Origin of the sequence: Winogradskyella luteola, assembly GCF_019203985.1 — a bacterium.
GTDB lineage: Bacteria > Bacteroidota > Bacteroidia > Flavobacteriales > Flavobacteriaceae > Winogradskyella > Winogradskyella luteola.
The window spans coordinates 1-57,671 of sequence record NZ_JAGSPD010000009.1 but is presented as its reverse complement, the minus strand read 5'-3'; the positions used below and the strand labels follow the sequence as shown (position 1 = coordinate 57,671).

Genomic DNA, 57,671 nt, shown 5'->3' with positions numbered 1-57,671 from the left:
AACTGCAGCTTAATATTAATTACATGGAATGATGATTCCGATTTATTAGAACACAGAGCAGAAATTTCAGAAAAAATAAAATCCTTTGAAGAAGATTTCACTAAATATAATAATGAACTTAATGCTTATTTTCAGGGAAAAAAGAAAGAACTTCTCAAAAAAGGTATCTTGTTTATCTTTCATTGCGATGCATTATAAAAAATGAACATTAAAAACTACATAAACGGAGATTACCAAAACCCAATCCATGACCATTGGATAGATAACCATAACCCATCAAACGGAGAAGTTTACGGCAAAATTCCAAATTCATCCAAAGAAGATGTAGAGCAAGCATATCAAGCTGCCAAATCAGCCTTTAGGCTGTGGTCTAATACAACTTTAGAAGAACGTAGTCGTATCCTCATAAAGATTTCAGAATTACTGGAGGAAAATTTAGACCGTTTTGCTAAAGCTGAAAGCAAAGACAATGGCAAACCGGTTACTTTAGCAAAGTCAGTTGACATCCCAAGAGCAGCTAGTAACTTTAGATTTTTTGGCAACGCTATAACACAGTTTGCGAGTGAAAGTCATGAAAGTGTTGGGCAAAATGCTATCAATTATACCTTACGTCAACCCATTGGTATTGTAGGCTGTATTAGCCCTTGGAATCTTCCGCTCTATCTTTTTACATGGAAAATTGCGCCAGCATTGGCAGCGGGAAACTGTGTGGTTGCAAAACCAAGTGAAGTTACTCCAATGACAGCATATTTGCTTGGAGAAATCTGTAATAAAGCCGGTCTGCCCAAAGGTGTTTTAAATATTGTTCATGGTTTAGGAACAACCACGGGACAAGCGATTATAGAACATCCAGACATTAAAGCCATTAGTTTTACAGGTGGCACATCAACCGGAGCACATATCGCTAAGATAGCTGCACCAATGTTTAAAAAGCTATCTTTAGAGCTGGGTGGAAAAAACCCAAATATCATTTTTGCCGATTGTGATTATAATGATATGTTAGAGACAACAGTTCGTTCATCTTTTGCTAATCAGGGACAAATATGTTTGTGTGGAAGTCGCATTTTCGTGGAAGTTTCAATTTATGATAAATTCAAAAACGATTTTGTTGAAAAAGTGAAGCAGCTTAAGGTGGGTCATCCGTCTCAACCCGATACCAATATTGGAGCTTTGGTATCAAAACCACATTTAGAAAAAGTGAAAGATTATATTGCTATCGCCAAAGATGAAAACGGAACAGTACTCTGTGGTGGAAATGAAGTTAATATAAAAGGTTATGAAAATGGTTACTATCTAGAACCAACGGTTATCGAAGTACCAAATGATGAATGCCGCGTTAACCAAGAAGAAATTTTTGGCCCTGTCGTCACCATTATGCCCTTTAATACCGAAGATGAAGTTCTGCAAATGGCTAATAAAGTTAAATATGGCCTATCTGCAACATTATGGACCAACAATTTAAAACGTACCATGCGTATGAGCAATCAACTACAGGCAGGCATTGTCTGGGTAAACACATGGATGATGCGAGATTTGCGAACCCCTTTTGGTGGTGTTAAAGCTTCAGGTGTTGGTAGGGAAGGAGGCTTTGAAGCCTTACGCTTTTTTACCGAACCTAAAAATGTATGTATAAAGTATTAAAACCTAAATATCATGAAAACTAAAATCACAGCATTAGCTTTACTATTTATTAGCACAGCACTTTTTGGACAAGAAGGCTGGAAAACATTAGAGCAAGAAGAATACGCCATAAGTTATCCTAAGGATTGGGTATCTAGCGACCAAAAGCCTCAGCCAAGCATTCAATTTCTTCTACTGGCAGATGAAGCATCACAAAAAGAAGATCTATTTAGAGAAAACATCAACCTTAATACTGAAGATTTGGGTGGCAATGACATGGATGTAGAAGTTTATGCTAAAAAATCAATAGATCAAATTTCTATGCAGATTCCAAGTGCAGAAATCATATCCAACCAAAACATTAAAGTCGATGGGCAAGATGCCGTAGCTATTGTATGGTCAGCTGATTTTGGCAATGGGATGATATTAAAATTCAAACAAATTATTATCACTTACAATCAAAAAGGCTATGCGCTCACATTTTCTTCTTCAGATGCTGAATACAACCAATATATTGAAGTAGGAGATAAAATTCTCAACAGCTTTAAACTAGCAAGATAAATGAATTTTGAACTCAACAATAAATATGCCTTAGTCTGTGGAAGTACTGCAGGTATAGGTAAAGCAACAGCCTTGGCATTGGCAGAAGAAGGGTCGATAGTGACTTTAATTGCTAGAAATGAAGATAAGCTAAAAGCCACACTTTCTGAACTGCCACAACAACGTAATCACGATTACATCGTTGCAGATTTCTCCAATCCTAGAGAGTTAAAAGCAAAAGTTGAGGCTTATATTAAAAACAATCACGGTTTTCATATACTGATCAACAATACAGGTGGGCCAGCTGGCGGCCCTATCTTTTCAGCTAAAATTGAAGCGTTTGAATCTGCATTTACACAGCACCTAAAGTGCAACCATGTTTTGGCACAGTCAATCGTACCATTTATGAAAAGTGAAAACTACGGAAGAATAATCAATGTCATTTCAACCTCTGTTAAGCAACCTTTAGATGGTCTTGGAGTTAGTAATACGATTCGCGGAGCTGTAGCCAACTGGAGTAAAACTCTAGCCAATGAACTAGGTCAATTTGGTATTACCGTAAACAATGTACTGCCTGGTGCTACTGGTACTGAGCGTCTAAGTCAAATTATTAAAAATAAATCTGTTAAGACTGGGAAATCTGAAGAAGAAGCTGCAAACGCAATGAAAAGTGCGGTACCTGCTAAACGTTTCGCAAAACCCGAAGAAACAGCTGATGCTATTACGTTTTTATCAAGCGCACGAGCCGCATATATTAACGGAATTAATCTTCCTGTTGATGGTGGACGAACAAAAAGTTTGTAACTTTAAGGGGAATTAAAATATTAAACCATGAGTAAAGTATATCCACCCGTTAACTTCAAAGCTTGGATTGAAGAAAATCGTCATTTGCTAAAACCACCCGTGGGTAATAAAGTAGTTTGGAAAGACGGTGATTTTATTGTTATGGTCGTTGGTGGCCCCAATAGCAGAAAAGATTACCATTATAATGAAACACCAGAATTTTTCTATCAGGTTGAAGGTGATATTGTATTAAAAGTGATTGACAAAGGCACTCCAAAAGATATTCATATAAAGGAGGGTGAAATATTCTTATTACCGCCAAAGGTTCCGCATTCACCGCAGCGTGGTGCTAATACAGTTGGTCTTGTTATAGAATATCCAAGAGAAAAAGGTGTGCAAGATGCATTGCTTTGGTTCTGTGAAAACTGTACCACTAAATTATATGAGGAAGACTTCACTCTAGATAATATTGAAACGGATATGCCAGCCATTTTTGATAAGTATTATGGTGACAAAGACAAGCGAAGCTGTCCTAATTGTGGTAAAGTAATGCAACCGCCTAAGAAAGTGCAAATAGATTAACGTTTTGTCATTCAGAGCAAAGCGAAGAATCTAAAAAATATTTAAATTAAACAGATTGCCACGGCAAAAGCCTCTCAATGACAGATACATGGAAAAACGCAAACTTAGAATAAACGGCCACTCTCACCTTCTTCCCTATCCTGAAGAAATACCAGACTTTATGAGAGATAAAGGGATTTTTTGGGTAGATAAGGACAGAAAATTTATGCTTCAAAAAGATTGGAACCGACCAATAACTGACTCTAGTTTTTTCTTGAACGAAAAATTAGCTTGGATGGAGCATTTTAAAATAGATCATGCAGTTGTTTTAAATCTGTCTCAACTCTATGGTAATGGTCTGCGCTTAGAAGAGATGAAGCAAGCATTGCGATTTCAAAATGATTTTAATGCGCGTATTCAAAACGATAACCCAAGTAAGTTTACCTGTGGTTTTGTTGTACACCCAGGATTTGTAAGAGGAGCTTGTTGGGAAATTGAGCGTTGCGTTGAAGAGTTGGGTTTACAACTTTTATGTCTACCAACACATTACATGGATACAATTGGTACGTGGCGCTGTATTTTTGATGAAGAAAACGAACCGATTTTCGAGTTGGCAGACAAGTATAATCTTGCTGTGGAAATTCATCCTTATGATGGGGAAAAATTTATAAAGCTCGAAAATACATCTTGGCGTTTTCATTTAATTTGGATGTTAGCACAATGCGCTGATGCTTACCATTTTTTAACGCTTAATGGTTATTACGAAAAATACAAAAACATGCGTGTTTGTTTTGCACATGGTGGACAATTAGCACAAATCAACTTAGGGAGACGTATACAAGGTTTTGATGGACGACCAGATTTATTTGAAGATAAAAAACACCCCAGAAAAGCTGTAGGTCATAAAAACATCTTCTTTGATACTTTGGTACATGATACCGGTGGTCTAGAACTTCTCATAAAAAACCAGACTTCCAAACAAGTATTAATGGGATTAGATGATCCTTATCCTTTAGGCGAAATGGAGAGCGAAAAACAATCTTCTTATCCTGGGAAAATTTTAGATCTTGCCATAGAAAGAGATATTATTACAGAAACTGAACGCAATGCTATCTGGGAAGATAATGTTATACAATGGTTGTGTGGAGATGACCAAAATGCTAAGGATAAACTAGTTGAAAGAATATTATCATAATGTATTTTTTGCCAGAAAAATTAGACCAATACATTGTTACACATTCTGAGCAAGAGCCAGAGTTATTGCAACAGCTTACTAGAGAAACATATCAAAAAGTATTACAGCCTATAATGCTCAGCGGACCTTATCAAGGCAGAGTGCTAAGCATGATTTCTAAACTTATCAAACCAAAAGCTATTTTAGAATTAGGAACTTTTACTGGCTATTCTACGATTTGTTTGGCAGAGGGTTTGGCTGAAAATGGGCAACTTTATACTATAGATGTTAACGAAGAGTTGGTTGATTTCCAACGAAGATATTTTGACAAATCTGGATTTGGACATCAAATTATTCAGCATACGGGTAATGCCTTAGATATCATTCCTACGATAAATGAAACTTTTGATTTGGTTTTTATAGACGCAGACAAGCCTAACTACAGTAATTATTTTCATCTTGTAATAGATAAATTAAAGTCTGGTGGTATTATTCTATCTGATAATGTGTTATGGCATGGTAAAGTTATAGAACCTCTAGATGAAAAGGATAAATCAACCAAGGCCGTTTTAGAATATAACACTTTACTTAAAAATGACAATCGTGTTGAAACTGTTGTCTTGCCTATACGTGATGGTTTGACAATAAGTAGAAAAAAATAAATTACATGTTTCGTTTTACTGAGCCAGAGAAATCTTCAACATCATCTTTAACTTTATTGATTTCTTGCTGAATGTCTTTAGTAACATTGGTATCAACAATATTAGCTTCTTTGGCACTTTTAGTGACTTCATGTTTAATATCGTTAGTGGCATCTTTAAGTGTCCGCATACCCTTACCAAGTCCACGGGCAATTTCTGGAAGTTTATCAGCACCAAAAACCAATACTACTATAAATAGTATAAATACAATTTCGGTACCACCAATAAATAATAATATAGGTTGTTGCATCACAGTGCAAATATAGTTAGTTTGTAAAATATATATGCTAATATTATATGAATTAACTTGAAGCGAGACAACGCTAGGTTGAGCATTAATTCAACTAAACATTTTATGATCCATCAAAGACATTCACAAAATGATTTCATTAAAAAAGCCGACTCGTTAAAATCGGCTTAAATATTATAAAACTAACCTCCTCAATTAGTTTTTTACTTTATTCTTAAACTTATTAAAGTCACTTTCTTTAGTTTCTCTTGGCCAAGCATTATTAGATGTATCTACATCTGCAGTTTCTAAATCTGGATCTACAGTGATGGACACTATTTCCTTTTCACTCGCAACAGCTCTGCTTACTTCTTTATCATTAAATCTCCAAATCTGTGCAGGGTAAGTCACTTTTTCTTTAGAGCCATCTGCATATTCATACTGAACAATCAAAGGCATTACCAAACCACCCGGTTTATCAAAAGTGACCTGATAAAAATATTTAGGCGATTTCTTCATGTTTTTTTGCTGCTCTGGAGTAAAGTTATCCATAATGTATTCTTTCACCGTAGGCAAATCTTCGACTGACGTACCATTTTTCATGGCTTCATCATAACCTTCCTCTCCTTCACCTATAAAATAAACCAAAGCATTCGGATCCATATTATAGCGTTCGGCTAATTTCTTTCCGTTTTCGTTAGGTTTATTAGTAACAGCATACTTTTTAACTTCTTTAATACCAATGTCTGTGTAATCTGTGGTGTAAAACCAACCTCTCCAAAACCAATCTAAATCAACTGCAGAAGCATCTTCCATGGTACGGAAAAAATCTTCTGGTGTTGGGTGCTTAAACATCCAACGGTTAGCATATTCTCTAAACGAATAGTCAAAAAGTTCGCGCCCCATAATGGTTTCCCTCAGAATATTCAACCCTGTTGCTGGCTTACTATAGGCATTACTACCAAACTGATACGTGTTTAAACCTTTGGTCATAATAGGTGCAATATAATCTTGATTTCCGCCCATATATCTCACAATATTTTTGGCAGGTCCTCTACGAGAAGGATATTTATCATGTCCAGGAGACAATGCTGTTGGATTCCATTCTCCAAAATCTTGCTCTGCAACATATTGTACAAATGTGTTTAAACCTTCATCCATCCAAGTCCACTGACGTTCATCACTATTAACAATCATAGGAAAGAAATTATGACCTACCTCATGAATAATAACACTAATCATTCCGTATTTAGTTCTATCGGAATAGTTACCTTCTTTGTCTGGGCGACCAAAATTATAGCAGATCATAGGATACTCCATTCCCATGGGCGCATGTACAGATATTGCCTTATGATAAGGGTAATCAAATGTCATACGAGAATAAGACTTAAGTGTACTGGCTACTGTTCTGGTAGACCATTGTTCCCACAAAGGGTTTCCTTCCTTAGAATACATGGATACAGCCATAACGTCTTTATCTCCAATCTTTACTGCCATCATATCCCAAATAAACTTACGAGATGTGGCAAAACCAAAATCACGTACCATCTGTGCAGAAAGTTTCCAAGTCTTTTTCTTACTACTCTTGGCTTTTTCGGTTTTCTCAGCCTCTTCTTGGGTAACAATCATTACTGGCTCATCATAAGATTTTTTAGCTTTATTGTAACGTTTCATCATGTCTTTGGTAAACACCTCATCTCTATTTGTGAGATAACCTGTACCATCAAGAATGTGATCTGCAGGTACGGTTATATTAACATCAAAATCCCCAAAAGGCAATGCAAACTCGTCTCTTCCCCAAAACTGAGAATTCTGCCAACCCTCAACATCATTATAAACAGCCATGCGAGGATAGAACTGCGCCATAACATATATTCTATTGTCATTCTCCTTAAAGTACTCGTAACCAGAACGTCCACCGTCTTTAACATGGTCATTAATATTGTACCACCATTTAATTTTGAATGAAAATTTATCTCCTGTCTTCATTGCCTTGGGCAATTCTACACGCATCATTGTGCGATTAATCATATAAGGCAAATCTTTACTGTTTACATCTTTAACATGTTCAATATTGAAGCCTCCATCAAAGCGTTCCTTTAGGTAGGTTCTTGCTGCTCTAGAAGCTGACGCAGCTGGACTAATACCTGAGCTGCTAATTAGGGGAGTTTTTGAGTCTTTAGCACGCATATTTTGGTCTAACTGAACCCAAAGATATTTTAATTCGTCAGGCGAATTATTAGTATAAGTAATAGTTTCATTACCATATAACTTAGCATTTACATCATCAATCTCAATGTCCATTTTGTAGTCAGCCTGTTGCTGATAATATGCCGGTCCGGGAGCACCTGAACCTGTTCTAAACATATTTGGCGTTGCAAACTCATCATATAACTGCTTGAATTTGTTTTGGTTAGTATGACCAGGTTTACGTTCGGGCTCTATCTCGTTTTGGGCATAAGTACTTGCGGAAATAAACAATAGAGCACCAATTGCATACTTTAATATCTTCATTATAACTAATGTTTTTTAAAAATGATGCCTAAAATAAGTATTTAGCGGGCTTTAACAGATTTTTAATTAAAGTTTAACATGCATTTATCATTATCTGGAACGAGTAAAAAACTTCTATTCTCCCCTAGCATTTTGAGTCTTACAATATTCTGCTGTTCTGGAAACAAATCAAACAATGCGCGGTTGATAACCTCTATGGATTTGATATTGGAAATATCCTCTATCTCTAAGTAACAATACGTAATGTCATCTTTGTATTCTTTACCAATAAAATTGAAATTTAAAATGCTTCCATTGACTTTGATGTTTAGTTTATCAGACAAATAACGTTCCATGTAAGTATTAATAATCCTGCTATCACTGTCTGGTGCCAACGTTATATTTTCATCGTAACGCTTGCGTAATAATGCCTCAAAGTCATCAATGAATATTTGGCTTATGATTTGGAGCGATTGCTGTTTCTTAGCATATTCAATTTTAGTAACGCTAACATAATATTCGTGTTCTTTGGTATTTGAAAGCAATACAGGCAGTATTAAAAATATTATTGTGAGTTTTAATAACTTCATCTTTTAAATTCTATGATATTTTGCTAAGTCCAAGAAGTATTCCAAAGTTAATTTTTATCTTCAGTTTTTCTGTTTTCTCTATAGACCGTTAATTTTTGTTTCAAATATTCAAGAAGCTTTATTTCGTTTTTTTCTTTACATAGCGCAAGAAAGCTTTCGTCCTCTTGGCAAAATAAAAAATACTCGTTTCGCAAATCCTCTGCTAATGTATCCTTTTCAAAAATAATAGGTTCATAATCCCTTCGCAATCTATTAATGCATTTATCACGATCATCTAACTCTACAATTTTTTGAAGCTTTTTTGTTCTACCGCTGATTTTATTGAGCAACTTATGAAAATTTACTCCTAGCCCACCACCAAAAGGACCACCAGACACTGAAATAATACTAGGCCCTCCATCTGCATCAAATAGCTTTCTTTCATTCTGTGTTAATGGTAAATTTGTATTGCCAGGAATACCAAGATCATAGAAATTAACTTCTGTTTTTGCATCTGAGTTTTCGAGATCAGATTCTAAACTTCCTGTTAAAATTTTGCCAACAATGACTTCATCTAGTTCGTTAATTTTCTCAATAAGTTGTACTGAAAAATTGCCTGAATTCACCATTGACTGAGTGATTATCACTTCTTTGGATTGGTACTTTAAACCAGAAATAAATAAGGTATCTGAAGTTTTAGCGATAATTAAAAAACTACCGTCTTCATTAGAGATGGCATATTTTAGTGCCGTTTTGTTTAATATATGAATGCCCTCAATGTCACCATCTGCAACAAGTTGTCCTTTAAGCCCTTTACGCTGAGCTTGGGACAAAAAGACGGATAATAACGCAACAAGACCGCATATTAGGTTAGTCTTTTTCACGTATTTCTTTTAGGAAGGATTTACTCAACTCTGTGATGCGCTCCAAAAACTGCATTTCCTTATCTTCTTTAAGCAGTTCTTCTTTAACACCTTGTTCTTCGACATAATCAATAAAAGCTTCTACTTGATCTAAAGGAATATTGAAATTGGCATGAATATAATTAATACTATACTTATCTAACGCTTCTTTAAATGGTGTTTTTTCAACTGCGGTTTTTGCGCCATTTTTATCAACATCTACAACTTGGCTTACGATAAAACCTGCAAGATTAACCACATTAAGCATATTTTCAACTCTCGGATTATATTCGTTAAAAGCTAAATTATCTGCCTTAGTTTTAAAATCTGGTGAAAAATTGAAGTCTTCAATATGGTCTAAGCCAAAATATACATCATCTAAACTCACATTATAGGTTCTAACATTTTCTAAATCCGCACCTAAATTACCTGTTAATCCGAATGGTAAAATAACCACTTCATCTAATTTGTTGACCTCTTCTACAAGGATAACAGTCAGATTTTTAGATTTTATAATATCTTTCGTAATTGTAACTGTAAAATCCTGAAACTGTAGTGCGCCAAACTCTACAATATCATTAACGGCAACCATAATATTAAACTCTCCCTTCTCGTCTGTAACAGTTCCCTTATTAGAAGACGTATTGTAAACCGTTACTCCTTCTTTATCCTCTGCAGTAACAATTATTTTACCCTTGATGGATGTTCTTTCAATATCCTGCCCATAAATGTTAAGAGCAAAAAAGCTAAGTAAAATAAATGCGATTTTTTTCATGTTGGTTTTTATTGACTTATAAAGTTCGTCTATATTCTTTAAATTTCATAAGAAATCCCTGATAAATCTTTGTTAAATCATTTCGAGACATATCATTTGTAATAATTATTTTTACAAAAAATATTATATCTTGAAATCAATTATAATTGCTAGCACCTCAACTATTCACGGTAGTGGATATTTAGAATATCTTTTAGAAGAGCTTAAAATTCATTTTAAATCCGCAGAAGAAATCTTGTTTGTGCCTTACGCCAGACCTGGCGGCATTTCTCACAATGCTTATGCTAAAATTGCAGCCAAGGCCTTTAACTCTATTGGTAAAACCGTAAAAGGCCTACATGAATTTGAAAACCCAAAGGAAGCTATTGAAAATGCCCAAGGTATTTTTACGGGTGGCGGCAACACCTTTGTTTTAGTCAACCAATTATATAAAAACGATGTTTTGGTTTCCATAAAAGAGGCTATTGCAAACGGAACACCCTATCTAGGCACAAGTGCTGGTAGTAATATTTGCGGATTAACCATAAACACCACCAATGATATGCCCATTGTATATCCTCCAAGTTTTAAAACGCTCGGTTTAGTGCCTTTCAATATCAATCCACATTATTTAGATCCAAACCCAAATAGTACGCACATGGGCGAAACGAGGGAAACACGAATTAAGGAGTTTCATGCTTTTAACACACAACCAGTTGTTGGTTTGCGAGAAGGAAGCTGGATAGAAGTCAAAGAAAATAACCTTACGCTAAGAGGAAAGTTAGACGCTAGAATATTTGAATATAATAAAACTCCTTATGAATTGCCAACAAATTCTGATTTAGGATTTTTGAAATGAGTTTAAATGTTTCTATAGAAATGATAACCCAAAATTTCGTAGCCTTCGTTATGGTAAAATTTATGTGAAGGATAATTTTGCACATAGGTATTTAACTCCATAGAATTACAATCTTTTTCTTTAACATAGGTATAGATCCAATCCATAAATTGTTTTCCCAATCCTTTATTTCTGTGTTTAGGCTTTATATAAACATGATCTAATTCTACTGATTTACCTGCATAATGTCGGGTACAAAACCATAAACCAGTAACACCTATGACTTCATCTCTATAAAAGATTACTACACATTCATAATTTTGATGTTGCATCTCATCAAAACGCGATTTTAAAACTGTTTGGCTTACTTTACCTTCATTTAACTCAAAGACTAAAGGAATAATGATTTCTAAATTATTGTTTGGTAAAATTTTAAACTGATAATCCATAACTAGTTTTTATCATTATAAAAGTAGAATTAAAAATTTAAAGGTAAAACCATTAATTTTTCAACAAAAATTATTTTAAACTTTTGTAACTTTAGCCAACTAAGATAATCATTATGAGAAGAGGTAACTTTAAAGTCCGGATTTTTATCTTTATCGCTATTGCTGCGTTTGCATATCTAAGAAAGTGCAGCCAAGAAGAGATCAATCCCTACACTGGCAAAAAACAGGCTATTTCATTGTCTCCACAAGAAGAAATAGCTATTGGTCTACAGAGCGCGCCTGGCATGGCACAGCAACATGGAGGTTTGCACCCAAATAATGAATACCAAGCGTTGGTTGATAATGTGGGAAACAAGTTAGTTAACAGTAGCATTGCAAAAGCGACACCATATAAATATGATTTTCATTTATTGGCAGACCAAAATACCATTAATGCATTTGCGTTACCTGGTGGTCAAATTTTTATTACCTATGCTTTATTTTCAAAATTAGAAAACAAAGATCAACTCGCAGGAGTACTGGGTCATGAAATAGGTCATGTTTTAGGGAAACATTCTAACGAACGTATAACTAATGCTAACTTTTGGAAAGTTTTAGCCATGGGAAGTTCTGCCATAGATATGGGAGGTGTAGCACAGCAAATGGGACAAGGTCAACTCCTAAAAAATGGCAGAGGTGATGAATTAGAGAGTGATGAACTTGGGGTACAATTTATGATTGAAGCTGGTTATAATCCTGAAGAGATGATTGGAGTAATGGAAATTTTAAAAGCTGCAGCCGGCCCTAATCGTGTACCAGAATTCCAAAGCACACATCCAGATCCAGAAAATCGAATAGAAAAAATCAGGGAAGCTATTGAGAATTATAGATACAAAAAAGCGTCTTAAATTAAGACGCTTTTTACAATTAACTAACTCAAATAATTGTCTTTAATTAGACTCTTTTTCTTTTAAATCTTTTCAAAAACTGTGCCGCTTCTTTAGCATTAGATCTTTCTGCATGTCTTAAGGCGGAAATACCTTTGTCACAATACGAATGAACATCTGCACCTGCAGTTATTAAAATTTTAAGTACATCTACCCGATTATACTTAGCAGCATAATGTATGGGTTGCATGCCATTAGATTTAGCATTAACATCTGCACCTGCCTTAATAAGCTTGTTTACCTCTTCAACGTTACCTGTTGCTATGGCTTTGCATAAAGGACTAACCTCTACTGTTTTAACAGTCACTTCGTTAGTTTCTGGAGCTATAATATCGTTTGTCGCATTTAAATTACTAATTGAAAAGCCCAATGCTAAGGCTAAAATTACTGCTGATTTTCTCATGATGAAAGAATTTTAAATTTAATTGATTTGTTTTTTTGATATATTAAAGAGACGACATAATCTTCAAAGTGTTACACTAAAAAATGTTATATAACATACATTTAACGTTTAAGAAACAAATATGTTAACACTTTCACAAAAATCCATTTCAACATAACATGCGGATTATCAATACTTAAAACACAAATAATAGGTAAAATTTTAAGCATTAAAATTGTTACACTATTCTCTTATCTTTGATAACTAAATTAATTTAACATGAACAAAAAGGTTGTTTTAATGATTTTAGATGGTTGGGGAAAATCACCAGACCCTAAAGTTTCTGCTATAGATAATGCCCAAACACCATTTATAGATTCGCTTTACACAAAATATCCTAGTGCTAGTTTACGCACAGATGGATTACACGTAGGACTACCGGAAGGACAAATGGGAAATAGTGAAGTCGGCCACATGAATTTAGGAGCTGGGAGAATTGTATATCAAGATTTAGTAAAGATAAACCTTGCTGTAAAAAATAAAACACTTCAAGAAGAGCTCGTATTAAAAGATGCTTTTCAATATGCAAAGAGCCAAAATAAAAACATTCATTTAATAGGTTTGGTAAGTGATGGCGGTGTGCATTCACACTTAAATCATCTTTTTGGGTTGCTAGATGCCGCCAATGATTATGAATTAGAAAACGTATTTGTCCATGCTTTTACGGACGGAAGAGATGTAGATCCAAAGTCTGGATATGGTTTTATTTCTGAATTGGAAGACCATTTGAATAAAACTACTGGAAAACTTGCAACCGTTACTGGTCGTTATTACGCTATGGATAGAGATAAACGTTGGGAACGTGTAAAATTAGCTTATGATGCCATTGTTAAAGGTGAAGGTGAGCAAACCCAAAATGTTTTAAAATCTATACAGCAAAGTTACGAAGATGATATTACCGATGAGTTTATAAAGCCTTTAGTAATCGTTGGTAATGATAACGAACCAACAGCAAAAATAAAGGAAGAAGATGTTGTTATATTTTTCAACTTTAGAACAGATCGAGGAAGACAACTGACCCAAGCCTTGTCACAGGAAGATTTCCATGAGTATAACATGCATAAGCTTAACTTATATTATGTTACCATGACTAATTATGATGACAATTTTAATGGTATTAAGGTAGTTTTCAACAAAGACAATTTGTCCGAAACCCTTGGGGAAGTTTTAGAAAAACACAATAAAAAGCAAATTAGGATTGCTGAGACGGAAAAATATCCACATGTAACGTTTTTCTTTTCAGGAGGTCAAGAAGACCCCTTTGAAGGTGAAACAAGAATATTGAGAAACTCACCAAAAGTTGCGACATACGATTTAAAACCAGAAATGAGTGCCTTTGGGTTACGAGATGCTTTACTTCCAGAATTACAAAAAGGAGAAGTGGATTTTGTATGCCTTAATTTTGCCAACGGAGATATGGTTGGCCATACAGGTGTTATGGAAGCTGCGATTAAAGCCTGTGAAGCCGTTGATGAGTGTGTAAAAAGTGTAGTTACCGAAGCGTTAAATAATGACTACACAACTATTTTAATAGCAGATCATGGGAATTGCGAAACCATGATTAATCCAGACGGTTCGCCCCACACTGCTCATACGACCAATCCTGTTCCTATTATTTTAATTGATAAAGATTTAAAAGAGATAAAGGATGGAATTCTTGGGGATATTGCACCAACAATCTTAAAATTAATTGGCATTCCACAACCAGAAGCTATGACACAACATAGTCTTGTGTAAACTTGTTAAAGTTGTACCTTTGCCCCATAATTGAATTGATAGTATGAATTTTCAGGATAGATTAATAATAGCTGTAGATTTTGACGGTACCATTGTTGAAGATGCATATCCAAAAATTGGAAAGACTCGCATTTTTGCTTTCGAAACCTTACAACGCTTACAACAAGATGGTCATAGACTTATACTTTGGACCTACAGAAGCGGCACAAAACTACGAGAGGCCGTTGATTTCTGTAAAGAAAACGGTATTGAATTTTATGCTGTGAATGCAAGCTTCCCAGAAGAAAAATTCGATTATACTAGAAGTCGAAAAATTCATGCAGATCTTTTTATTGACGATAGAAACATTGGGGGTATTCTTGGTTGGGGAGAAGTCTACCAAATCATTACCAATGAAAAACCAGATATCAAAAATGTCAAGAAAAAATGGTGGCAGTTTTAATACTATATTTTCATTAAATCATTTCAAAATAAGCCTTATTAATCTCTTCTCTATGATCAGGGTGTGCTATTTCTACAAGGGCTTTGACACGTTCTTTTATGGTTTTTCCAAATAGATTAGCAATACCATATTCAGTTACAACGTAGTGGACGTGAGCTCTCGTTGTTACAACTCCAGCTCCCGTTTTTAAAACAGGTACTATTCTACTTATTCCCTTTCGAGTTATGGAAGGTAATGCAATAATCGCTTTACCGCCTTTGCTCAATGATGCGCCACGGATAAAATCCATTTGACCTCCTACACCAGAGTACATACTAGAACCAATAGAATCTGCACAAACCTGACCAGTGACATCAATTTCAATAGCAGAATTGATAGCTACCATTCTTGGATTTTGCTTTATGTAAGCCGTATTATTTGTGTAATTTGACGCGCGCATTTCTACAAAAGGATTATCATCAACGTAGTCATACAAACGTTTAGAGCCTATTAAAAAAGTGGTTAAGGCTCTTCCTCTATTAATTTTTTTATAGTTACCGTTAATAACATCACTTAAAATTAAATCTATAACACCATCAGAAAACATCTCAGTATGTAAACCTAAATCCTTGTGATTTGTCAATCTTGTTAAAACTGCATTTGGTATAGAACCAATACCCATTTGCAATGTACTTCTATCTTCAATTAAGCTAGCTACATAATCACCTATTTTACTTTCAACTTCAGATGGAACAGACATTTCCATAGTTGGAATTTCATCATCACACTCAACAAAGTAATCAATTTCTGTATGGTGAATGATACCTGCTCCATGAGTACGCGGCATATTTTTGTTGATTTGTGCAATTACTGTTGTAGCGTTATCAATCGCAGCCAGTGTCGCTTCTACAGAAACTCCCAGTGAGCAATAACCATGTTGATCTGGAATAGAAACATGAATTAAAACTACATCTAAATCAATAATATTCTCCTTAAACAAACGTGGCACTTCACTTAAAAATACAGGTGTGTAAGATCCATTGCCAGCTTTTAAGGTATGTCTAACGTTTTTACCAATAAAAAAGGAATTTACATGAAAACTGTCTTTTAGTTTAACATCTGCATATGGTGCTTCTCCCTCAGTATGCAACTGACAAATCTCAACATTTCTTAATTCTTCATGTCTAGCGGACATGGCTTTTATCAAGGATTTTGGGGCTGCTGCTGCTGCTTGTATATATATTTTATCATTAGATTTTATAACTTTTACTGCGTCTTCTGCGCTAACTACTTTGTACATTTTTTATAGATTTTAGGTTGCAAACTTACCTCGTAAAAAATACAAAAAAACTGTTATTTATCATGTTTCTATAATATTTTAAAATTGTTATAATTATCTATCTTTGCCAATTAAACTTAGAGCTATGATTATTGTAAAAACCAAAGAGGAAATTGAATTAATGCGCCAAAGTGCCTTAGTTGTATCTAAGACCTTAGGCATGCTAGCGAAAGAAGTTAAGGAAGGAGTTACAACTAATCATTTAGATACTATTGCAGAAACTTTTATAAGAGATCATGGAGCTGTGCCAGGATTTAAAGGCTTGTACGATTGCCCTTCTACCTTACTTTGCAGTGTTAATGAAGCTGTGGTACATGGTTTGCCAACTGATATTTCGCTGAAAGATGGAGATATTGTTTCTATTGATTGTGGTGCTTTGATGAATGGCTTTTATGGTGACCATGCTTATACATTCGAAATAGGTAATGTTGATGAGGATACCAAAAAATTAATGAAAACCACTAAAGAATCTCTATATATCGGTATTGATAAATTACGAATCGGTAACCGTGTAGGAGACGTGGGTTATGCCATACAGCAATATTGTGAATCTCATGGTTACGGTGTTGTAAGAGAGTTAGTAGGCCATGGTATCGGTCGTAAAATGCACGAAGACCCTGAAATGCCAAATTATGGTAGACGTGGAAGAGGGAAAAAATTTATAGAAGGTATGGTCGTTGCTATTGAGCCTATGATAAATATGGGAACCCATAAAGTGAAGCAATTAAAAGATGGTTGGACCATTGTGACACAAGACGGAAAACCAAGCGTCCATTTTGAGCATGATATAGCTATTGTAGATGGTCAGCCAGAAATTCTTTCGACGTTTGCCTATGTGCATGAAGCTTTGGGAATAACTTCAGATGAAGAGGATAAGTTCAGACAAAAAGCTTTAGTGCTTTAAAATGAAATCTCTATTCAAATTTTTTCTTAATCTCTTACCAAGACCTTTACTTATTCGGTTAAGCTATTTGGTCAGGCCAATACTAGAACTTTTTCTAAGGGGTAAAAACTACACCGACCCTATTGATGGTAAAAGCTTTAGAATCTTTTTACCTTATGGATACGGCAAACAACGACCAAATATATTATCACCCTCAACATTATCTCTGGAGCGCCACAGATTACTTTGGTTGTATCTTAAAAATGAGACCGACTTTTTTTCAGAAAATTTGAAAGTACTTCATTTTGCGCCAGAGCAGTGTTTTTTGAAACGGTTTAGAAAACTAAAACATCTAGATTATACAACAACAGATTTGTTATCACCAATTGCAGATGTAAAGGCTGATATTTGTAACCTTCCTTTTAATGACAATACTTATGATGTTATACTTTGCAATCATGTTTTAGAGCATATACCAAATGACACTAAAGCCATGCAAGAGTTATACCGTGTTATGAAATCTGGTGGTTATGGTATTTTTCAGATTCCTCAAGATATGAATCGAGAAGCTACCTTTGAAGATGATACAATAACAGACAAGTCTGAACGTGCAAAAATATTTGGACAATACGACCATGTTAGAGTCTATGGAAGGGATTATTTTGATAAGCTTCGCTCCATTGGTTTTAAGGTTGAGGAAGTTGACTATACATCTCAACTTAGTAATAATGATATTGATAAATATCGTTTAGCCAAAGGAGAGATTATTCCAGTAGTTTACAAATAAAAAAGACACAGCATATTTAGAAAGGTCACATATATTTACTCAGGAAAGTTATTTAAATTCAATGTTTCAATTTCTTGTTTATCATTTTCAAAAATTATAAAGGCTTTCAGTTCTGGATGTGATTGAAGAAAATATGTCACATTTTCGATTCCCATGGCTTGAAATGCTGTTGCATAAGCATCAGCAGTCATACAATCTTCAGCTATTACAGATACACTTAATACATTGGTTTTTGTAGGATATCCAGTTTTTGTATTGATGATATGCGCATAACGATTACCCTTTTCATCTGTTTTAAATTTCCTATATGTACCAGAAGTTGCCATAGCTTCATCTTTTAGAGTTATGGCTTTATAAACAGAATGTTGCCCATCGAAACGAGGTTCGTCCAAACCGACGCGCCAAGGTGATTTCTTTTCTACATTTTTACCCTTAACCCTAACCTCGCCACCAATTTCGATCAAATAATTTTCTATTTCTTTGTTTTCCAAAAACTCAGCAATAACATCTAAACCATAACCTTTGGCTATAGCATTAAATTCTATGTACGATTCTTTTGGTTTTTTTAATCTATTGCCAACCAAACCCACACGGTTTAACCCTACATATTGCATAAGGCTATCAATTGCTGTACTATCGGTAAGGAATTTATTTTTTTCAGCACCAAAACTCCAAGCATTGACTACATTACCTATTGTGGGATCAAACACCCCTTCTGTGGTTCTATAAACTTCCTTTGAGGTCTTAAACACGCGTTTAAAATGGTGGTCTACTTCTACATCTTCATTTCTATTTAGCCTAGAAATATCAGAATCTGGAATGTATGTGGAAAGTGATTGATTAACTACTGCAAATAGACTATCAAATTGTTTCTTGTAATTAGCACCTTCTTCAGAATAGTACTGAATATTGAAACTCGTGCCAAAAACCGGACCTGACAGTTTTGTTAATTCTGGTTGTTTTTTGTCTTCCTTGCAGCACGTGCATACTATTGCTATCAGGAATAAAAACATTGATTTTCTCATGCTATATATTTTTGACTTTGACTATATTTCGATTTTTGCTCAATGAGACTTTATCAGTCTGAAGATTAATTTAAATTCATTTCGATAACTTGAATACCATTATATTCAATCAAATATTCTTCGTTTAGGTAAATAGGTAAATCTTCTCCTTTTGGATTACCTAGACCAACACCAGCATACAACACTTTTGCATCTTTTTCAAAGGCATGCTTTTTGAATGTCTCCATCCAAATTACATCGTAATTGTTTGGATTCTCAGGTAAAATCACAGCTCTCACTATTACAAAATAGTATTGATTATTCTTATCGATACAAACAAATTGAGGATGGCGCTTAAGCTTACTATTTATAGCAATAAACTCAAAACCACGAGCTTCTAAATCCTTACCAACATGGTTCATGGCAAGATTATGTACTTCTTGGGGTGTTAGTGCTTTGCTCATATAGTGTTTAGACTGCGCTCAAGATAGACTTCAACAGTAAACTTTAATTCACACAAAAATACAACATTGCTTTATAAACGGAAAGTAGATTACTGCCTTTGCAGGAACAACAAAAAATCACTTAAATCGTACAAACTTTGCACTACCGAACGTGTAATTTGAAACAGGCACCACAGCGTTATCTTCTAATTTATACCAAGGAGAAATATCGGAATCCTTTAGATTCTTCACTAGGTGTACACTTTGTGCTGGAGTATTGCCCTGAAATAACAAAAACAGCTTTTCGCCTTTATCATTTATAACTTCATCACAAAGCATTACTATATGCCCTGGACTTCCTCCTTTAATGAGCATATCACCGATTTTTAGATCTTTGGCTTTTAAAGATTTGAGCTCGTTATAAAGTGAAAGTGTACCAGAATACATATAAATAAGATTCAAGTATTTATAGAAATTTTCTTTTGAATGATTTACTGAAGCAGTTTTATGAAATGAAACTTTACTACCATTGATTTTGGGACGGTAGCCTTCGGCATATTTTTTCCAAGAACAATAATGTCCAGAGGTAAAGTTGAAACCTATTTCATCTTTTCTATTACTGTTCCAAAGGTATTCACTTCTAACCCTTATTAATGCATCTGCACATTGTTGCAATCCGTTTTTAGGCACAGGAATTTCTAAAACTCCAATGTGTCCGCCCTGCCAAAAATATTCTGAATTATCGTAGTTAATAATCTTATTTCCAAAGGGCTTTAGCTTATAGTTTCTAAGATAATCTTCAAAACTTCCTTTGGGATACTTGGCTCGTCTATATCCTTCAGGAATGTTAACTCGAGATTTTATCTTAAGGCTATCTTTATTAATTAAAGTCGGTGTTTCAACAATTGCCTTAACGGTGTCTATGGCATTTTTCACAGGTTTAAATTGAAATGCCAAAGCTATTGCTGCAAGACATATTAATAAAATTAGTAGTACTTTCTTCATAAACTCTAAAACGAAAAAAATTAAAGATTTGTTATACAGAATTTGAATTTATGTAACTTTAGCATTACATGAGAACTGAATTTATATACATAATACTGATTCACGTTTTGCTTTTTTCATTAGGGTGTGAAAAGAAAAATAGTTTACCCGACCCTCTCGAAGCAGGATGGAAAGGTAAAGCTGTTTGCGAAGTTTTGGAGGAAAAGCAAAACCTAAGAGTACTCAAGTGTACTTTTAAGCCAGGTGTTGGTCACGAAAAGCATTATCACAATCCACATTTTGGCTACACACTTTCTGGCGGGACATTTAGAATAACTGATACTTCTGGTACAAGAGAAGTAGATGTGCCGACAGGTTATAGCTTTAGTAATGATCGAGTATCAACACATGAGGTTTTAAATATTGGTGAGACCACAGCTATATTTTTGATCATGGAGTATAAATAAGTTTTTACTATCTTTTCTTTTATATCGGAAAAGAAATACTTTTTATTTGTACCTACCCTCATTCGCTGCACTTTAACATTAGTATTACTGATTTTTATAAATATAAAGATTGGGCATAATTATTGCCATGTATCACTTTAACAATTAATCTTAAAATTTATGGCATTTAAGAGATAATCGGTAATTTTACTAAATTGAGCTTACTAGTTAGTTTAATAAAAATATATTAACTGAATAGTTTTGAATATTTTAACGACATACCAACAACCCTTTATCCTAAAAAAGGCATGTATTCTCATATGTATATTTTTTAGTACTGCTACGCTATTGTCTCAAAATGCCGAAACTGAAAACTGGTATTTTGGTGAACTTTCTGGATTAAATTTTGCTTCTCAAGAAAATCCTAGTGTACTTACGAATTCTAATATGGCTACGCCAGCAGGTTGTTCAAGTATTTCTGATATTGATGGAAACCTTCTATTCTATACAAATGGTAAAACCATTTGGAATAACAGTCATAACATTATGGTTAATGGGGACAACGTTTTTGGAGACCAAAATTCTGCGCAAAATTCCATTATCATTCCTATTTATGGATTAAACGACATCTACTATCTTTTTACCGTAGCACCAAATGGGCTGTTCTATGCAATTATTGATATGTCCCTAAATAATGGCTTAGGCGAAGTGACCAATTTTAATATTCCTGTATTGGAATCAACTGATGTTGGTAAGCTCACTGCGGTACATCATGCCGATGGTGAATCCATTTGGTTGATGACCACAAGAAAAAACGAGAACGACATTTATACATCGTTTTACAATTATAAAATTAATACTAATGGTGTGATAGAAAACCCTGTAATTTCTGATGGTTTATTTTATGAAGGAATTACGCAAGGTATTATGAAGTATTCGCCTGATGGATCAAGATTGGCTATTACTAATATCCGCCCAACTAGCCTAGACAAACATATTTCACTTTTTGATTTTGATAACGGAACTGGATTTTTAAGTAATAGGATAAATGTTTTAACCTCATTTACCTTTTTTGAAATTGTGTCTGCTTACGGTGTAGAATTTTCTAGCGATTCTAAAAAGTTGTACGCAACACTTATTAGGCAAGGTGATTTTAGTCCAGACACAGGAGGTATTGTAGAAGATTCTGAAAAACGTTCTTTTCTATATCAATATAATGCTGAATTTACTGATGTATCTGGCAATAGCTCATTGTTACACGAGCAGGTTGACGGCTTAATTCCCGGTAGTATCCAGCTCGCTAAAAGTGGAAAGATATATAGGGCTGTGTCGCAAAATGAAGGTAATGGGTTGAACTTTCTTGGTGCAGTAAACAACCCCAATGAAGTCGGGTTTGCATCTTCTTATACTCATAATAGTATTGATCTTAATCAAAATTTATCCAGATTGGGCTTGCCGAACTTTATCCAATCCTATTTTAGAACCCGAATCTTAAACGAAGACACTTGTTTAAATGAAGAACTGGCTTTTGAAGTTGATACTTATGCCCCTATAACTGCTGCGCAATGGGATTTTGGAGATGGTAACACATCGAATGAAATATCACCTAACTATAGCTATTCAGAAAGTGGAATATATGACGTCACAGTAACTATTACGGTAAACAATAGACCTATAACCACAAATAAGACTATTGAAATATTTGAGCTGCCAGAATTAATTCAAAATCAGGAATTGGTACAATGCGATGTAGACTTTGATGGAATCTCGATATTTAATTTAAATGATATAAAGGAAGTGATAACTGACCCTGATCTGGAGGAGCAACTTTTCTTTTTTGAAACTCTAGAAAATGCGGAACAGCATATAAATCCTATTACAAATCCAGATAGTTATACAAATATAGAACCTAATCAGGAAGTTTTTGTAAAGGTTGTAAATGATAATGACTGTGGTGTCTTTACCTCTTTTTTTCTTAATGCAATTTATGTCAGCCCTATCATTATTTCTGATTATTACGTATGTGAAGATTCGGATCAAATCGTCGGCGATGAGCAAGGTTATTTCACCATTACTGATATTATTGACCATATCAGAAATGAAATTGCTATTTCTTCTGGTACTTCCTTAGAGTTTTATCCAACACTATTTGATGCGCAGACCAGCCAAAATAATATACGTGCTGCGCTGCTTTCCCCCTCAACTACCATTTGGGTGAAATTTGTGGAACCTGGCTTCGCATGTTCTGGGATTGGTTCAATAAATCTTGTTGTAAATGACACCCCAATAGTAGAAATTAACGATAGTTATACATTTTGCCCTACAGAAGGTTTTACACTTTTCGGGGATCCAAGCAATGATAGGTTTGAATGGTTAAACAGTAATGGAGAAGTTTTATCTACGCTTCAAGAATTTACAACAAATACAGAAGGTACTTATACCCTAAATGCTTATAACACCCAAAATGGTATTGAATGTTCTAATTCCAAAACATTTACTGTTACGCAAATTCCAGAACCAGAATTTCAAACTATCATTACTGATTTAGATTACAATAATAATACTGTAAAAATTGTCATGGAAGGTGACGGCAGTTATGAATTTTCTCTGGATGATATCGCTTATTTTGGCAACTCAAATGAATATAGCTTTTTTAATGTGGAGTCTGGAATGCAAACCGTATACGTTAGAGATATTGACCAATGTTATCCAGCCATATCAAAATCTTTGCACCTTATTGGATACCCTAAATTTATAACCCCAAATGATGATGGTGTAAACGATTATTGGCAGGTTAAAGGTTTAACTGAAAACACTTATAAATCTATACGGATTTTTGATAGATACGGTAAACTTATAGCTGAGCTTAATCCTTCTAATGGACTACGTTGGGATGGCAGGTTTAATAATGTCGTGATGCCAAGTAATGATTATTGGTTTAGAGTCGAGTTCATTGATGGTAACGTGACTGTAGGGAATTTTAGCCTTAAAAATTAGTTATCCCTTTCTACTAATAAGTGCTACTAAATAATTATTCCATTCACAAAACCTTAATATTTAGTCAATTACAATCTTTTTTATTATCTTAATGGTCTTAAAAATCATAAAGATGATAGCTTCAAATCGATTCAATAATGCCGTAAATAAGCTCTATACAGCATTCCATAACAATACTTTAAATCCAGAAGATTGCACTCAATGCGCAGTTGGTAATATCTTAGACAATAACGATAGCTGGAAACACATGACAGACATCCATGGTTCCGTTAGGTTGAACTACATTGGTTTAGTACATCAGAATTTAGGAAGACGGTTCAACGGATACACACCTTTAGAACTTCTTAGAATAGAAGCGGCTTTTTTAAAAGGTTGCGGTTATAGACTTGGAAAATATTTCTGCCACAAACCAGACAACCATAAGGATAAATCCATCTTATTTAATGGTTTATCTGAGGTTGTTTCCACACTTTGTCAATTAGATAATATGAAAGATGTAATGGATTGTTCTACTATCTTTAAATTTGAGAGACTAGATAGCATTAGAGAAATGGTATAAAATAAAAAAGCCAATATATCAAAATATTGGCTCTAACTTTCTTTAATGTATCTACTATATAGCGGTAATTTTATCCACCAAAGTCATCAAACCTAATGTGCTCATCAGGAATACCGAAGTCTTCTCCCATTTTCTGAACAGCTTGGTTCATTAGTGGTGGACCACAAAAATATAATTCTATATCTTCTGGCGCTTCGTGATGATTTAAGTAATTATCTATAACACAATTGTGAATAAACCCAACAAATCCGTCACCCTCTTCATCATTAATATCTTTCTTAACTTTCCAATTATCCTCTTCTAATGGCTCAGAAAGTGCCATATAGAATTTAAAGTTAGGGAAGTCTTTTTCTAATTCTCTAAAGTGTTCTATATAGAATAATTCGCGTTTGGAACGTCCACCATACCAATAGGTTACTTTACGACCCGTTTTAATGGTTTTGAATAAGTGATATAAATGCGAACGCATTGGTGCCATACCAGCACCACCACCAACATAAAGCATTTCACTTTCTGACTCATTGATGAAGAACTCACCATAAGGTCCAGAAATAATCACTTTATCACCTGGTTTCTGTGCAAATATATATGACGATGCCACACCCGGATTTACATTCATCCATTGATTTTTTGCTCTATCCCATGGCGGAGTTGCAATACGTACGTTAAGCATGATTTCGCGCCCTTCAGCTGGGTAAGATGCCATTGAATACGCTCTTTCTACAGTTTCGGTATTCTTCATTACTAAAGGCCAAAGACCAAACTTATCCCATTCTGCTTGAAACTTATCTGGCGTTTCATGCTCTTCTGGATGCGCCGTAATATCAATATCAGAATATTTTATTTCGCATGGAGGTATTTCGATCTGAATATATCCACCAGCTTTGTAGCCCATATCCTCAGGTATTTCAACAACAAATTCCTTAATGAACGATGCTACGTTATAGTTACGTACAACAGTTGCCTCCCATTTCTTGATACCGAATACTTCTTCAGGAATGGTAATTTCCATGTCTTGCTTTACTTTTACTTGGCACGATAAACGAGCTCCTTCCGCCAGCTCTTTTCTTGAAAAGTGGGGTGTCTCTGTCGGCAAAGCTTCACCACCTCCTGATAATACATGACACTCGCATTGAATACATGTTCCACCACCACCACAGGCAGATGGCAAAAACACTTTATTACTTCCTAAAGTTGAGAGTAAAGTTCCACCTGAAGCGACTTCTATTTCGCGTTCCCCATTTATTAAAATCTTAACAGGACCCGATGGTGACAGTTTTTGTTTAACGAATAATAATAAGGCTACGAGCAATAGAGTTACCAATAAAAAGGCACCAACAGTTGCTATTATAGTTCCGATTGTACTTGCGGCTAATATCATCATACTCATCAATTACTTGTTTGTATTTTCAGCTAACTCTAAATCATCAGACTTAAGTTTAGCTTCTTCTTTTTCAATATTTTCTTTAATTACTTCAATAGTAGCTGATTTATCTTCAGACTTTGCTTCTTCGTCACCACCTGTTAACATACCGCCAAAACTCATAAATCCAATGGCCATTAATCCTGTTATAATAAACGTAATACCTAAACCTCTTAATGCAGGTGGCACATTACTATATCTAATTTTTTCTCTGATGGCGGCAATTGCCAAAATGGCTAAAAACCAACCAATTCCTGAACCTATTCCATAGTTTAGTGCCAGCCCCAAAGTTGCAATTTCTCTAGACTGCATAAATAATGATCCCCCTAAAATCGCACAGTTTACTGCAATTAATGGTAAAAATATTCCTAAAGAATTGTACAATGAAGGTGAAAATTTTTCGACTATAATTTCAACCAATTGTACCATTGTTGCAATTGTAGCAATAAACATGATAAATGATAGGAAACTTAAATCGTAACTTGCGTATTCTTCGCCCAACCAAGATAACGCTCCAGGCTGCAATATATATTGATCTAACAACCAATTTAAAGGTACTGTAATTGCCAATACAAAAATTACAGCAGCACCTAAACCAACTGCAGTTGACACTTTTTTAGATACAGCAAGGTAAGAACACATTCCTAAGAATGTAGCAAACACCATATTATCTATAAATATCGATTTAAAAAATAATTCTATATGTTCCATATTATTTTAGTTTTCAGTTTATTACTGTTTACTGTGATTGCAAACTGTATACTGATTAGTCTTCGATTAATGCTTTGTTTCTACTACGTTGTACCCAAATAATGATTCCCACCACAATAAGTGCCATTGGTGATAATAACATAAAACCATTATTCTCATATCCAATACTGTACAATCCCGTTTTTTCAATTGGATCTCCTAAAACAGGAATGCCCAATAAAGTACCAGAACCCAATAGTTCTCTAAAGAAACCAACTATAACTAATATAACTGCATAACCCAATGCATTACCGATACCATCTAAAAATGATCTCCATGGACCGTTACCTAGTGCAAAAGCTTCAAAACGTCCCATAATAATACAGTTAGTAATAATAAGCCCAACAAATACCGAAAGGGTTTTACTCAATTCATAAGCAAAAGCCTTAAGTACTAAATCCACAATAATTACAAGCGTTGCCACAACAATTAATTGTGCAATAATTCTAATTTTTGAAGGAATAATATTTCGCATTAATGAGATAACAACGTTACCAACACCCATTACAAATAATACTGAAATAGACATTACAATAGATGCTTCGAGCTCCGCAGTAATAGCTAACGCAGAACATATACCAAGTACCTGAATAGTAATCGGGTTGTTATCCGCTAATGGGTCTGTAATTAACTTAGTGTCTTTTTTTGAAAGAAGTCCCATAGTATTTACTTAGTTTTTAAATTATCAAAATAAGGCTTGTAAAGTTTTAAATCGCTTTTAATCATAGCTGAAACCCCGTCACCTGTAATTGTAGCACCAGCAATGGCATCTACCTCATTGTCTGTTTTGTCTTTATTTTTAGGATCTGCATTTCCTTTTGCTACTGTTATGCCTTTGAAAGCACCATTCTCAGTAAGTAAATGTTCACCATAAAAATCATCCATAAAATAACGCTGCTTAATGTTAGCGCCTAAACCTGGTGTTTCGCCTTTGTGATCAAAATAAGCACCTTGAACAACCATATTTTCATCCATTGCTACATAACCCCAAATTGCATCCCATAAGCCTTTACCATAAATTGGTGCCACGTAAACTGTTTTTCCTTCTTTGTTTTTCCCAACAAACAAAGGTAATTTTCGTTCTCCACCATTTTTAGCACTAGCCTGTTGTTTTTTAACATCAATTAAATAAGGTTCTTGCTTAGTTTCTTCAAAATACTCATCGCGCGTTTGCTTTTTCAACACCTTACCATTAGCATCTATCGTTATCACTATTTGATCATCTACATTTGCATTAAAAGCCTCAGGTGCCTTATCTGTAGAAATAAAAACAGCACTTGTTTCATCATTATCGTTTATACCCATGGCATAAAGAATATTCTGCTGTTTTTCTAACCTTTGATTTTCACTAATTCTTGGTTTTAAAGAGGATGCTAAGAAGGCTAATAATGATCCTACAACCAACACCATTGCAATCGCAAATATTATGGTGTATGAATTTTTATCTGTTCTATTTTCCATTATTAAGCAGTTTTAACTTTTAAACGCTTCATTCTTTTCTTCACATTTCCTTGTACCACATAATGGTCAATTGTTGGTGCAAAGACATTCATTAATAAAATGGCTAAGAATACACCTTCTGGATATGCCGGATTGAATACACGAATCATAATCGATATAAATCCGATTAAGAAACCATATATCCATTTTCCTTTATTTGTTTGGGCAGCAGTTACTGGGTCTGTTGCCATATAAACGGCACCGAATAAAATACTTCCAATAATTAGATGTTGCCAAAAAGGCACACTCATAAGTCCGTAAAACTTACTTGCTTCACCAATCCATCCTGCATCTACAACACCATTAAAGATTAAGCCCATCACTAAAGCACCAATTACTGTACTTAGCATAATTCTCCAACTTCCTATCTTAGTAAAGATTAAAAATAAGGCTCCTATTATAATTAGAAATTTTGAAGTTTCACCAACAGAACCTGGTATAATGCCCCAAAACATGTCCCAATAATCTATTCCTGCTAGTGAACTATTTTGTGCATAAGCTCCCAATAAAGTTTCACCAGAGATAGCATCTAAGTTTTGACCTGCCGCAATGGCTTGGTCTCTTTCTACTGCGCCATGCACCCAAACTTTATCTCCAGACATCCATGTAGGATATGCAAAGAATAAGAATGCACGAATAGTTAATGCTGGATTAAGAATATTCATTCCTGTTCCTCCAAACACTTCTTTTCCTATAACCACACCAAAAATAACAGCAACTGCTAACATCCATAACGGAATATCCACAGGAACAATTAATGGCACTAACATACCTGTTACCAAATAGCCTTCTTCTACTTCGTGACCCTTGATGATTGCGAATACAAACTCTACTGCCAGACCTACTCCATAAGAAACAACTACCAAAGGTAAAACTGTCCAAGCACCGATGATTAAATTATCAATAGTCCAAAATGAAGCACCTAAGAATCCATCTGCTGAATCTATTAAGCCTTGAGCTAAGTAGTGTTGATAACCTGCATTGAACATACCGAATACTAAACATGGCACCAATGCCATGATTACGGTATTCATCGTACGTTTTAAATCGTCGGCTGCCTTGATATGAGTTCCATTATGAGTAGTCTCATTAGGCATATATAAAAACGTAAAAAGGGCATTGAAACCAGGAAGCCACTTCTTGTCTTTATTCTTTTCCTTAAAATTGTGTAAATTTTGTTTTAAACCCATTATCCTATCTCTTTAAGCATTAAGTCTAATCCTTCTCTTATAATTTTTTGATGTGGTTGTTTGGACACACATACAAATTCTGTTAACGCAAAATCTTCTGGTGCTACCTCATACATTCCCAAAGCTTCCATTTCATCCAAATCTTTATACATACAAGCTTTTAGGATTTGCATTGGATAAATATCTAAAGGAAATACTTCTTCGTAAGTTCCTGTGGTTACAAATGCACGATGCTCTCCGTTTGTATTTGTATTTAAATCGTATTTTTTCTTAGGGTTTAACCATGAGAAAGTTAAGGCTCTCGACGTAGAAATCTTGTTAAAAACTGGTTTATTCCAACCAAAGAATTCATAATCATCTCCTTCAGGTATTACCGTAATTACATTACTGTAATAATCTAAATTACCGTCTGGAGCTATTTTTTTTCCTGTTAAAACATTTCCGGATATAATTCTATCATTACCATCTTTATCAACGCCATTATCATATATCATAGTTGATACTTCAGAACCAATTTTTGTTTTAAAATATCTAGGTTTTTTAACAGAAGAACCCACTAAAGCAACGGTACGTTCAGCATTGAACTTACCTGTTAACAAAAGCTCTCCGATCACAACCAAATCCTGAGCATTTAGGGTCCAAACGACTTCACCTTTATTAATTGGGTCAACTCTGTTTATTAAAGTCCCCACATTTCCTGAAGGATGTGGCCCAGATACTTTGTAAGTTGTTACATCATCTAAACCAGCTAATGGCGAATTCGTACTTCCTACTGAAACATGAATACCACCTTCTGTCAATTTAGATAAAGCAGTAACAGCAGCTTGTAATTCAGCTTCTTTACCTGTTAAAGTAAAATCTAAATCAGCAGCTAAAGGAGCACTGGCATAGCCAGAAATGAAAATAGCTTTTGGTGTACTATTTGCCTTTGCAACAACATCATAAGGGCGTTGTTTTATAAATGCCCAACAACCTGAAGCCAATAAATGGGCTTTAATTTTATCTGCATCTGATGATAAATCAAATTTACCATGATCGACATAGGTTTGTTCCTTGTCTGCAGTAATTTTAATAGCATCTATTCGACGTCTCGGGCCGCGTTGCACTTCTGTCACCTCACCAGAAACTGGGGAAACAAACTTCATCTCTTCATTATCTTTATTGTAAAATAAGGTTTCGCCTGCTTTTACACGCGTACCTTCTTTTGCAACAAGTTTTGGGATAATACTGTGGAAATCTTCAGGTCTGATAGCGTAGAAATTGCTAATAATAGCGTTCTCTTTAGTTTTTTCGGCTTCACCGACCAACTTTATATCTAAACCTTTTTTAATTCTGATGTCTTTTGACATATACCTCAAAGATTAGTTATCTAAAAATCCGTGCAAATTTACGAATTAATGCTTAAATAATTTTTAATTCGATGCATCTTTTTTATTTATAGCCATTATAAATAAGATTAATATCTAAAGGCATAGATTTTGATTATCTTTATGCACAAGTCAAAAATAAATGATGAAAAAAAATTTCTATAGCATATTATTGCTCTTATTATTCCCAACACTTTTACTTTCGCAAGTGGTAGAAGTAAGTCCTCCTGATTTTATAAAAACCATAAAATTTAAGAGCAATACAACTCAAGGGCAATTGCCTATTCTAAAACTCGGAGAGCCTTTGATATTAGAATTTGATGCTTTAAACGCCAATGAAGAAGACTTCTATTATGTTATTGAATATTTTAATTTTGACTGGACACCGTCTATTTTGGTAAAAGGTGAATATTTAAGAGGGTTGGACAATCAACGTATATTAGAATACTATAACTCTTTTAATACATATCAGGTGTATTCTCATTATAAATTACAAATTCCAAATATCCAAACTCGTGGGCTATTGAAAAGCGGTAATTATATGATTTCGATTTATGATGAATATGATGAACTGATGTTTAGTAGAAAATTTATGATTTATGAAGATCTAGTGAACGTTGGTGTACGCGTTAAACGCTCTAGAGATGTAAGGGTTATTGCCGAAAAGCAATCCGTTGACTTAGTTGTGGCCACTAACAGCATTAATTTTAATAATCCGTTAGAGACTATCAAAACACTTATCATTCAGAATAATAATTTAAATACATCCATAGACAACTTAAAACCACAATATACTTTAGGCAATGAACTTATCTACAGATACGATACCGAATCTGCATTTTGGGGAGGCAATGAATATTTTTGGTTTGAAAACAAAGACGTAAGAACTTCTAACGTCGGAGTTCAGTTTATAGACTTAAAAGATATATACCAAAGTTACCTATACCCTAATGTATCTAGAGATGGGCAACCTTACACTTATAATCCCGATCTTAATGGAAACTTTCAAGTTACAGCGGCAGATCGTTTAGATACAGATATCGAAGCAGATTATACCATGGTTCATTTTTCTCTATTGCAAGAAGAACTAAAAGGTAAAGACATCCATGTGTATGGCAATTTTAATGCTTTCGCCATTGAACCTTTAACAAGAATGGAATTCAATCCCGAAAGTGGTGAATACGAAGTAAGCTTTCGCCTTAAACAAGGTTTCTATAACTATAAATATGTTGTGGTAGATAAAGAAACCGGCGAACTCGACGAAGGTGCTATTAGTGGTGATTATTGGCAAACCGAAAACAATTACAAGGTTTTGGTATATTATAGAGATCTGGGCGCACGTTATGACAAACTTATTGGTTATGGTGAGGCTACTTCTGTAGACATTTCTAATTAAAACTAAATTTCTTTTTACCTTTCACATTAAAATTGACTGTACAGAATGCAAAACGATATTGCCTTATTTTCTGAATTGTGTGACGAGCTTTTAAAAGCAGAACTTAACGAACCAGTCGCCAAACCTATTCCCACTTCAGAATTATATAACGAACTCAATTTATCTTTAGACACTAATGGCATTGTTGATGAAGACTTAAAAATAACGCTAAAACAGATTGTAAGAAGCACACCAAAAACAGCATCTAAATCATTTTTCAATCAATTATTTGGTGGCAGAATTGGCAAAGCCACATTAGGGGATTTGCTCTCAGTTATGTTCAATAACAGTATGTATACTTATAAAGTTGCCGGCCCGCAGGTCGGTATAGAAAAACAGGTTCTTAAAAACATTTGTGCTTTGGCAGGTTATTCTAGCAACTGTGATGGCACATTTGCACCAGGAGGGTCAATGAGCAACATGATGGCACTCATTATGGCAAGAGACGCAAAAAGCGAGTCTATTAGAGCCAACGGACTTTCATCAAAAATGACACTTTACACCTCAGCAGTTTCCCATTACTCAATTTCAAAAAATGCAGCACTAACCGGTATAGGAAGAAATCAAGTACGGCATGTTAATACAAATAATAAAGGAGAAATGCTAGCTGGGCACTTAGACGAATTAATTCAGGAAGATATTAGTAACGGCTATCAACCTTTCTTTGTAAATGCTACAGCTGGTACAACAGTTCTTGGAGCTTTTGACGATATTGGATCTATAAGTAACGTTTGTAAAAAACATGATCTTTGGCTACACGTAGATGGAGCCTATTGTGGTGGTGTAATTTTTAGCAAAACGTATAGACATCTTATAAAAGGCTTAGAACTTTCGGATTCTTTTAGTATTAATGCTCACAAAATGTTAGGCACACCTTTGAGCTGTTCCATCATAGTTACACAACACAAAGCACAATTGTACCATTCTTTTTCCAACGAAGCGGATTATTTATACCAAACCCATGGAGATGATTTTAACTTAGGAAAAACGTCCCTACAATGTGGAAGACGAAATGATGCTTTAAAAATTTGGACACTTTGGAAGTCTATTGGTACCATAGGTCTAGAACAAATTGTAGATAAACAATTTAAAATGGCACAAATCGCAAGAGATTACATTAACCAAAACGACAATTATACGCTATACAGTTTTGACGACTCTATCTCTATTTGTTTTAACTACAAGGACATCCCTGCAAGTGAATTGTGTACAGCTCTCTATGAAAATTCAGAGCTTATGGTTGGCTTTGGGAAGTTCAATAATCAAGAGTTTGTTAGGATGGTGACTATAAATAGTTTGTTGGAAGAAAAAGATATTTTGGCTTTTTTTGCCACTTTAGAAGGTCATGTTGTCGAAAAAATGTTAAATATGAACGCTTCTTAACATTAAAATAAGTTATCATTCAAAAATTATACTATTTTAGCATACTCTTTGCAATTAAGATTAATGGTACAGCAAGTTACAAGCGGAATTAAAATTTCCGTAGAAACCAATTTTGAAGGCACATTTTATAAGAACTATAAAGTGCGCTTCGCCTTTGGCTACAAAGTAACCATCGAAAACCAAAGTAAAGATTCTGTTCAATTAAATTCACGTCACTGGAAAATTCTTGATGCCCTTAATAATGAGGAAATCGTTGAAGGTGAAGGTGTTATCGGAAAAAAACCTGTATTAAAACCAGGCGAATCCCATACTTATAATTCTGGATGCCTTTTAACGTCACCGTTTGGCGCCATGCAAGGACATTACAACATGGTCAACTTTACCAAGGCGAGTAAATTTAAGGTGTATATTCCTTCTTTTAAATTAAGTGCGCCTTTTGCATTGAATTAGAGTGTCCTTTTGTTATTTTGAAGTATTGAGGAATCTCCACTTTATTTATTCAAACAAAAACATTTTTTATTTTTTGAAATCTTTTACATAATCAAAACGGTAGATTATCCCGCCTTGCTTTATATGAAAGAACAAACAATTTGAATAGTGCACAAATTTATAGTCTGAACCAATATTGAAACTATTATCATCTACCTTATAAATACCGTCACAATCTAAATTACCATAAGGTGAAATCCGCCTTAACCTAAACTCCGAAATGTTTTCCAAATCGTAAATCTCAAACCAAGCTCCTGCTGCAATACCACCCAACCATTGCGCATGTCTAGCCTTGGTATTGTTATGCTTTGGTTCTAATGTTCCTGCTAAACTTGGGTTATATTCTTTTAGTGTATCTAAAAACAAGCGTCTATTTTCTCTGCCAACCGTAGACTTAAATTCGCTGATTTCTCCTCTATCTGAAATAAGATATACAAAATCCTCTGTATCAGCAATTATCACATTTCCTACAGTACTTGGCGTAAACCATTTAGAATTTTCTAATCGCTTTTTAATCTTTTTATCAGTTACAGAAGCAATTAGAGTATCCGTTACAAAACGCGCACAATTGCATGCTATTTTTATAAAAGCCGCATATCTAATGAAGCCTTTAGACTGCATCTTGTCGATATGCGTTCTTGCTAAATCGTAATTTACTGCGTTACAAACTGAAGCATACAAATTGCCATCACCATGCGTTAATTTGGGATGTGTTGATAGAAACTTCAAAATCTCATCTAAATTTTTAATAGTATCATTTTCAATTTTTGCAACGATAGGGAAATTCAATTCAAAATCCGTTTCTCTTCCTCTTACTCTACCATTAGGGGAAGATGTAATGTAACGTCCAAAATCATGATACTCCAATACACCCGATGTTTTATGGATTAAAACCAAAGCAGCATGCCCAGCCCTTACATGTTTTTTACTGCCAATAAAAAGAAAGCGCAAAAACTTAGAATACCATTCTTCAGCATGAGATACTATGGTCTCTGGATAGGCTAAGGTTAAAATAAAAGCATCGTTTTTTTGCATGGGCGCATTCAAAAAATTTCAGCTTGCAACTTACAAAAAATTGCAGTTGTAATCTTCACACAACTATAACGTTTCAAATAAGTAATATCTCATAAATATTGTACCTTTGCACTTTCAAAATTTTATTCCCACATAGGTGGGAATCTTAATTAATAAATTCAAAAAAACATAAACCAGATTCCCGATTTCTAGGGAACGCTAAAAAAATTTAACGATGGGAAAAGGATTCTTTAATGTACCAGTCGCTGTTAATGAGCCTGTAAAGTCTTATGCACCTGGTTCACCAGAGCGCAAAGCGGTTTCACAAACATACAAATCTATGTTTAATAGCAAAGTTGAAGTCCCTTTATATATCAACGGAAAAGATGTAAAAACTGGAAACACTAGAACCATGTCTCCTCCTCACGACCATCAGCATATTGTTGGTGAATATCATTTGGCAGAACAAAAACATGTTGACGAAGCAATTGCCACAGCTTTAGAAGCCCGTAAAACTTGGTCACAAATGCCTTGGGAACAACGTGCTGGTATCTTTTTAAAAGCCGCTGAATTAATCGCTGGGCCATATAGAGCTAAGATTAACGCAGCTACCATGATTGCACAATCTAAAACCGTACATCAAGCAGAAATTGATGCCGCTTGTGAGCTAATTGATTTTTTACGTTTCAATGTACAGTTTATGACTGATATTTATATGGAACAACCTGAAAGTACAAGTGATGCTTGGAACCGTGTAGAATACAGACCTCTTGAAGGGTTTACCTATGCTGTAACGCCATTTAACTTTACTGCTATTGCTGGAAACTTACCAGCATGTATGGCATTGATGGGCAATGTAGTGGTATGGAAGCCAAGTGATAGCCAAGTGTATTCAGCTAAGGTAATTATAGATGTATTTAAAGAAGCTGGTGTACCAGACGGTGTTATTAATGTTGTGTTCGGCGATCCTGTAATGATAACTAATACCGTAATGGCTAGTCCTGATTTTTCTGGCCTACATTTCACAGGTTCTACATTTATCTTTAAAGAATTGTGGAAACAGATCGGAAACAACATTCATAACTATAAAACCTACCCAAGAATCGTAGGTGAAACAGGAGGAAAGGATTTTATCATTGCACACAAATCTGCAAATGCAAAACAAGTAGCAACAGCTATTTCTCGTGGAGCATTTGAATTCCAAGGCCAAAAATGTAGTGCTGCTTCTAGGGCATATATTCCGAAAGGGATTTGGGCAGATGTTAAAAAGTACGTAATTGAAGACATAAAATCTTTTAAAATGGGCTCCCCTGAAGATATGAGCAATTTTATTACTGCTGTAATTCATGAAGGTTCGTTTGACAAGTTAGCTAAATATATTGATGGTGCTAAAGCTGATAGTGATGCAGAAATCATTGCTGGTGGTAATTACGATAAGTCAAAAGGTTACTTCATTGAACCTACGGTTATTGTAACATCAAATCCAAAATACACGACAATGTGTACCGAACTATTCGGACCTGTGATTACTATTTATGTTTACGAAGACGACGCCTATACTGAAACTTTAAAATTGGTTGACGAAACCAGTGAATATGCTTTAACAGGCGCTATATTGTCTACAGATAGATATGCTATAGAAGAGGCAACCAAAGCTTTACAAAATTCTGCTGGTAATTTCTATATTAACGACAAACCAACAGGTGCAGTTGTGGGTCAGCAACCGTTTGGCGGAGCAAGAGCTTCTGGAACTAATGATAAAGCTGGTAGCGCACAAAACTTATTACGCTGGGTTTCTCCTAGATTAATCAAAGAAACATTTGTAACACCAATAGATTACAGATACCCTTTCTTAGGTTAATTTTAGTAACTCTCTAAAAAACAAATCCTTAAAAGCTAATCCTTTTAAGGATTTTTTTTGCTTTTAATAGAAATACCTTTCAAATACCTAGATTAAAAAACTAAACTTTGTATCTTTTCAAGCATATTAACTTAATCTGTTTATCTATGAAAAAATATTACTTTTTTATCTTGCTACTTTTACCAAGCGCAATAATAGCGCAAACTGCATTCACCTCTGGCATTACACCAGATTTATCCGCTTATGGAGAGGCAACCAATTATCCCGGTGAAGGTGAATATGAAATATTCCTAGGTGACGACAATATTTTAGACAAACCTATTATTCTTGTTGATGGTTTTGATCCCGGTGACTCAAGAGATATACCTGGTATATATAGTTTGTTGGACTTCGCAGGAAGTTCTGGAACTCAAAATTTAGCAGACCAAGTAAGAGCCGAGAATTTTGATGTGGTAATTTTAAATTTTCCTATCTACACTAGAACTGATGACGGAGCAACTATTGACGGAGGTACAGATTTTATTGAACGTAACGCAATGCTGCTTGTAGAACTTTTAGATATTATTAATACCGCCAAAGCAGGAAATAGTCCTGAACAAAATGTAATCATAGGGCCAAGCATGGGAGGTCTAATCTCACGCTACGCTTTAAATTATATGGAAGCAAATACTCTTGACGCAGACACAAGATTATATATGTCTTTTGATTCCCCACACCATGGCGCAAATGTTCCCATTGGCCTGCAACACCAATTGAACTTTTTAGCCAATAACGATTCTCAGCCTATAGCTGAAGTTCAACCTCTTATTGACTCCTTTCTAAAATCGCCTGCTGCCAGACAACTTTTAGTAGATCATTTTGAAGCACATCTCCAAGTTGGTAGTGATGTTGATTTTGACGCAGCATTAAATTTACCTCAACCGCATCCTTTCAGAACACAATTTGAGAACACTATTAACAGTTTCAATTTTACTGGTTTTCCTGAAAACACAAGGAATGTAGCCATAATCAATGGAAGTGGGATAGGCAGTTCTTACTTTGCAATAGGCTCTAGTGGCCCTACAGTAACCAATGGCTATACGGTTATTGATGATAACTTTAATGTGCCAGCTGGTATATTTACCGCAAATGTTGATGTAGATATAAATTTTACACCCGCAGCCGGAGTCACATCTATAGTCAGTGCTATTTCCATTTCAGTATTTAATATTGAAGTTACAGGGTCTGAAGCCAGTAGCGAAGCATTTCCATTTTCTGATGGTATAGATTCTGCACCTGGTGGATTATTTGATCTTTCGGCATTAACAGGTGATATTGCTGGTGGAGGTGGAACTGCTGCAGACTTCTTAAATGCATTACAAATAGATAAGTTTAGCTTTATCCCTTCTGTAAGTGGTTTAGCTTTAGAAATGACTAATGACGAAATTGACTGGCATCATGATATAAATTTAACTGGTGGAGGCACAACAAGTATAACACCGTTTGACAACACATTTTTGCCAGACGATAATGAACCTCACATTCAGTTAACAGAAAATAATGTTGCTTTTGCTTTAACAGAGATATTAACTCCACCCCTTAATGTTATAGATGTTAGCGCCTATACATTTCAACTCGAAAAAAATCCTGTAAATAATGAATTAGTATTGCTTTCTGATATAAACCTCAATGCAAATATAAGTATTGCTGATATTACTGGTAAAGTGGTTTTTAATAATAAAGCTACATTAAGCGATAGAACATCTATTCCTGTAGATTTAGCTTCAGGATTTTATATTTTGAATATTACTGGTGAAAACAACACCTTTTTTACCACGAAATTTTTAGTCAACAGATAACAAATTGACGTTTTATAAAAATAAAAAACCTGAGCTATTCGCTCAGGTTTTCTTATATAATATTTTATCGTCTATTTTTACTGATAAGGCTTGTCTTCCTCAATATGAGCATATTGCGAGTTTTTGGCCTCGTTATTAGAATCAACAACCATAGCAACAATATCTAAGTTATCTGTTACATATTCAGACGGAAGATTAATTGTAAATGATGTCACATACTCGTTTAAAGCCGCTGTACTAGGAATAGCATCACCTAAAAGACTGGATAATGATTTTCTTAAGACCTCGTTGTGTTCAAAATCCGGGATTGGATCACCCATGTTAAAGAATGGGCTTGTAGTATCTTCGTTATAATAATTTACTTGACCATAAATAATACCGTTTTCAACCAAATAAACTACTAATTTATCCCCTTGCACTGAACCTTCTTCGTAAACCACATTGACTTGCACCAACAATTCATTACCCGTTAATTCTGAGTTTAATGCTATGGACAAGTTGGTGTCTAATCCAGCTATACTGGTAATATCAGAAATAGGATGTGGCATTGGCCAATTATTAGATCTATTAATTCTTGCCGCCGGGAATCCTTCAACACCAAATATGTCTTTTAACAGTTGTACTTGGTCAAAATGCATTGGATCAGGAAAACTAACTGCTGTTTCGTGAATGGCAACAACAGTAACGTCATCTGATATTTCGTGCAAATCTGTAATTGCACCAGCTACTCTTGGGCAAAATCCACACCATGCCCCTGTGTAATCTTCAATCACGACTTTGCGTTTTGGTATAATGACGTTAAAAGTTTCTGTATTTGTTGTTACCTCCACCCCATCTTCCAAGTAAACACCATAAACTTCAAACTCACCAATGGTACTTGACGAAAATACGGAGCCTTCAATAGGCTCACCATCAACATAAAATGTTGCTGAATCTGTTACATCTAAACCTGCTTCATTAATAATTCTAAATGGAATCTCCTGATTTCTCAAAGATGCCTTTCTTACTAATTTATCTACCGTAATTTCTGCAGTCGGAGTCGTCAGAGGCACATTTTCTTCAGTTTTACTACAAGAAAAGCTAAGTGTAAGCAAAAGTAGTAAAGCAATTTTTGGTATTCTTTTTGTTATCATAGCAGTACAATTGTTTTTGCTAAAATAATTAATTTTTACAACTGCTGTGCATTTGTGAAAAATTTAACTAATATTGTGTACCTATTTACAAAATTTTATATATGAAAAAATTACTACTTACCCTATGTTTAGGATTTTACTGTCTATCAACAATGGCACAACACGATCTTCCTAGTATAGATCTAAAAACTATAGACGGTAAAGCTATTTCTCTTGAAGATGCTACAAACAAAGATGGCATTACCATAATTTCCCTGTGGGCAACTTGGTGTGTACCATGCCTTAAAGAATTGGATGCTATCAATGATATGTACGAAGAGTGGCAAGAAGAGACTGACGTAAAGTTAGTTGCTGTTTCGGTTGACGACAGCAGAACTGTAAAGCGTGTAAAATCCATGGTAAATGGAAAAGATTGGGATTACACAATTCTATTGGACACCAACAACGACCTTAAGCGAGCTCTGAATGCGTCTAGTATTCCACTTACCGTTTTGGTTAAAGACAATAAGATTGTATATGAGCACTCTGGCTATAGTCCTGGTGCAGAAATGGAATTGTACGAAAAAATTAAAGAGCTTAGCAAATAATCCTGTTTCTCTTTTAATACCTACTACTAACTACTAACTAAATCAATATGAAAAAATTAATTTTTCTAACCCTTTTATTGTGTAATTTTTACTTTAGCAATGCTCAGGAAACAGGTTCTTTTTATGGTGGATTAGAATCCAATTCTCAATGGCTTCAAACTGATGAAGGTATTAACTTTTTAGCACCAGAAGATCAGTTTAGAGCAAACAACTATGTACTTCTCAATTACAACTTAGGAAAATTCACGGCAGGCATGCAGTTTGAATCCTATCTGCCTTCTGCTTTATTAGGTTACGATCCAATTTTTGATAATCAAAATGGCATAGCCACTTATTATGTAAATTATAAAGATGAAAAACTAGATATAACAGGTGGTTATTTCTATGAACAATTTGGTAGTGGCTTAATACTACGTTCTTGGGAAGATCGTCAATTAGGTTTAAACAATGCCATAAAAGGCTTAAACATAAAAGTTAATCTAACAGAAGATGTTGGTCTTAAAGCAGTTTTTGGTAAACAACGTTATGGTTTTGAAGAATCTGAAGGTACAATCCAAGGTCTAGATGCTGAGGTAAATCTTAGTAATGCTTTAAAATTGGACAAAGTAGATATACAAATGGGCTTAAGTTATGTTGGCCGTAATCAAAATACCAATGGAGTTGAGGCCATACCTACCAATGTTGGTGCCTATGGTGGTCGATTAGACATTATGGTTGGAGATTTTTATGCAGGAGCGGAAGCCATTGTAAAAGACCCAGATGTAATTGCAAATGAGGGAGTGATTTCTTCAAATAAATTATATGATGGCACTGCTTTACAAGTAAATGCTGGCTATGCAAAAAAAGGAATTGGAGTCAATGCTACTTTTAGGAGATTGGAAAATTTTAGTTTTTTCTCAGACCGGTTAGCAGAAGGAAATATTTTTAACCAACAGGTGATTAATTATGTTCCGGGGCTTACCAAACAACAAGATTATTTGCTAACGAACATATATGTTTATAACCCTCAACCTCGATTAATTATTGAGTCTTTCGATCAGCGTGCTGGTGAAGTTGGTGGACAAATAGACTTCTTCTATACTTTCAAAAAGGGCACAAGCCTCGGTGGTAAATACGGCACAAAATTATCGGCAAATTTTTCATATTGGGGAGGATTAGATGCTGAATATAATATTGAAAACAGATGGTATAAAGCAAAGTTTATCGGTCAGGGTCGTCAATTGTTTAGAGATTTCAACCTTGAGGTTAAGAAAAAATTGTCTAGAAACTGGAGTTCTGCTTTTACATTTCAAAATGTCATCATTGACAAAGGTATCGTAGAAGGAGGGCCTTTGGGCAATACAACTTTTACTTCCAATATCGCTGTTATTGAAGCCACACGAAGGTTTGATAATGGAAAAGCTGCTAGATTTGTTGCCCAGCATTTGTGGAGTGAAGACGACAGGAAGAATTGGGCTGCTGCAGTTATAGAATACAACTTCTCAACCAGCCTTGCAGTTTATGTTGCAGACAACTGGAATTACGAAGGCTTTAATGAAATACACTATTATAGTATTGGTGGCAGTTACAGTAAAGGCAATACACGATTAGGCCTTAACTACGGAAGACAACGTGGTGGATTGATTTGTATTGGAGGTGTATGCCGATTTGTACCAGAAAACACTGGCTTAAGTGCAAATTTAACTGTAGCTTTTTAAATTTATCCGATAAAAATGCATTTAAACGGTATTTATTGTGTTATACAAATTATTTTTAACCATTTAACTATATTGTTGCACTTTTAAGAAATTATTAACTAATTCAATTAAAAAAGTATGATTAAAAAAACTACTCTATTACTAACGCTATGTTTTGCTTGTACGCAATTTGCTACAGCGCAAACTTATTTTTACGATGATTTCTCTTCTGGAAATTTAAACGATTGGACACTTACAGATTCTGATGGTGATGGCAATAACTGGTATAATGCTGATTTAGATGACGGTGTACAAGAAGAACATGCTACATCTGCCTCATGGATACCAACACAGCCTGCTGGTGAAATATTATTTCCAGATAACTGGATGGTATCTCCTGCGATAGATTTAACCAGTGCATCAGGGAATGTCTTTTTAGAATGGAAAGCATACGGTCAAGATCAAGATTGGGCAAATGAAAATTATTCTGTGTATGTAGCTACAGCGTCTGACATTGCTACCCTAGGTGCCTCGGCAACAACTTTTAGTGAGGTGGTCGGCGCATCAGCAGGCTATGTAGATAGAAGTTTAGATGTAAGTGCTCATACTGGGCAGGTTATTTACGTAGCATTTAGACATCATAACGTATCAGATCAGTTCCGTTTGAATATTGATGATGTTAGAGTAACATCGGATCCAACTCCTACAGATTCCTTTTTAAAATCAATAGATTTAAATAAATACTCACTAATCTCAGTAGACAATCAATTAGCCGTAAACGTTAAAAATATTGGGGCCAATCCTATTTCTTCTTTAGAAATTAACTGGAATGATGGTACAACAGACCATATTTCAACTGTTAATACAAGTATTGCTGTTAATGAAGTAGCTACAGTTAACCACCCTATGATGGTAAATTACGCAACTGCTGTTGAAAAAAACATAAACGTTACAATTACAAAAATAAACGGCATAACTAATCCTAGCCCAGCAGTCAATTCAAGGATCACTACGTTCAATACGCTATCTCAATCCGGTACTAAAGCTGTACTTATTGAAGAATCTACGGGTACATGGTGTGGTTGGTGTCCAAGAGGTACAGTTGGCTTAGAATATATGGCAACGACGTACTCGAATACCGTAGTTGCAATTGCCGTACATAATGGAGACCCAATGACAGTCTCTGAGTACGATACAGCATTAGTGAATGTTATTGGCGCCGGTTGGCCTAACTCTGGTGTTGATAGAAAATTGGTAGGTGTTGATCCAGGTCAAGCCTCATTACAAGGAGCATTTGATACCCAAATCACTGAGGTTGTTCCTATGGATTTAACGGCGAGTGCTTCACAAATTGGAAATAATCTAACCATCTCTGCACAAGCTAATTTCTATACAAGTTTTTCATCTGCGGATTTTAGACTGGGAGTAATTATTACAGAAGATGGTGTGACTGGCACTACGAGTGATTATGGTCAAACCAACTACTATTCAGGTGGTGGTGAGGGTCCTATGGGAGGTTATGAAAGCTTACCAAATCCTGTACCAGCGTCGCAGATGGTATATGATCATGTTGGTAGAGCACTGTTAGGTGGCTTTAACGGTCAGGCAGGTTCTGTACCTGCTGTAATTAATGCTGGAGATACAGCATCTTATGACTTTAACTACGCAATACCTGCAACGAGCAACCAAGACAATATGCACATAGTGGTTGTACTCATAGACCAAACCGATGGCACTATTGTAAGTGCTGTGCAAAGTTCAGTGACACAAGCACTGAGTGTTGAAGAAGTATCTGGCATAGATTCCGTAAAGATTTACCCTAATCCTGCAAAAGACTTGATTAATGTTGCTTTTGATGCAAGTAATGGAGATTATAAAATTACTGTTACCGATATGTTGGGCAGAACAGTAATTAATAAATCTTATGAAGGCTTATTTGGCAATCAAAATATAGAATTACCTGTAGCACAATTAAATGCTGGTCATTACATTATGAACATTAATGACGGTAATGCATCTTACAGTACTAAGTTCATAGTGAACAAATAGTTTTATTATTGAAAAACTCAAAGGGAAGTTTATTTTTAAAACTTCCCTTTTTCAGTTTTACTTTAAAAACCCTATATTTGAATAAGTTAATAGGTTGAGCTTATAAAATATTACTCAAATCAATAAACATTATAGATTATGAAAAAAACATTACTCTTTATTTGCTTTTCTGTATTTGCTTTTGTGTCTTATGCACAATTTGAAGTAAGAGCGAAAAGTGACAATAGCCTTATAACAGATGGGCAAACAATTGCTTTTTCTGAAGCAGGTTGTGGCTTCACAGATCCATGTAATTGGAAATTTACAGTTACCAATACGGCATCCGAAGATATTTACATGAGAATATTTATAGATGATCTAACAAATACAGATGGCACTAATTTTCAATTATGCTTTGCTGGTGTTTGTTTAAATAATGTCACATTAAATAGTGGTTACCCTACAAACCCTGCTATGATTGCATTAGGTGCTACGAGCAGTAACGGTAACAATTTTTGGAATCTAAACCCATCAGATACAAGTATAGCAATGAGTTGGACTATGAGATTTCAAGCCTTTGATGCTGGTGGCACACAAATTGGCACACCATTAAATGTAACATATAGCTTTGATCCAAACTTAAGTATCGAAGAAGAGGAATTTACTTCTGTAGAAGTATTTCCGACACAAGTAAAGAATGAGCTTAACGTAACGTCTAACCAAAAGTTAACAGCAGAGTTTTACGATATATTAGGTAAAAAAGTTAAAGACATTACAGTTGATATGGGTAAGTCTAAAATTAATGTTTCAGATTTATCTCCACAACTATATATTATTCGCTTTACAGATGAAGCAGGTAAGACTTTAATTAGAAAAATTATTGTGGAGTAATATCCACTTCAATAAAAAAAACCGTTTGAAATGTTTCAAGCGGTTTTTTTTATTCTCTAATTTTTATATTTAAGTGGTAAGTAAATTACTTTCTTGGTTTTAAAAAAAACCTCTTCAAAATAATCGGAAAGCAAGTAGGCTCTAACATTGGTATATTGCTTCAATTCATCACTCAAATCACCACCCTTAAGATAAAGAATCCCATTTTTGAGTTCATTCTGTTGCTTTTTAGCAATTTTACCTTTTATCCATTTTGTAAATTCTGGCATTGCAGTAACAGCTCTGCTAACAATAAAATCGTAAGTATTATCTATAGCTTCTACCCTGCTGTGTGTTGTCCTTACATTTGTTAATTCAATAGCTTCACATATAGCATTAATAACTTTTAGCTTTTTATTAATACTATCCACCAAATGGAACTTACAGTTTGGAAATAGAATTGCCAAAGGCACACCTGGAAACCCACCACCAGTGCCAACATCTAAAATTGAAGAGCCATCTGTAAACTCAATCACCTTTGCAATTCCCAAAGAATGAAGCACATGCCTTAAGTACAACTCGTCAATATCTTTACGGGAAATCACATTTATCTTAGCATTCCATTCTTTATACAAAGCCTCTAAAGCTTCAAATTGCTTAATCTGGTTTTGGGATAAATCTGGAAAATATTTTAGGACTAATTCCATGCATTATAATTTTTTCAAAAGTACGTTATTTTAATGTGGATAAAATTAACGTTATCTCATAATGCTTCATTTTAATTATTAAGTATATTTGTCTCGTTATACGGTATTAAATTTCCATACGTTATAACATAAAATTATTGAATATATGGTACAACAAACCCTATCCTTCTCAAGAACAGATTCAGCAAAGTTTTTTAGAACATTAAACAAACGTGTCAACAATTATTTTAAGGAAAATAACATAAAGCGTACAGGAAATTGGCAGCTTTGGGTCAAGACCATTGTTATGTTTGCCTTGTTTTTAACTCCGTATTTTTTGTTGTTAACATTAGACATTCCTACTTGGGCCCAAATCCTTTTAACCATAGTTATGGGAATTGGTATGGCAGGAGTTGGTATGAATGTTATGCACGATGGTAATCATGGATCATTCTCTAACAAGGAATGGATTAATCGTTTAATGGGAAGCAGCATTTATATCTTAGCAGGAAATGTTTATAACTGGAAAGTACAGCATAATGTACTTCATCACACTTACACTAATATCCACGGCCATGATGAAGATTTAGAGGCAGGAAGAATATTACGTTTTTCTAAACATGCGGAATGGCATAAATATCATAAATTTCAACATTACTATTCTATATTACTTTATGGATTGTTGACCATTAATTGGGCAATCACTACAGATTTTCAGCAGATGAAACGTTACATGAAACGCAAACTATCTTATGGAAAACTACCAAATCCCGTAATTAACTGGAGTAAATTAGTCATTTCTAAGCTATTGTATGTTTCAATGTGGATTGTACTACCTATAGTTTTAACAGATTTAGCTTGGTACAAAGTTTTAATCGGCTTCTTTATTATGCACTATGTTGCTGGCCTTATACTAAGTGTTGTCTTTCAGTTAGCGCATGTTATGGACGAAGCAGAAATGCATTTACCTGCTAAAGACGGCACCATGAAAAATACTTGGGCAATACATCAATTAAAGACAACTGTTAATTTTGGTGCCAAAAACTGGTTGGTCAATTGGTATACTGGTGGCTTAAACCATCAAGTAGAACATCATATTTTTCCTCATATAAGTCATATTCACTATGGAAAAATAGCCAAAATCGTAAAGGATACAGCCAAAGAATTTAATTTACCTTACAAAGAATACGAAACCACTAGAAAAGCTGTAGCTGCACATTTTAGATTTTTAAAAGAAATGGGAACGCGACCAGCTATGCAAGCATAATTCTATTATATATACCTCATGAACCAACTTTCGGATAGAATTAATAATCTATCGACCTCAGCCACATTAGCCATGGCTGCAAAAGCTAGAGAATTACGTGCAGAAGGCAAAGACATTATTGGATTAAGCTTGGGCGAGCCCGACTTTAACACACCAGATTTTGTTAAAGACGCTGCAATTGAAGCCATAAATCAAAACTATAACAGTTACACTCCCGTAGACGGTTATGTAGAATTGAAAGATGCCATTATTACCAAGTTTAAACGCGATAATAATCTCAACTATTCTAGACAAAATATCGTCGTTTCTACTGGAGCGAAGCAAGCCCTATTTAATGTAGCATCCGTAATGCTTAATATCGGAGATGAAATTATTTTACCTTGCCCGTATTGGGTAAGCTACAGTGATATAGTAAAGCTCAATGGAGGTGTTCCTATAGAAGTAAAAACAGATATTACAAACGACTTTAAAATGACAGCAGAGCAACTTGAAGCTGCCATAACACCAAAAACCAAAATGATTTGGTACAGCTCTCCTTGTAATCCAAGTGGTTCGGTTTACAGTAAGGAAGAACTAAGAGCAATTGCCGATGTTTTACAAAAGTATCCCAATATTTATGTAGTTTCAGATGAAATATATGAGCATATCAATTTTATTGGCGGTCATCATAGTATGGCTCAATTTGATGATATGCACAATAGAACTATAACCGTAAATGGTGTATCAAAAGCATTCGCTATGACTGGTTGGAGAATTGGATATATTGGGGCACCAGATTGGATAGCTAAAGCCTGTAATAAAATGCAAGGTCAAGTCACAAGTGGTGCCAATTGTATTGCTCAACGTGCTGTAATAAAAGCTCTTGAGGCTGATCCATCTCGTATTCAATATATGATTGATGAATTTAAAGTACGTCGTAAACTTATATTACAATTATTGGATGGTGTCGAAGGTTTTAAAACCAATGAGCCCGAAGGTGCTTTTTACGTCTTTCCAAATGTATCTGACTACTTCGGAAAAACTTTCAAAGGAAAAACTATTAATAATGCCACAGACATGTCCATGTATTTGTTGGAAGAAGCTCTTGTAGCCACAGTAACTGGTGAAGCCTTTGGTAACCCGGACTGTATTAGAATATCTTATGCAGCATCTCAAGACAATATCAAAGAAGCCATTAAAAGAATACAACTGGCTTTAAGCTAATATTATTTTATCAACGACCTTTTGAAAAGGAAAGCTCTAATTTAAACACTTATGTTAGAGCTTTTCCTTAGGTTTTCAAAGTAGGTCATAAAGTCCCAAAAGCAACATTTAGGCCAAAAATCTCAACAAAAGCTAAAAAAAATTACACCAACCTTACCAAAAGTAAGGTTGAAATTTGAATATTTTATTTTTTATTGTTTAAATTTGTGTCAGAATTCTTCCCTAACTGAAACATGGTTTTCTTTTGCCGAAAACCATATTTTATGTATTCTTGACATTAAAAAGGTATTAACCCGTTAATTCGTAGCGTACTAAAAATACTACGTAGGTGTTCTTAGAAAACAAGCTGCGCTTTTGGCAAAACATTGAAAAACCCCAAAACTCAATTAATCTATGAAAAAATTTCCCAATCCGTTACCTCTTCATATTTTCAGTATCAAGAGCATAAGAATTCTCCTTTTCAAACTAAATCAAAAAAACATAAGTCATTACGCAGGGCAACTATTATCAATATTGCTTCTGCTCAATGGCATTATCGCTACCGCTCAAAATGACTTCGATAATGCATTTACGTTACCTGAGATAACACGACCTTCACCAACGGTAGCTACTTTAATGAAGTTTGAGGAAGTAGATTTGAACCATTATACTGGGCAGCCAAATATTTCCATTCCGTTATTTCAAAAAAGCATTTATGGACTTAATTATAATTTGGCTTTACACTATCAATCAAGTGGTATAAGAGTAAACGAACAATCAGGCTGGGTTGGAAAAGGTTGGGCATTGGAAACAGGTGGCGTCATATCTCGCTCCGTTGTAGGTTTGCCTGATGAAATTGATTTAAGAAGCTTCTCAAATGGGTACTATGGTGTAAACCATAATGGATTTCATGATTTATGGGACATGGATGGTAGTTATTGGATTGAGGATCCAAACACAGGAGACAACATGATTAACAGTAGTAATTATGATGTAAATGGTAACTTAATTCAAAATAGTGATGCTTATAATCTAAGAGCATTTTATTACAATGCTTTATGGGCTAATCAATATAAAACTGATTATCAAAGAGATATATATCAATTCAACTTTTTTGGTCATACAGGGCGTTTTATTTTTGTTAAAGAGAATGGACAGTTGGTACCAAAGATTATTGGTAATGATTCTAAACTTAAAATCGAGGTGTTTTATAAAACTACTTCAATAAATGGTTATCCAGAGGTTATCGACTATTTTCAAATTACTGATACAAACGGATTTGTATACTTCTTTGATGTTATAGAAGAGACTACAAAAATAGATTATAGTATTTCTTACCCACAAAAGGGTGGGCCGGTAGCACCGGTTAGTCCTCAGATACCTTTGCCTAAATTTCGTTCAGCTTGGAAACTAAGTCAAGTGCAATCGCCTCAAGGTAACAATCTTATATCTATAGATTATGACGATTTTGTTGAAATACCCCAAGTGGAAGCTAATCTTAAGAAAAATCAGATATTAAGCCCTTTGACTGTAGGTTTCGGTGATCAGTGTAAAACAAATAGCTGGTATAGCTCTTTAGAACCCTTATATGTGCGTTCATCACAAATTTTAGAAATTAACTCTAAAAAAGTAAAGCAAATTACTTTTGCCGATGGTATCGCTGTTGAATTTAAGGCCACAAGTGAGCATCCTGAATATCAAGGTGGCGCTCAACTAAATGAAATCAATATCTATGATTTTGCAAATACCATTAATAAATCTTACGATTTTACGTATGATAGTTATATGTGAGCTAATCATGAACCCTATGGTGAGCGACATGAATTACTGTTCTTGAATGAAATTAGAGAAAATAATTCTGACATTCATAAGTATAGCTTTGACTATATCAATAAGACTAATTTATTGGCTTTCGGACTAAATGAACATGACGATTTTGGGTATTACACCTCTTCAAATATTCAAAATCATAAAACAGGTGTACTCTCTGGTGCTTTAAAAAGTATTGTGTATCCTACTGGAGGTAAGCGTGAATTCATTTGGGCGAGTAATACCTATAGTTTTAATGGAAACCGTTTATTAAGTTTTGATGAGATTTTTCAAAACCCTGATAACTATACCGCAACATATACCAATTTAGTATATAATGGCACCAATGTTGGTGGCACTCCTGCGGGTACTGTAGCTGATCCTGATTTGGTCTTTTACATCAATGTGGATCAAACGGTAAATATTAATAATACAATTACTGCAAATCCATTTACGTCAACTGATCCTAATGCTGCTAACCAATCCGCATATGCTTACAACTATACGCTTAAGCCTATATTACAAAATGGTGCGGATGATCTTAGCAGAGATACGGTTACTACAGGCTATAACGGTAATGTAAGCAGTGCAACATCCACTATATATTTACAAACAGGTTGGTACAAAGTGATTGACATATTAAATCTATATGGCGAACTTAATGTCCCGTTTACGCTTAATCTAGAAGTCGAACACAAACTACTTAAGTCTAATAGTCTTAATTGGTATGTGTATGGTGGTGGTTTACGTTTAGAATCAATACAAGATTATGACAATGATAACCTTAAGCAATCGTCAATTTTCAATTATCAATTAGAGCCAACGACATTAGTGCCAACGCCTACAGATTATCCAGGTAATCCTAACCCACACGGAGATCCTAATCCTAACCATCACTATTCTAGTGGTTCTTTTGATGGTGAGGCCAATTTACGTAGAGACTATATCGCAGCCATAACACCTACAGTTTTAGCTGCTGGTGTTGTATCTAGCCCTGTTACATATAAAATAACTGAATATCTAAATGCTGCTGATGCACAATTGACACAGGGTAATTTTATAGGTTATAAAAATGTAGCTGTACAAATAGTGGACATTAACACAGCTATCCTTAGAAATCACGAACCTATTTCTGATGCTTCAGTAACAAAATATGTGTTTGATTCACCTATTGATTTCCCTACGTTTCCAGAAAATTACCAATACCCTTATCCATATGTGAAGGATCAAGATTATAAGAGAGGTAATTTACGTAAGCAAACACTTTTAAATGACGGAAATTCAAAAGTAAAAGAAACGTTATATGCCTATAATTTTGATGCCAATGATATAGAGCAGCTACAAGCGCTCTCCTTATACGCCCTAATTGATGAAAATAACCTTGCTGCTTCTAACCAAGCACCGTTTCCAATGTTTTTTCAAATTTATCAAAGTCAATTTGTATATCCGACAGTTTCTAACCTCAAGTTATTACAAATTGCTAGGCATTCCTATAGAAATTTTAATGATTTGTTTAATAATAGTTCAAACGACTATAGATTAGCTCAATGTACTTCTCCTGAAGGTGTTCCTTCTAATATAGATTTAAAAGATTATTTAAACGGAGGAGGTATAGATTTTTTTAAAGACAATATTTTTATAGATATCCTCACTGAAAATATTTTTCATACTAAAGTTGAAGAATTTTCATATAAGGTGCAACCGACACTCACCCTTACAAAAGATTATTTTTATGACGAGATGGGAAACCAAAAAATTACGGAAACACGTCAAGAATTTGAGTATAATCCGAATAACTATCAGATCAGTCAGCAGGATACTTATTTTGCAGAGTCTAACACAGATGTACATTTAAGAACCCATTATTATTACCCTGACTTGGTACTTGGGTCCAATACAGACCAAATACGACAACATTTGTTAAATCAGAACCGTTTGAATGAAGTCCTCGAAACGGAAACCCATAAAGATGGGGAAAAACTAAGCGAATCGCAAACGGTCTACGATGAATTCGCCTCTGGCCAGATACTCCCAAGGTACATAAAGACGTCCAAATCCAACGATGTTCCAGAGCTACGCCACGAGATCGTTGATTACGATGCTTACAACAACATTTTGGAGCTCAAGAAATCGGATGGTACCCCGGTTATCTACGCCTGGGGCTACAACAGCACCCAGCCCATAGCCAAGATCGAGAACGCAAGCTACCAGAACATGTCCTCAGATCTGTTCACTACCATTGCCGCGGCGAAGAACGCCTCGCTTGCCGATGTGGACCAGCCCTCGGAAACGGCACTCAGGGCGGCACTTGATTCCCTGCGCTCGCATCCCGAGCTATCGGATGCCATGGTGACGACCTATACCTACGACCCTCTGGTCGGTGTGACCAGTATTACCGACCCCAGGGGGCAGACCGTCCATTATGAGTACGATGAGTTCAACCGTTTAAAATACGTTAAGGACGAGGACGGCAACATCCTGAGCCAGAACGCATACCATTACAGAACCCAAAACTAAGAGCGCCATGAAACATTTTATATATATTATAGTCCTGTGCCTTGCTGCCAATATCGCAGGGGCACAGACCGACACCGAGAACTATGTGACCAGTACCACCTATCAGGTAAGGACCACCGATGGCGAGCACAAGGCCGGAACAGCAACAGATCTGGCCGATGACGACAAGATAGAGGCGGTCACCTACTTCGATGGACTGGGCAGGCCGGTGCAGAGCATCGCCAAGCAAGCAGGCGGACAGAGACAGGATATCATCACCCCGATCGTATACGATGAATACGGCAGACAGGTCAGGGACTACCTGCCGTACACGAGGGCGAACAGCTCGCTGGACTATGAGCTCCCGGATGGCCTAATGGTCGACCTGCGGCAGCAGTACCTGTCAAAATATGGGGAGGACCTGAACATGTCCCTTCCCAATCCCTTTTCGGAAAAAGTTTTGGAGGCCTCACCGCTAAACCGAGTGTTGGAGCAAGCCGCACCGGGAGAGGACTGGGCAATAGGCAACGGCCATACCATAAAGTTTGAGTACCAGACCAACAGCCTCAACCCGTCAAGTCCCTTTGACAGTGCGGGCAACACCTACGACAACGTCATCCTTTTCGATGTCGCACATCCGGGCGGCGATACGGAGCGGACGGAACTTGTATATTCGGGGCACTATGCCAATAACACGCTCTACAGGACGGTGACCAAGGACGAGAACTGGACACCTGCCGACGGCAAGGACCACACCACCGAGGAGTTCAAGAACAAACAGGGCCAGATGGTACTGAAGCGCACCTACAATAACAACGAGCCGCACGACACCTACTACGTCTACGACGACTACGGCAACCTCACCTATGTGCTGCCACCAGAGGCCAGCCACCAAATACTGGAGCTGGACACTGCTGGCCGTGCCGCCTCGCAGCGCAACTTCCCGTGGACGCGACTGGCTAGCGTCAGCAGCGACTTTGCGGCTGAGTACGACCACCAGCTGAGCGACTACGAGAATGCCGAAATTCTCAATGCCGATATACAGAACGCCTATGGTGGGCAGGGCGGCTTCACAGTAACCACTCTCGAGGAGAGCGACAAGGTGGTGCTGAGCATCAACTTCTCGGCCACGGAAGAGCTTGAGCTTAAGCAGGGCGAGCTCGTCTCGCTGGAGGAGTATGGCAGCCATAACGATACCGAACTGGGGCGCATCACCGGCGAGGGCTACAGCTACGTGTTCTATATCACCAAGAACGCCATCCACATTGAGGGAGAGGGCAAGCTCAACGGCATCAACCAGGTGTTCAACAGCGATGCCAAGCTTTCCTACGAACAGAGCTACCTTTGGACGCGTCTTGCGGACATCGACCCGAAGTTTGCCGCAGGGTATGAAAAGGACGTAATGGAGCATGCCCAAAACACGGGCCAGGATCCCCTTAACGTGTACACGGACAACCCCTACGGGGGTCAGGGAGGGCTCAGCGTCACCGTGGACGATAACGACAACATCACCCTGAGCTTCAACATCAGCAGTGCCCAGGCCCTGAAACTAAAGAAAGGGGCCGTACTCAAGCTGGATGCCAAACGGGCACTGGCGAACAGAAGGCTGGGAACGCTCTCGGGCACTGGCTACAGCTACGATTTCAACTTGGAGGACAACAACATCGTCATCACGGGCTCGGGCACCGGGCAGTCCTTTTTGGGCACCATGTTCCCGAACCCAACGGCAGCGGACGATATGGTTATTAATAATGAGGTTATAGAAGGACTCTGCTACATCTACCATTACGATTATCGCAACCGCTTAATTGAAAAGAAAATTCCTGGTAAGGGCTGGGAACACATCGTCTATGACAGGCTGGACAGGCCCGTGCTCACCCAGGACGCCAAATTGAGACTGGACAATGACTGGCTCTTTACCAAGTACGATGTCCATGGCAGGGTGACCTATACGGGAAAGCATAATTATGTACCGCAGGGCAGTGCACACAATGCAGGCAGGTTGGGGCTACAGGCCGATCTTGAGGCACAGACGGTACATCATGAGCTAAGGCAAAATACCGCCAATACCATAGATGGTACGGCCATCCATTACAGCAACCAATCCCTGCCGAATACGAACCTAGAATTGTTGACCATCAACTATTACGATAGCTATGACCATCTGGGACTTAGTGCGGAACTGCTAAAGAATCATGGGGATGTGATTCATGACAGAAGTATAGACACCAATGCCAAGGGTTTATCGACCTGTAGCCAAATAAGGGTTCTGGGCACGGACGACTGGACCACTTCGGTGACCTATTACGATAAGAAGTCCATGCCCATCTATATGGCCAGCAAAAACAGCTATCTCCATACCCTTGACGTGGCCACGACGGAGTACGACTTCGTAGGCAAGGTACTGAGAACCGAGAGCACACATACCATGAGCGGTCCCAACACCAATACGGTAACGGTGGAGGACCGCTTTACCTACGACCATGCGGGGCGCATGCTCACCCAAAGCCAGACCATAAACGGCAGCAGTGCGGAACTCATAACCAATAACCATTATGATGGACTGGGGCAGTTGAAGAGCAAGGCCGTTGGTGGCAGTGTGGCGAGCGACCCGGCACAGTCCACGGGGCTGCAGATCGTGGATTACAGCTACAACATCAGGGGCTGGCTGAGGGGCATCAACGATGTCGGTGCCCTGGGCGACGACCTCTTTGCCTTTAAGATCGGTTACAACAACCCACAGACGGACGGTACCGCCCTTTACAACGGCAACATCTCGGAGACCTTTTGGAGGACGGCCAACGATAACAGGGAAAGGGGCTACGATTATGACTACGATGCCCTGAACCGTATAGAGATCGCTAGTTACCACGGCAACTATGCTTTGGACGGCACGGGCAACATTATGGAAAACTATGGGCTTGTGGGCGAGAACGGTACGCCGGGTGTGGCCTACGACAAGAACGGCAATATCACGTCACTGCGGCGTATGGGACTGGTAGCGGCCACGGGGCAGATCGATGTGATCGACGACCTCAGCTATGGCTATGCACCCATGAGCAACAAACTTTTGGACGTGGACGATATGGCCACCGAAGATGGTTTTGGGGATGGCGGGAACACGGAAAATGACTATCTTTACGATGTGAACGGCAATATGGTACAAGATTTAAATAAGCGTATCACCAATATTGTATATAAGCATTTGAATTTACCAACAAAAATATACGTTCGGCAGACAGATGATCCCATTTCCCTGATTGATAATATCGAGTATATATATGACGCTACGGGAGTCAAGTTGCAAAAGAAAATTAATGTACAAGGGGTTTCACATGACCAAATTACGCAATATGCAGGAAGTTATGTTTATAGCGGCAACAACTATTCAGGTATTTCTTTGGAATTTTTCAACCACTCTGAAGGATATGTGGAACCAGTAAATGATGGCAGTGGCAATTACAAGTATGTCTACCAGTACAGGGACCACTTGGGGAACGTGAGATTGACCTATGCGGACAGCGATGGCAATGGTTCTATCGATGCCCAAACCGAGATCATCGAGGAGAACAACTACTATCCTTTTGGTCTCGAACATAAGGGTTACAATAATGTCGTGAATGGCGTTGAGAATAATTATCAAACATATCAAGGACAGGAACTTACAGAAGACCTTGGATTAAATGTTTTAGAATTTAAATACAGAATACACGACCCAGCGATTGGAAGGTTCTGGCAGATTGACCCACTTGCAGAAACGTATGTCTATAATTCCACTTATGCTTTTGCTGAAAATAAAGTAATAGCAAACTTTGAATTAGAAGGACTGGAAGCTATATCAATCCATTCGGCAAGTTTTGCACCTTATGATAAGTTTGGAAAAGCTATGGGTACTGGTCCATTTAGTGGAGATGGGAATAATAGAAAGTTTGGTACTAATCCAAATGCGAGTTCAAGAATTTATGGAAGAGCAGATTTAAATTTGTCTGGCGATGGAATTACTTTAACTGGTTCTGACCAAAGAGGTTCAGTATCTCACAACTATGGTTCTGGTAAGGAAGAGTATTCGCCTGCATCGATGCAACCATCTATCTCTAAACAAGATAGTGATGGACTTACAGCTTCGGCAATGTTGGATTATGACCTTTCAGGAAGTAACAAGGCCGCACCAGGCGGAGCTGCACCAGATATAGATGTCAAAGGAAATATGTCTATCGGAGTTATGGATTTAGGAGACCAAGGAAGTATGGCTATTATATCAGGTCAAATAGCAGGAGATAAGTTTCCTGCAAGTGAAACATTCTTAACTGACTCTAATGGTGTTGGTGTATTTTTAGGTGTTTCAGGAGCTGATGGTGGTCCTGTAACAATGCTTCCAGGCGACAATTATAGACCAATGGCTTCTTTTACAATAGGTGTGAGTTTTAATAGCGATGGTCATATTACAGGAGTTATGCATAATGGAAAAACTTATACTGTAGCAGATTGGAACAAGCAATTTTCAAATCTAAATCCGCAAGACGGAAATGTTACCACAAACTTTGATTAAAATGAGGTTTTTATATTTATTAATAACAGTACTACTAATGAGTAGTTGCAAAACAAACGAGAAGGCAGTCTTTTACGTTCCAGAGGGATTTAAAGGAACTGTTGTAGTTGTATTCGAACAAGAGGATGGCCAAGAAAAAGAATACATAAATAATGAGAGGGTTTATAGGATACCAAAAGATGGAGTACTATACTCTAAATTTGAAGAACCTAATCAAGGTACCATTGAGCATAAATATTATTATGTTGAGAACAATAATATTTTACAAACTATTGATAAGTACATTCCATATACTGAAGCTAACAAATTTCATAGCGATAGTGTTTACGTTTTGCAAGAGTTTAATGGAGGACATAAGTCTTATGAAAACGATAAGGCAAAGGATGAAATTAGATATATGTATTCCTCTATTGGCAAACTAAAAAATAAGGAGAATTTAATCAATGAAGCTCATAATAGAATAAAAGAACTTAATGATAAATCAGATTAATCAAAATAGTTCTTAAAAACCAGACCGACCACCTTGGTAGTGTTTTAAAATAGGACACAATATCATG

The 57,671-nt window shown here is 36.0% G+C and carries 51 protein-coding genes (1 of these 51 running past the window's edge); 31 read left to right on the top strand and 20 right to left on the bottom strand.

The window, feature by feature from the left end; all coding sequences use genetic code 11:
- The 7 genes from KCG49_RS11585 to KCG49_RS11555 form a co-directional block, all read left to right on the top strand.
- Positions 1-198, top strand: partial view of a hypothetical protein gene (locus tag KCG49_RS11585; RefSeq protein ID WP_218546692.1) — the 3' end only. 432 nt of this gene lie to the left of the window's left edge; only the last 198 of its 630 coding nucleotides appear in the window; its start codon lies off the left edge, out of view; it ends in the stop codon at positions 196-198.
- Between the two features lie 3 nt (positions 199-201).
- Positions 202-1,641, top strand: coding sequence for an aldehyde dehydrogenase (locus KCG49_RS11580; protein WP_218546691.1), 1,440 nt, complete (start codon positions 202-204; stop codon positions 1,639-1,641).
- Positions 1,642-1,653: 12 nt separating this feature from the next.
- Positions 1,654-2,181: a PsbP-related protein gene (locus tag KCG49_RS11575; protein WP_218546690.1), complete on the top strand. Its 528-nt coding sequence runs from the start codon at positions 1,654-1,656 to the stop codon at positions 2,179-2,181.
- Positions 2,182-2,964, top strand: a complete 783-nt coding sequence (locus KCG49_RS11570) for an SDR family oxidoreductase (RefSeq protein WP_218546689.1) — start codon at positions 2,182-2,184, stop codon at positions 2,962-2,964.
- A 27-nt stretch (positions 2,965-2,991) separates the two neighbouring features.
- Positions 2,992-3,525: a 3-hydroxyanthranilate 3,4-dioxygenase gene (locus KCG49_RS11565; protein WP_218546688.1), complete on the top strand. Its 534-nt coding sequence runs from the start codon at positions 2,992-2,994 to the stop codon at positions 3,523-3,525.
- 88 nt (positions 3,526-3,613) lie between these two features.
- Positions 3,614-4,699: an amidohydrolase family protein gene (locus KCG49_RS11560; RefSeq protein ID WP_218546687.1), complete on the top strand. Its 1,086-nt coding sequence runs from the start codon at positions 3,614-3,616 to the stop codon at positions 4,697-4,699.
- Entirely contained in the window at positions 4,699-5,340 is a 642-nt protein-coding gene (locus KCG49_RS11555; protein WP_218546686.1) for an O-methyltransferase, read from the top strand. Before KCG49_RS11560 ends, KCG49_RS11555 begins: the two co-directional genes overlap by 1 nt.
- A gap of 1 nt (position 5,341) precedes the next feature.
- On the opposite strand, the gene KCG49_RS11550 is transcribed toward KCG49_RS11555, so the two are convergent.
- From KCG49_RS11550 to KCG49_RS11530, 5 genes are all read right to left on the bottom strand, one after another.
- Entirely contained in the window at positions 5,342-5,629 is a 288-nt protein-coding gene (locus KCG49_RS11550) for a Sec-independent protein translocase subunit TatA/TatB (protein WP_218546685.1), read from the bottom strand.
- Between the two features lie 195 nt (positions 5,630-5,824).
- Entirely contained in the window at positions 5,825-8,122 is a 2,298-nt protein-coding gene (locus KCG49_RS11545; protein ID WP_218546683.1) for a M1 family metallopeptidase, read from the bottom strand.
- Between the two features lie 62 nt (positions 8,123-8,184).
- A complete protein-coding gene (locus tag KCG49_RS11540; protein WP_218546682.1) occupies positions 8,185-8,691 on the bottom strand; it encodes a DUF6702 family protein in 507 nt (168 codons plus the stop codon).
- 47 nt (positions 8,692-8,738) lie between these two features.
- Entirely contained in the window at positions 8,739-9,554 is an 816-nt protein-coding gene (locus KCG49_RS11535) for a peptidase associated/transthyretin-like domain-containing protein (protein ID WP_218546681.1), read from the bottom strand.
- The gene (locus tag KCG49_RS11530) at positions 9,541-10,347 is read right to left on the bottom strand and encodes a carboxypeptidase-like regulatory domain-containing protein (protein ID WP_218546680.1); all 807 of its coding nucleotides are present in this window, start codon (positions 10,345-10,347) and stop codon (positions 9,541-9,543) included. Before KCG49_RS11530 ends, KCG49_RS11535 begins: the two co-directional genes overlap by 14 nt.
- 130 nt (positions 10,348-10,477) lie before the next feature.
- Here KCG49_RS11530 and pepE point away from each other — a divergent pair, with 130 nt between their 5' ends.
- Positions 10,478-11,185 carry a dipeptidase PepE gene (pepE, locus tag KCG49_RS11525; protein ID WP_218546679.1) on the top strand — a complete coding sequence of 236 codons (708 nt, stop codon included), beginning with the start codon at positions 10,478-10,480 and terminating at the stop codon, positions 11,183-11,185.
- A gap of 2 nt (positions 11,186-11,187) precedes the next feature.
- On the opposite strand, the gene KCG49_RS11520 is transcribed toward pepE, so the two are convergent.
- Entirely contained in the window at positions 11,188-11,613 is a 426-nt protein-coding gene (locus KCG49_RS11520; RefSeq protein ID WP_218546677.1) for a GNAT family N-acetyltransferase, read from the bottom strand.
- A 113-nt stretch (positions 11,614-11,726) separates the two neighbouring features.
- Here KCG49_RS11520 and KCG49_RS11515 point away from each other — a divergent pair, with 113 nt between their 5' ends.
- Positions 11,727-12,500 (top strand): M48 family metalloprotease, encoded by a 774-nt coding sequence (locus tag KCG49_RS11515; RefSeq protein ID WP_218546675.1) that lies wholly within the window; start codon positions 11,727-11,729, stop codon positions 12,498-12,500.
- A gap of 46 nt (positions 12,501-12,546) precedes the next feature.
- Here KCG49_RS11515 and KCG49_RS11510 read toward each other — a convergent pair whose 3' ends face one another.
- Positions 12,547-12,942, bottom strand: coding sequence for an ankyrin repeat domain-containing protein (locus KCG49_RS11510; protein ID WP_218546673.1), 396 nt, complete (start codon positions 12,940-12,942; stop codon positions 12,547-12,549).
- A gap of 258 nt (positions 12,943-13,200) precedes the next feature.
- Between KCG49_RS11510 and gpmI the strand changes: the two genes are divergently transcribed.
- Together gpmI and KCG49_RS11500 are read left to right on the top strand one after the other, a co-directional pair.
- The gene (gene gpmI, locus KCG49_RS11505) at positions 13,201-14,718 is read left to right on the top strand and encodes a 2,3-bisphosphoglycerate-independent phosphoglycerate mutase (protein ID WP_218546671.1); all 1,518 of its coding nucleotides are present in this window, start codon (positions 13,201-13,203) and stop codon (positions 14,716-14,718) included.
- Positions 14,719-14,761: 43 nt separating this feature from the next.
- Positions 14,762-15,160, top strand: coding sequence for a BT0820 family HAD-type phosphatase (locus tag KCG49_RS11500; protein ID WP_218546669.1), 399 nt, complete (start codon positions 14,762-14,764; stop codon positions 15,158-15,160).
- Between the two features lie 13 nt (positions 15,161-15,173).
- Here the strand turns inward: KCG49_RS11500 and KCG49_RS11495 are convergent, their stop codons facing one another.
- Positions 15,174-16,439, bottom strand: a complete 1,266-nt coding sequence (locus KCG49_RS11495) for an acetyl-CoA hydrolase/transferase family protein (RefSeq protein WP_218546668.1) — start codon at positions 16,437-16,439, stop codon at positions 15,174-15,176.
- 124 nt (positions 16,440-16,563) lie between these two features.
- Here KCG49_RS11495 and map point away from each other — a divergent pair, with 124 nt between their 5' ends.
- Both map and KCG49_RS11485 read left to right on the top strand, forming a co-directional pair.
- Positions 16,564-17,382, top strand: coding sequence for a type I methionyl aminopeptidase (map, locus tag KCG49_RS11490; protein ID WP_218546667.1), 819 nt, complete (start codon positions 16,564-16,566; stop codon positions 17,380-17,382).
- 1 nt (position 17,383) lies between these two features.
- Positions 17,384-18,148 (top strand): class I SAM-dependent methyltransferase, encoded by a 765-nt coding sequence (locus KCG49_RS11485; RefSeq protein ID WP_218546666.1) that lies wholly within the window; start codon positions 17,384-17,386, stop codon positions 18,146-18,148.
- Positions 18,149-18,183: 35 nt separating this feature from the next.
- Here KCG49_RS11485 and KCG49_RS11480 read toward each other — a convergent pair whose 3' ends face one another.
- The 3 genes from KCG49_RS11480 to KCG49_RS11470 form a co-directional block, all read right to left on the bottom strand.
- Positions 18,184-19,173, bottom strand: coding sequence for an FAD:protein FMN transferase (locus KCG49_RS11480; RefSeq protein WP_218546665.1), 990 nt, complete (start codon positions 19,171-19,173; stop codon positions 18,184-18,186).
- Between the two features lie 65 nt (positions 19,174-19,238).
- Positions 19,239-19,616 (bottom strand): DUF8840 domain-containing protein, encoded by a 378-nt coding sequence (locus tag KCG49_RS11475; RefSeq protein ID WP_218546664.1) that lies wholly within the window; start codon positions 19,614-19,616, stop codon positions 19,239-19,241.
- Between the two features lie 117 nt (positions 19,617-19,733).
- A complete protein-coding gene (locus tag KCG49_RS11470) occupies positions 19,734-20,600 on the bottom strand; it encodes a DUF4846 domain-containing protein (RefSeq protein WP_218546663.1) in 867 nt (288 codons plus the stop codon).
- Between the two features lie 68 nt (positions 20,601-20,668).
- Between KCG49_RS11470 and KCG49_RS11465 the strand changes: the two genes are divergently transcribed.
- The 3 genes from KCG49_RS11465 to KCG49_RS11455 all read left to right on the top strand — a co-directional run bounded on the left by KCG49_RS11465 (position 20,669) and on the right by KCG49_RS11455 (position 24,581).
- The gene (locus tag KCG49_RS11465; protein ID WP_218546662.1) at positions 20,669-21,046 is read left to right on the top strand and encodes a cupin domain-containing protein; all 378 of its coding nucleotides are present in this window, start codon (positions 20,669-20,671) and stop codon (positions 21,044-21,046) included.
- Positions 21,047-21,286: 240 nt separating this feature from the next.
- Complete coding sequence (locus tag KCG49_RS11460) at positions 21,287-24,022, top strand: T9SS type B sorting domain-containing protein (RefSeq protein ID WP_218546661.1); 2,736 nt, start codon at positions 21,287-21,289, stop codon at positions 24,020-24,022.
- Between the two features lie 112 nt (positions 24,023-24,134).
- The gene (locus KCG49_RS11455; protein WP_218546660.1) at positions 24,135-24,581 is read left to right on the top strand and encodes a Na(+)-translocating NADH-quinone reductase subunit F; all 447 of its coding nucleotides are present in this window, start codon (positions 24,135-24,137) and stop codon (positions 24,579-24,581) included.
- 70 nt (positions 24,582-24,651) lie between these two features.
- Here KCG49_RS11455 and nqrF read toward each other — a convergent pair whose 3' ends face one another.
- Genes nqrF through KCG49_RS11425 form a run of 6 tightly spaced genes read right to left on the bottom strand, consistent with a single transcriptional unit; the run spans position 24,652 to position 30,793 of the window.
- Positions 24,652-25,962, bottom strand: coding sequence for an NADH:ubiquinone reductase (Na(+)-transporting) subunit F (nqrF, locus tag KCG49_RS11450; protein WP_218546854.1), 1,311 nt, complete (start codon positions 25,960-25,962; stop codon positions 24,652-24,654).
- Positions 25,963-25,974: 12 nt separating this feature from the next.
- Positions 25,975-26,715 (bottom strand): NADH:ubiquinone reductase (Na(+)-transporting) subunit E, encoded by a 741-nt coding sequence (gene nqrE / locus KCG49_RS11445; RefSeq protein WP_218546658.1) that lies wholly within the window; start codon positions 26,713-26,715, stop codon positions 25,975-25,977.
- A 55-nt stretch (positions 26,716-26,770) separates the two neighbouring features.
- Positions 26,771-27,415 carry an NADH:ubiquinone reductase (Na(+)-transporting) subunit D gene (locus KCG49_RS11440; protein ID WP_218546657.1) on the bottom strand — a complete coding sequence of 215 codons (645 nt, stop codon included), beginning with the start codon at positions 27,413-27,415 and terminating at the stop codon, positions 26,771-26,773.
- A gap of 5 nt (positions 27,416-27,420) precedes the next feature.
- Positions 27,421-28,215, bottom strand: coding sequence for a Na(+)-translocating NADH-quinone reductase subunit C (locus tag KCG49_RS11435; protein ID WP_218546654.1), 795 nt, complete (start codon positions 28,213-28,215; stop codon positions 27,421-27,423).
- Between the two features lie 2 nt (positions 28,216-28,217).
- Positions 28,218-29,444 (bottom strand): NADH:ubiquinone reductase (Na(+)-transporting) subunit B, encoded by a 1,227-nt coding sequence (locus tag KCG49_RS11430; RefSeq protein WP_218546652.1) that lies wholly within the window; start codon positions 29,442-29,444, stop codon positions 28,218-28,220.
- Positions 29,444-30,793 (bottom strand): Na(+)-translocating NADH-quinone reductase subunit A, encoded by a 1,350-nt coding sequence (locus KCG49_RS11425; protein ID WP_218546650.1) that lies wholly within the window; start codon positions 30,791-30,793, stop codon positions 29,444-29,446. Before KCG49_RS11425 ends, KCG49_RS11430 begins: the two co-directional genes overlap by 1 nt.
- A gap of 163 nt (positions 30,794-30,956) precedes the next feature.
- On the opposite strand from KCG49_RS11425, the gene KCG49_RS11420 reads away from it, so the two are divergent.
- The 3 genes from KCG49_RS11420 to apaG all read left to right on the top strand — a co-directional run bounded on the left by KCG49_RS11420 (position 30,957) and on the right by apaG (position 34,079).
- Positions 30,957-32,207 (top strand): type IX secretion system plug protein, encoded by a 1,251-nt coding sequence (locus KCG49_RS11420; RefSeq protein WP_218546853.1) that lies wholly within the window; start codon positions 30,957-30,959, stop codon positions 32,205-32,207.
- 45 nt (positions 32,208-32,252) lie between these two features.
- Positions 32,253-33,629 (top strand): pyridoxal phosphate-dependent decarboxylase family protein, encoded by a 1,377-nt coding sequence (locus KCG49_RS11415; RefSeq protein WP_218546648.1) that lies wholly within the window; start codon positions 32,253-32,255, stop codon positions 33,627-33,629.
- A 63-nt stretch (positions 33,630-33,692) separates the two neighbouring features.
- Positions 33,693-34,079 (top strand): Co2+/Mg2+ efflux facilitator ApaG/CorD, encoded by a 387-nt coding sequence (gene apaG, locus KCG49_RS11410; protein WP_218546645.1) that lies wholly within the window; start codon positions 33,693-33,695, stop codon positions 34,077-34,079.
- Positions 34,080-34,145: 66 nt separating this feature from the next.
- Here apaG and KCG49_RS11405 read toward each other — a convergent pair whose 3' ends face one another.
- Positions 34,146-35,153, bottom strand: a complete 1,008-nt coding sequence (locus tag KCG49_RS11405; protein WP_218546643.1) for a DUF6695 family protein — start codon at positions 35,151-35,153, stop codon at positions 34,146-34,148.
- A gap of 214 nt (positions 35,154-35,367) precedes the next feature.
- Between KCG49_RS11405 and pruA the strand changes: the two genes are divergently transcribed.
- Together pruA and KCG49_RS11395 are read left to right on the top strand one after the other, a co-directional pair.
- The gene (pruA, locus tag KCG49_RS11400; RefSeq protein WP_218546641.1) at positions 35,368-36,993 is read left to right on the top strand and encodes an L-glutamate gamma-semialdehyde dehydrogenase; all 1,626 of its coding nucleotides are present in this window, start codon (positions 35,368-35,370) and stop codon (positions 36,991-36,993) included.
- Between the two features lie 146 nt (positions 36,994-37,139).
- Positions 37,140-38,831, top strand: a complete 1,692-nt coding sequence (locus tag KCG49_RS11395) for a T9SS type A sorting domain-containing protein (RefSeq protein ID WP_218546640.1) — start codon at positions 37,140-37,142, stop codon at positions 38,829-38,831.
- A gap of 77 nt (positions 38,832-38,908) precedes the next feature.
- Here the strand turns inward: KCG49_RS11395 and KCG49_RS11390 are convergent, their stop codons facing one another.
- Positions 38,909-39,964, bottom strand: coding sequence for an Omp28-related outer membrane protein (locus tag KCG49_RS11390; RefSeq protein ID WP_218546638.1), 1,056 nt, complete (start codon positions 39,962-39,964; stop codon positions 38,909-38,911).
- A gap of 101 nt (positions 39,965-40,065) precedes the next feature.
- On the opposite strand from KCG49_RS11390, the gene KCG49_RS11385 reads away from it, so the two are divergent.
- From KCG49_RS11385 to KCG49_RS11370, 4 genes are all read left to right on the top strand, one after another.
- On the top strand, positions 40,066-40,551 hold the full coding sequence (locus tag KCG49_RS11385; protein ID WP_218546636.1) for a TlpA family protein disulfide reductase: 486 nt from the start codon (positions 40,066-40,068) through the stop codon (positions 40,549-40,551).
- Positions 40,552-40,598: 47 nt separating this feature from the next.
- Positions 40,599-42,248, top strand: coding sequence for a DUF6029 family protein (locus KCG49_RS11380; RefSeq protein ID WP_218546634.1), 1,650 nt, complete (start codon positions 40,599-40,601; stop codon positions 42,246-42,248).
- A gap of 117 nt (positions 42,249-42,365) precedes the next feature.
- Entirely contained in the window at positions 42,366-44,276 is a 1,911-nt protein-coding gene (locus tag KCG49_RS11375) for a T9SS-dependent choice-of-anchor J family protein (RefSeq protein WP_218546632.1), read from the top strand.
- Between the two features lie 138 nt (positions 44,277-44,414).
- Positions 44,415-45,146 (top strand): T9SS type A sorting domain-containing protein, encoded by a 732-nt coding sequence (locus tag KCG49_RS11370; RefSeq protein WP_218546630.1) that lies wholly within the window; start codon positions 44,415-44,417, stop codon positions 45,144-45,146.
- A gap of 56 nt (positions 45,147-45,202) precedes the next feature.
- Here KCG49_RS11370 and rsmG read toward each other — a convergent pair whose 3' ends face one another.
- A complete protein-coding gene (rsmG, locus tag KCG49_RS11365; RefSeq protein WP_218546628.1) occupies positions 45,203-45,832 on the bottom strand; it encodes a 16S rRNA (guanine(527)-N(7))-methyltransferase RsmG in 630 nt (209 codons plus the stop codon).
- A gap of 145 nt (positions 45,833-45,977) precedes the next feature.
- Here rsmG and KCG49_RS11360 point away from each other — a divergent pair, with 145 nt between their 5' ends.
- From KCG49_RS11360 to KCG49_RS11335, 6 genes are all read left to right on the top strand, one after another.
- Positions 45,978-47,078, top strand: coding sequence for a fatty acid desaturase family protein (locus KCG49_RS11360; protein ID WP_218546626.1), 1,101 nt, complete (start codon positions 45,978-45,980; stop codon positions 47,076-47,078).
- Positions 47,079-47,096: 18 nt separating this feature from the next.
- Positions 47,097-48,281 (top strand): pyridoxal phosphate-dependent aminotransferase, encoded by a 1,185-nt coding sequence (locus tag KCG49_RS11355; RefSeq protein ID WP_218546625.1) that lies wholly within the window; start codon positions 47,097-47,099, stop codon positions 48,279-48,281.
- A gap of 393 nt (positions 48,282-48,674) precedes the next feature.
- Complete coding sequence (locus KCG49_RS11350) at positions 48,675-50,051, top strand: hypothetical protein (protein ID WP_218546623.1); 1,377 nt, start codon at positions 48,675-48,677, stop codon at positions 50,049-50,051.
- Between the two features lie 42 nt (positions 50,052-50,093).
- Positions 50,094-52,586 carry an RHS repeat domain-containing protein gene (locus KCG49_RS11345; protein ID WP_218546621.1) on the top strand — a complete coding sequence of 831 codons (2,493 nt, stop codon included), beginning with the start codon at positions 50,094-50,096 and terminating at the stop codon, positions 52,584-52,586.
- Positions 52,587-52,593: 7 nt separating this feature from the next.
- Positions 52,594-57,114, top strand: coding sequence for a DUF6443 domain-containing protein (locus KCG49_RS11340; protein WP_218546619.1), 4,521 nt, complete (start codon positions 52,594-52,596; stop codon positions 57,112-57,114).
- A gap of 37 nt (positions 57,115-57,151) precedes the next feature.
- Positions 57,152-57,604, top strand: coding sequence for a DUF6843 domain-containing protein (locus tag KCG49_RS11335; RefSeq protein WP_218546617.1), 453 nt, complete (start codon positions 57,152-57,154; stop codon positions 57,602-57,604).
- Positions 57,605-57,671 lie beyond the last annotated feature (67 nt).

Bases quoted from the DNA above. Each gene is read 5' to 3' on its own strand.
- KCG49_RS11470 (WP_218546663.1), bottom strand. From the start codon at position 20,600: ATGAAGAAAGTACTACTAATTTTATTAATATGTCTTGCAGCAATAGCT.
- KCG49_RS11340 (WP_218546619.1), top strand. From the start codon at position 52,594: ATGAAACATTTTATATATATTATAGTCCTGTGCCTTGCTGCCAATATC.
- KCG49_RS11570 (WP_218546689.1), top strand. From the start codon at position 2,182: ATGAATTTTGAACTCAACAATAAATATGCCTTAGTCTGTGGAAGTACT.
- KCG49_RS11335 (WP_218546617.1), top strand. From the start codon at position 57,152: ATGAGTAGTTGCAAAACAAACGAGAAGGCAGTCTTTTACGTTCCAGAG.
- KCG49_RS11565 (WP_218546688.1), top strand. From the start codon at position 2,992: ATGAGTAAAGTATATCCACCCGTTAACTTCAAAGCTTGGATTGAAGAA.
- KCG49_RS11465 (WP_218546662.1), top strand. From the start codon at position 20,669: ATGAGAACTGAATTTATATACATAATACTGATTCACGTTTTGCTTTTT.
- KCG49_RS11380 (WP_218546634.1), top strand. From the start codon at position 40,599: ATGAAAAAATTAATTTTTCTAACCCTTTTATTGTGTAATTTTTACTTT.
- KCG49_RS11540 (WP_218546682.1), bottom strand. From the start codon at position 8,691: ATGAAGTTATTAAAACTCACAATAATATTTTTAATACTGCCTGTATTG.
- nqrE (WP_218546658.1), bottom strand. From the start codon at position 26,715: ATGGAACATATAGAATTATTTTTTAAATCGATATTTATAGATAATATG.
- KCG49_RS11370 (WP_218546630.1), top strand. From the start codon at position 44,415: ATGAAAAAAACATTACTCTTTATTTGCTTTTCTGTATTTGCTTTTGTG.
- KCG49_RS11440 (WP_218546657.1), bottom strand. From the start codon at position 27,415: ATGGGACTTCTTTCAAAAAAAGACACTAAGTTAATTACAGACCCATTA.
- KCG49_RS11530 (WP_218546680.1), bottom strand. From the start codon at position 10,347: ATGAAAAAAATCGCATTTATTTTACTTAGCTTTTTTGCTCTTAACATT.
- KCG49_RS11375 (WP_218546632.1), top strand. From the start codon at position 42,366: ATGATTAAAAAAACTACTCTATTACTAACGCTATGTTTTGCTTGTACG.
- KCG49_RS11405 (WP_218546643.1), bottom strand. From the start codon at position 35,153: ATGCAAAAAAACGATGCTTTTATTTTAACCTTAGCCTATCCAGAGACC.
- KCG49_RS11360 (WP_218546626.1), top strand. From the start codon at position 45,978: ATGGTACAACAAACCCTATCCTTCTCAAGAACAGATTCAGCAAAGTTT.
- KCG49_RS11415 (WP_218546648.1), top strand. From the start codon at position 32,253: ATGCAAAACGATATTGCCTTATTTTCTGAATTGTGTGACGAGCTTTTA.
- KCG49_RS11555 (WP_218546686.1), top strand. From the start codon at position 4,699: ATGTATTTTTTGCCAGAAAAATTAGACCAATACATTGTTACACATTCT.
- KCG49_RS11395 (WP_218546640.1), top strand. From the start codon at position 37,140: ATGAAAAAATATTACTTTTTTATCTTGCTACTTTTACCAAGCGCAATA.
- KCG49_RS11435 (WP_218546654.1), bottom strand. From the start codon at position 28,215: ATGGAAAATAGAACAGATAAAAATTCATACACCATAATATTTGCGATT.
- KCG49_RS11520 (WP_218546677.1), bottom strand. From the start codon at position 11,613: ATGGATTATCAGTTTAAAATTTTACCAAACAATAATTTAGAAATCATT.
- KCG49_RS11560 (WP_218546687.1), top strand. From the start codon at position 3,614: ATGGAAAAACGCAAACTTAGAATAAACGGCCACTCTCACCTTCTTCCC.
- KCG49_RS11480 (WP_218546665.1), bottom strand. From the start codon at position 19,173: ATGAGAAAATCAATGTTTTTATTCCTGATAGCAATAGTATGCACGTGC.
- map (WP_218546667.1), top strand. From the start codon at position 16,564: ATGATTATTGTAAAAACCAAAGAGGAAATTGAATTAATGCGCCAAAGT.
- KCG49_RS11500 (WP_218546669.1), top strand. From the start codon at position 14,762: ATGAATTTTCAGGATAGATTAATAATAGCTGTAGATTTTGACGGTACC.
- KCG49_RS11430 (WP_218546652.1), bottom strand. From the start codon at position 29,444: ATGGGTTTAAAACAAAATTTACACAATTTTAAGGAAAAGAATAAAGAC.
- KCG49_RS11390 (WP_218546638.1), bottom strand. From the start codon at position 39,964: ATGATAACAAAAAGAATACCAAAAATTGCTTTACTACTTTTGCTTACA.
- pruA (WP_218546641.1), top strand. From the start codon at position 35,368: ATGGGAAAAGGATTCTTTAATGTACCAGTCGCTGTTAATGAGCCTGTA.
- KCG49_RS11425 (WP_218546650.1), bottom strand. From the start codon at position 30,793: ATGTCAAAAGACATCAGAATTAAAAAAGGTTTAGATATAAAGTTGGTC.
- KCG49_RS11475 (WP_218546664.1), bottom strand. From the start codon at position 19,616: ATGAGCAAAGCACTAACACCCCAAGAAGTACATAATCTTGCCATGAAC.
- KCG49_RS11485 (WP_218546666.1), top strand. From the start codon at position 17,384: ATGAAATCTCTATTCAAATTTTTTCTTAATCTCTTACCAAGACCTTTA.
- KCG49_RS11350 (WP_218546623.1), top strand. From the start codon at position 48,675: ATGAAAAAATTTCCCAATCCGTTACCTCTTCATATTTTCAGTATCAAG.
- rsmG (WP_218546628.1), bottom strand. From the start codon at position 45,832: ATGGAATTAGTCCTAAAATATTTTCCAGATTTATCCCAAAACCAGATT.
- KCG49_RS11550 (WP_218546685.1), bottom strand. From the start codon at position 5,629: ATGCAACAACCTATATTATTATTTATTGGTGGTACCGAAATTGTATTT.
- gpmI (WP_218546671.1), top strand. From the start codon at position 13,201: ATGAACAAAAAGGTTGTTTTAATGATTTTAGATGGTTGGGGAAAATCA.
- apaG (WP_218546645.1), top strand. From the start codon at position 33,693: ATGGTACAGCAAGTTACAAGCGGAATTAAAATTTCCGTAGAAACCAAT.
- nqrF (WP_218546854.1), bottom strand. From the start codon at position 25,962: ATGATATTAGCCGCAAGTACAATCGGAACTATAATAGCAACTGTTGGT.
- KCG49_RS11510 (WP_218546673.1), bottom strand. From the start codon at position 12,942: ATGAGAAAATCAGCAGTAATTTTAGCCTTAGCATTGGGCTTTTCAATT.
- KCG49_RS11455 (WP_218546660.1), top strand. From the start codon at position 24,135: ATGATAGCTTCAAATCGATTCAATAATGCCGTAAATAAGCTCTATACA.
- KCG49_RS11385 (WP_218546636.1), top strand. From the start codon at position 40,066: ATGAAAAAATTACTACTTACCCTATGTTTAGGATTTTACTGTCTATCA.
- KCG49_RS11420 (WP_218546853.1), top strand. From the start codon at position 30,957: ATGAAAAAAAATTTCTATAGCATATTATTGCTCTTATTATTCCCAACA.
- KCG49_RS11545 (WP_218546683.1), bottom strand. From the start codon at position 8,122: ATGAAGATATTAAAGTATGCAATTGGTGCTCTATTGTTTATTTCCGCA.
- KCG49_RS11355 (WP_218546625.1), top strand. From the start codon at position 47,097: ATGAACCAACTTTCGGATAGAATTAATAATCTATCGACCTCAGCCACA.
- KCG49_RS11495 (WP_218546668.1), bottom strand. From the start codon at position 16,439: ATGTACAAAGTAGTTAGCGCAGAAGACGCAGTAAAAGTTATAAAATCT.
- KCG49_RS11515 (WP_218546675.1), top strand. From the start codon at position 11,727: ATGAGAAGAGGTAACTTTAAAGTCCGGATTTTTATCTTTATCGCTATT.
- KCG49_RS11575 (WP_218546690.1), top strand. From the start codon at position 1,654: ATGAAAACTAAAATCACAGCATTAGCTTTACTATTTATTAGCACAGCA.
- KCG49_RS11580 (WP_218546691.1), top strand. From the start codon at position 202: ATGAACATTAAAAACTACATAAACGGAGATTACCAAAACCCAATCCAT.